This window comes from Streptomyces sp. NPDC002306 (assembly GCF_053593435.1).
This window is the reverse complement of the sequence record NZ_JBSFCK010000005.1, coordinates 341283-397173: the sequence shown is the minus strand read 5'-3', so window position 1 is coordinate 397173 and position 55891 is coordinate 341283. Positions and strand designations below refer to the sequence as shown.

Annotated in this window: 55 protein-coding genes and 1 riboswitch (2 of these 56 only partly in view); of the genes, 31 read left to right on the top strand and 24 right to left on the bottom strand. The window is 73.3% G+C overall.

Annotation, left to right across the window (positions count from 1 at the left end):
- The 4 genes from ACWCQK_RS13810 to ACWCQK_RS13795 all read left to right on the top strand — a co-directional run.
- Window positions 1–178, top strand: partial view of a hypothetical protein gene (locus ACWCQK_RS13810; protein ID WP_385782605.1) — the 3' portion only. The gene continues 56 nt to the left of window position 1, outside the view; only the last 178 of its 234 coding nucleotides appear in the window; its start codon lies beyond the left edge, outside the window; it ends in the stop codon at window positions 176–178.
- Window positions 179–227: 49 nt separating this feature from the next.
- Window positions 228–1019 (top strand): SURF1 family cytochrome oxidase biogenesis protein, encoded by a 792-nt coding sequence (locus ACWCQK_RS13805; RefSeq protein ID WP_451155302.1) that lies wholly within the window; start codon window positions 228–230, stop codon window positions 1017–1019.
- Between the two features lie 283 nt (window positions 1020–1302).
- On the top strand, window positions 1303–3090 hold the full coding sequence (locus tag ACWCQK_RS13800) for a glycoside hydrolase family 15 protein (protein WP_451155300.1): 1788 nt from the start codon (window positions 1303–1305) through the stop codon (window positions 3088–3090).
- 5 nt (window positions 3091–3095) lie between these two features.
- On the top strand, window positions 3096–3851 hold the full coding sequence (locus ACWCQK_RS13795; protein WP_451155298.1) for an SDR family oxidoreductase: 756 nt from the start codon (window positions 3096–3098) through the stop codon (window positions 3849–3851).
- A gap of 119 nt (window positions 3852–3970) precedes the next feature.
- Here ACWCQK_RS13795 and amaP read toward each other — a convergent pair whose 3' ends face one another.
- From amaP to ACWCQK_RS13770, 5 genes are read right to left on the bottom strand one after another with little or no spacing between them, the layout of a single operon-like run.
- Window positions 3971–4558 (bottom strand): alkaline shock response membrane anchor protein AmaP, encoded by a 588-nt coding sequence (gene amaP / locus ACWCQK_RS13790; protein ID WP_451155296.1) that lies wholly within the window; start codon window positions 4556–4558, stop codon window positions 3971–3973.
- Window positions 4555–5253, bottom strand: coding sequence for a DUF6286 domain-containing protein (locus ACWCQK_RS13785; protein ID WP_451155294.1), 699 nt, complete (start codon window positions 5251–5253; stop codon window positions 4555–4557). The genes amaP and ACWCQK_RS13785 overlap by 4 nt, the downstream gene beginning before the upstream one ends.
- Window positions 5250–5624 carry an Asp23/Gls24 family envelope stress response protein gene (locus ACWCQK_RS13780; protein WP_451155292.1) on the bottom strand — a complete coding sequence of 125 codons (375 nt, stop codon included), beginning with the start codon at window positions 5622–5624 and terminating at the stop codon, window positions 5250–5252. The genes ACWCQK_RS13785 and ACWCQK_RS13780 overlap by 4 nt, the downstream gene beginning before the upstream one ends.
- A gap of 5 nt (window positions 5625–5629) precedes the next feature.
- Window positions 5630–5815 (bottom strand): hypothetical protein, encoded by a 186-nt coding sequence (locus ACWCQK_RS13775; RefSeq protein ID WP_451155290.1) that lies wholly within the window; start codon window positions 5813–5815, stop codon window positions 5630–5632.
- 28 nt (window positions 5816–5843) lie between these two features.
- Complete coding sequence (locus ACWCQK_RS13770; RefSeq protein ID WP_451155357.1) at window positions 5844–6332, bottom strand: Asp23/Gls24 family envelope stress response protein; 489 nt, start codon at window positions 6330–6332, stop codon at window positions 5844–5846.
- A 97-nt stretch (window positions 6333–6429) separates the two neighbouring features.
- Here ACWCQK_RS13770 and ACWCQK_RS13765 point away from each other — a divergent pair, with 97 nt between their 5' ends.
- Complete coding sequence (locus tag ACWCQK_RS13765; protein ID WP_451155288.1) at window positions 6430–7257, top strand: nucleopolyhedrovirus P10 family protein; 828 nt, start codon at window positions 6430–6432, stop codon at window positions 7255–7257.
- A 60-nt stretch (window positions 7258–7317) separates the two neighbouring features.
- Here the strand turns inward: ACWCQK_RS13765 and ACWCQK_RS13760 are convergent, their stop codons facing one another.
- The 3 genes from ACWCQK_RS13760 to ACWCQK_RS13750 all read right to left on the bottom strand — a co-directional run bounded on the left by ACWCQK_RS13760 (window position 7318) and on the right by ACWCQK_RS13750 (window position 10406).
- Complete coding sequence (locus ACWCQK_RS13760; protein ID WP_451155286.1) at window positions 7318–8121, bottom strand: enoyl-CoA hydratase/isomerase family protein; 804 nt, start codon at window positions 8119–8121, stop codon at window positions 7318–7320.
- Window positions 8122–8250: 129 nt separating this feature from the next.
- Window positions 8251–8472, bottom strand: a complete 222-nt coding sequence (locus ACWCQK_RS13755) for a helix-turn-helix domain-containing protein (RefSeq protein WP_004002281.1) — start codon at window positions 8470–8472, stop codon at window positions 8251–8253.
- A gap of 335 nt (window positions 8473–8807) precedes the next feature.
- Window positions 8808–10406 (bottom strand): ABC-F family ATP-binding cassette domain-containing protein, encoded by a 1599-nt coding sequence (locus tag ACWCQK_RS13750; RefSeq protein WP_451155284.1) that lies wholly within the window; start codon window positions 10404–10406, stop codon window positions 8808–8810.
- Between the two features lie 250 nt (window positions 10407–10656).
- Here ACWCQK_RS13750 and ypfJ point away from each other — a divergent pair, with 250 nt between their 5' ends.
- Window positions 10657–11544, top strand: a complete 888-nt coding sequence (ypfJ, locus tag ACWCQK_RS13745; protein WP_451155282.1) for a KPN_02809 family neutral zinc metallopeptidase — start codon at window positions 10657–10659, stop codon at window positions 11542–11544.
- A gap of 82 nt (window positions 11545–11626) precedes the next feature.
- Window positions 11627–12040, top strand: coding sequence for a VOC family protein (locus ACWCQK_RS13740; protein ID WP_451155280.1), 414 nt, complete (start codon window positions 11627–11629; stop codon window positions 12038–12040).
- A 22-nt stretch (window positions 12041–12062) separates the two neighbouring features.
- On the opposite strand, the gene ACWCQK_RS13735 is transcribed toward ACWCQK_RS13740, so the two are convergent.
- From ACWCQK_RS13735 to ACWCQK_RS13725, 3 genes are all read right to left on the bottom strand, one after another.
- Window positions 12063–13514: a hypothetical protein gene (locus tag ACWCQK_RS13735; protein WP_451155278.1), complete on the bottom strand. Its 1452-nt coding sequence runs from the start codon at window positions 13512–13514 to the stop codon at window positions 12063–12065.
- Window positions 13515–13683: 169 nt separating this feature from the next.
- Window positions 13684–14811, bottom strand: a complete 1128-nt coding sequence (locus ACWCQK_RS13730; protein ID WP_451155276.1) for an alpha/beta hydrolase — start codon at window positions 14809–14811, stop codon at window positions 13684–13686.
- 221 nt (window positions 14812–15032) lie between these two features.
- On the bottom strand, window positions 15033–15794 hold the full coding sequence (locus ACWCQK_RS13725) for a class II aldolase/adducin family protein (protein WP_451155274.1): 762 nt from the start codon (window positions 15792–15794) through the stop codon (window positions 15033–15035).
- A gap of 197 nt (window positions 15795–15991) precedes the next feature.
- Here ACWCQK_RS13725 and ACWCQK_RS13720 point away from each other — a divergent pair, with 197 nt between their 5' ends.
- From ACWCQK_RS13720 to cobI, 10 genes are all read left to right on the top strand, one after another.
- A complete protein-coding gene (locus tag ACWCQK_RS13720; RefSeq protein ID WP_451155272.1) occupies window positions 15992–16738 on the top strand; it encodes a lysozyme in 747 nt (248 codons plus the stop codon).
- A 143-nt stretch (window positions 16739–16881) separates the two neighbouring features.
- Window positions 16882–18153 carry an anion permease gene (locus ACWCQK_RS13715; RefSeq protein ID WP_451155270.1) on the top strand — a complete coding sequence of 424 codons (1272 nt, stop codon included), beginning with the start codon at window positions 16882–16884 and terminating at the stop codon, window positions 18151–18153.
- 36 nt (window positions 18154–18189) lie between these two features.
- Entirely contained in the window at window positions 18190–18411 is a 222-nt protein-coding gene (locus ACWCQK_RS13710) for a hypothetical protein (RefSeq protein ID WP_451155268.1), read from the top strand.
- A 157-nt stretch (window positions 18412–18568) separates the two neighbouring features.
- A riboswitch (cobalamin riboswitch) is annotated at window positions 18569–18709 on the top strand.
- Between the two features lie 104 nt (window positions 18710–18813).
- Window positions 18814–19758, top strand: coding sequence for a cobalamin biosynthesis protein (locus ACWCQK_RS13705; RefSeq protein ID WP_451155266.1), 945 nt, complete (start codon window positions 18814–18816; stop codon window positions 19756–19758).
- Entirely contained in the window at window positions 19755–21263 is a 1509-nt protein-coding gene (locus ACWCQK_RS13700; RefSeq protein WP_451155264.1) for a cobyric acid synthase, read from the top strand. Before ACWCQK_RS13705 ends, ACWCQK_RS13700 begins: the two co-directional genes overlap by 4 nt.
- Entirely contained in the window at window positions 21260–24913 is a 3654-nt protein-coding gene (gene cobN, locus ACWCQK_RS13695; RefSeq protein WP_451155262.1) for a cobaltochelatase subunit CobN, read from the top strand. Before ACWCQK_RS13700 ends, cobN begins: the two co-directional genes overlap by 4 nt.
- The gene (locus tag ACWCQK_RS13690) at window positions 24910–26907 is read left to right on the top strand and encodes a putative cobaltochelatase (protein WP_451155260.1); all 1998 of its coding nucleotides are present in this window, start codon (window positions 24910–24912) and stop codon (window positions 26905–26907) included. The genes cobN and ACWCQK_RS13690 overlap by 4 nt, the downstream gene beginning before the upstream one ends.
- On the top strand, window positions 26907–27515 hold the full coding sequence (gene cobO, locus ACWCQK_RS13685; protein ID WP_451155258.1) for a cob(I)yrinic acid a,c-diamide adenosyltransferase: 609 nt from the start codon (window positions 26907–26909) through the stop codon (window positions 27513–27515). The genes ACWCQK_RS13690 and cobO overlap by 1 nt, the downstream gene beginning before the upstream one ends.
- Window positions 27509–28951: a cobyrinate a,c-diamide synthase gene (locus tag ACWCQK_RS13680; RefSeq protein ID WP_451155256.1), complete on the top strand. Its 1443-nt coding sequence runs from the start codon at window positions 27509–27511 to the stop codon at window positions 28949–28951. Before cobO ends, ACWCQK_RS13680 begins: the two co-directional genes overlap by 7 nt.
- Window positions 28948–29697: a precorrin-2 C(20)-methyltransferase gene (gene cobI / locus ACWCQK_RS13675; protein WP_451155254.1), complete on the top strand. Its 750-nt coding sequence runs from the start codon at window positions 28948–28950 to the stop codon at window positions 29695–29697. Before ACWCQK_RS13680 ends, cobI begins: the two co-directional genes overlap by 4 nt.
- A 29-nt stretch (window positions 29698–29726) precedes the next feature.
- Here the strand turns inward: cobI and ACWCQK_RS13670 are convergent, their stop codons facing one another.
- Window positions 29727–30500 carry a ZIP family metal transporter gene (locus ACWCQK_RS13670; protein ID WP_451155252.1) on the bottom strand — a complete coding sequence of 258 codons (774 nt, stop codon included), beginning with the start codon at window positions 30498–30500 and terminating at the stop codon, window positions 29727–29729.
- Window positions 30501–30583: 83 nt separating this feature from the next.
- On the opposite strand from ACWCQK_RS13670, the gene cobM reads away from it, so the two are divergent.
- Genes cobM through cobC form a run of 6 tightly spaced genes read left to right on the top strand, consistent with a single transcriptional unit; the run spans window position 30584 to window position 36928 of the window.
- The gene (gene cobM / locus ACWCQK_RS13665) at window positions 30584–31402 is read left to right on the top strand and encodes a precorrin-4 C(11)-methyltransferase (RefSeq protein WP_451155250.1); all 819 of its coding nucleotides are present in this window, start codon (window positions 30584–30586) and stop codon (window positions 31400–31402) included.
- Window positions 31399–32646, top strand: a complete 1248-nt coding sequence (gene cbiE, locus ACWCQK_RS13660) for a precorrin-6y C5,15-methyltransferase (decarboxylating) subunit CbiE (protein ID WP_451155248.1) — start codon at window positions 31399–31401, stop codon at window positions 32644–32646. The genes cobM and cbiE overlap by 4 nt, the downstream gene beginning before the upstream one ends.
- Complete coding sequence (cobJ, locus tag ACWCQK_RS13655) at window positions 32643–34334, top strand: precorrin-3B C(17)-methyltransferase (protein WP_451155246.1); 1692 nt, start codon at window positions 32643–32645, stop codon at window positions 34332–34334. The genes cbiE and cobJ overlap by 4 nt, the downstream gene beginning before the upstream one ends.
- Window positions 34331–34921, top strand: coding sequence for a precorrin-8X methylmutase (locus tag ACWCQK_RS13650; protein WP_451155244.1), 591 nt, complete (start codon window positions 34331–34333; stop codon window positions 34919–34921). The genes cobJ and ACWCQK_RS13650 overlap by 4 nt, the downstream gene beginning before the upstream one ends.
- Window positions 34918–35871, top strand: coding sequence for a sirohydrochlorin chelatase (locus tag ACWCQK_RS13645; protein ID WP_451155242.1), 954 nt, complete (start codon window positions 34918–34920; stop codon window positions 35869–35871). The genes ACWCQK_RS13650 and ACWCQK_RS13645 overlap by 4 nt, the downstream gene beginning before the upstream one ends.
- Entirely contained in the window at window positions 35861–36928 is a 1068-nt protein-coding gene (gene cobC, locus ACWCQK_RS13640) for an Rv2231c family pyridoxal phosphate-dependent protein CobC (protein WP_451155240.1), read from the top strand. Before ACWCQK_RS13645 ends, cobC begins: the two co-directional genes overlap by 11 nt.
- A 169-nt stretch (window positions 36929–37097) precedes the next feature.
- On the opposite strand, the gene ACWCQK_RS13635 is transcribed toward cobC, so the two are convergent.
- The 5 genes from ACWCQK_RS13635 to ACWCQK_RS13615 form a co-directional block, all read right to left on the bottom strand.
- A complete protein-coding gene (locus ACWCQK_RS13635; RefSeq protein WP_451155238.1) occupies window positions 37098–38009 on the bottom strand; it encodes an SCO1860 family LAETG-anchored protein in 912 nt (303 codons plus the stop codon).
- A gap of 292 nt (window positions 38010–38301) precedes the next feature.
- On the bottom strand, window positions 38302–39399 hold the full coding sequence (locus ACWCQK_RS13630; RefSeq protein WP_451155236.1) for an amidohydrolase family protein: 1098 nt from the start codon (window positions 39397–39399) through the stop codon (window positions 38302–38304).
- Between the two features lie 21 nt (window positions 39400–39420).
- Window positions 39421–40221, bottom strand: coding sequence for an amino acid ABC transporter ATP-binding protein (locus ACWCQK_RS13625; protein ID WP_451155234.1), 801 nt, complete (start codon window positions 40219–40221; stop codon window positions 39421–39423).
- Entirely contained in the window at window positions 40218–41054 is an 837-nt protein-coding gene (locus ACWCQK_RS13620; protein ID WP_451155232.1) for an amino acid ABC transporter permease, read from the bottom strand. The genes ACWCQK_RS13625 and ACWCQK_RS13620 overlap by 4 nt, the downstream gene beginning before the upstream one ends.
- Window positions 41051–41893 (bottom strand): transporter substrate-binding domain-containing protein, encoded by an 843-nt coding sequence (locus ACWCQK_RS13615; protein WP_451155230.1) that lies wholly within the window; start codon window positions 41891–41893, stop codon window positions 41051–41053. The genes ACWCQK_RS13620 and ACWCQK_RS13615 overlap by 4 nt, the downstream gene beginning before the upstream one ends.
- A gap of 205 nt (window positions 41894–42098) precedes the next feature.
- Here ACWCQK_RS13615 and ACWCQK_RS13610 point away from each other — a divergent pair, with 205 nt between their 5' ends.
- The 5 genes from ACWCQK_RS13610 to thpD all read left to right on the top strand — a co-directional run bounded on the left by ACWCQK_RS13610 (window position 42099) and on the right by thpD (window position 46749).
- Window positions 42099–43199, top strand: coding sequence for a pyridoxal-phosphate-dependent aminotransferase family protein (locus ACWCQK_RS13610; RefSeq protein WP_451155356.1), 1101 nt, complete (start codon window positions 42099–42101; stop codon window positions 43197–43199).
- Between the two features lie 431 nt (window positions 43200–43630).
- Window positions 43631–44146, top strand: coding sequence for a diaminobutyrate acetyltransferase (gene ectA / locus ACWCQK_RS13605; protein ID WP_451155228.1), 516 nt, complete (start codon window positions 43631–43633; stop codon window positions 44144–44146).
- 13 nt (window positions 44147–44159) lie between these two features.
- Window positions 44160–45431, top strand: a complete 1272-nt coding sequence (gene ectB, locus ACWCQK_RS13600) for a diaminobutyrate--2-oxoglutarate transaminase (protein WP_451155226.1) — start codon at window positions 44160–44162, stop codon at window positions 45429–45431.
- A 20-nt stretch (window positions 45432–45451) separates the two neighbouring features.
- Window positions 45452–45856, top strand: a complete 405-nt coding sequence (locus ACWCQK_RS13595) for an ectoine synthase (RefSeq protein WP_451155224.1) — start codon at window positions 45452–45454, stop codon at window positions 45854–45856.
- A 5-nt stretch (window positions 45857–45861) separates the two neighbouring features.
- Window positions 45862–46749 (top strand): ectoine hydroxylase, encoded by an 888-nt coding sequence (gene thpD / locus ACWCQK_RS13590; RefSeq protein WP_451155222.1) that lies wholly within the window; start codon window positions 45862–45864, stop codon window positions 46747–46749.
- Window positions 46750–46814: 65 nt separating this feature from the next.
- Here the strand turns inward: thpD and ACWCQK_RS13585 are convergent, their stop codons facing one another.
- The 7 genes from ACWCQK_RS13585 to ACWCQK_RS13555 all read right to left on the bottom strand — a co-directional run bounded on the left by ACWCQK_RS13585 (window position 46815) and on the right by ACWCQK_RS13555 (window position 53532).
- The gene (locus ACWCQK_RS13585) at window positions 46815–47897 is read right to left on the bottom strand and encodes a maleylpyruvate isomerase family mycothiol-dependent enzyme (RefSeq protein WP_451155220.1); all 1083 of its coding nucleotides are present in this window, start codon (window positions 47895–47897) and stop codon (window positions 46815–46817) included.
- Window positions 47898–48057: 160 nt separating this feature from the next.
- A complete protein-coding gene (locus tag ACWCQK_RS13580) occupies window positions 48058–48684 on the bottom strand; it encodes an RNA polymerase sigma factor (RefSeq protein WP_451155218.1) in 627 nt (208 codons plus the stop codon).
- A gap of 44 nt (window positions 48685–48728) precedes the next feature.
- Window positions 48729–49781 carry an aminotransferase class V-fold PLP-dependent enzyme gene (locus tag ACWCQK_RS13575; protein ID WP_451155216.1) on the bottom strand — a complete coding sequence of 351 codons (1053 nt, stop codon included), beginning with the start codon at window positions 49779–49781 and terminating at the stop codon, window positions 48729–48731.
- 95 nt (window positions 49782–49876) lie between these two features.
- Window positions 49877–50605: a DsbA family oxidoreductase gene (locus tag ACWCQK_RS13570; protein ID WP_451155214.1), complete on the bottom strand. Its 729-nt coding sequence runs from the start codon at window positions 50603–50605 to the stop codon at window positions 49877–49879.
- A 97-nt stretch (window positions 50606–50702) separates the two neighbouring features.
- The gene (locus ACWCQK_RS13565) at window positions 50703–51206 is read right to left on the bottom strand and encodes an N-acetyltransferase family protein (RefSeq protein WP_451155212.1); all 504 of its coding nucleotides are present in this window, start codon (window positions 51204–51206) and stop codon (window positions 50703–50705) included.
- 146 nt (window positions 51207–51352) lie between these two features.
- Window positions 51353–51961, bottom strand: a complete 609-nt coding sequence (locus tag ACWCQK_RS13560; protein WP_451155210.1) for a DUF1349 domain-containing protein — start codon at window positions 51959–51961, stop codon at window positions 51353–51355.
- 41 nt (window positions 51962–52002) lie between these two features.
- Window positions 52003–53532, bottom strand: coding sequence for an aldehyde dehydrogenase (NADP(+)) (locus tag ACWCQK_RS13555; RefSeq protein WP_451155208.1), 1530 nt, complete (start codon window positions 53530–53532; stop codon window positions 52003–52005).
- Between the two features lie 143 nt (window positions 53533–53675).
- Between ACWCQK_RS13555 and ACWCQK_RS13550 the strand changes: the two genes are divergently transcribed.
- The 3 genes from ACWCQK_RS13550 to ACWCQK_RS13540 form a co-directional block, all read left to right on the top strand.
- Window positions 53676–54449 (top strand): IclR family transcriptional regulator, encoded by a 774-nt coding sequence (locus ACWCQK_RS13550; protein WP_451155206.1) that lies wholly within the window; start codon window positions 53676–53678, stop codon window positions 54447–54449.
- A 3-nt stretch (window positions 54450–54452) separates the two neighbouring features.
- Complete coding sequence (locus tag ACWCQK_RS13545) at window positions 54453–54923, top strand: GNAT family N-acetyltransferase (RefSeq protein ID WP_451155204.1); 471 nt, start codon at window positions 54453–54455, stop codon at window positions 54921–54923.
- An 87-nt stretch (window positions 54924–55010) separates the two neighbouring features.
- Window positions 55011–55891 carry the 5' portion of a peptidoglycan D,D-transpeptidase FtsI family protein gene (locus ACWCQK_RS13540; RefSeq protein WP_451155202.1) on the top strand. It continues 577 nt past the right edge of the window, so only the first 881 of its 1458 coding nucleotides appear in the window; it begins with the start codon at window positions 55011–55013; its stop codon lies off the right edge, out of view.

Here is a 55891-nt window from a genome sequence, read left to right as displayed (position 1 = left end):
GCAGGGCGCGGTCCACGTCTTCGACTGCTTCTCCTGCGCGATCCACCGTATGGCCCCCATCTGCGAGCACTGCCGGGTGCAGATCATCGGCCAGGGCGTCGAGGTCGAGGGCCACTGGTACTGCGGCGCCCACTGCGCCCGCGCGGAGGGGAGGGCGGGGATCGTCGACCGGGTGTGACCCGGCACCCGGCCGAGTGCGCTCCACGACCGAGTTGTACGGTCGTGGGGTGTACCGCTTCCTCTTGTCCCGGCAGTGGGTGATCGTCACCCTCGTCGCGATCGCGCTCATCCCGACGATGATCGAGCTGGGCATCTGGCAGATGCACCGGTACGAGACGCGCAGCGCCCGAAACCAGCTGGTCTCCGACGCGCTGAACGCCGAGCCGGTCCCGGTGGAGCGGCTGGCCTCCCCCGGGCGTGCCGTGACCCGCACCGACCGGTACCGCTCCGTCACCGCGACGGGCACGTTCGACACCTCGCGTGAGGTCGTCGTGCGGCGCCGCGTCAACTCCGACGACGCGGTCGGCTTCCACGTACTGACCCCGTTCGTCCTGACGGACGGCAAGGTGCTGCTGGTCAACCGCGGCTGGATCCCCGCGAACGGAGCGCAGACCGCCTTCCCGAAGATCCCGGCGCCGCCCGCCGGCCGGACCACCGTCACCGGGCGGCTGATGCCCGACGAGACGACCTCGGCGAGCGGCATCAAGGACATCAAGGGGCTGCCCGACCGGCAGATCATGCTGATCAGCAGTGCGGAGCAGGGACAGCGGCTGGGCGCCCAGGTGCTCGGCGGCTACATCCAGCAGACGGCGCCCGAGGCGAAGGACGGCGCTCCGGAGCAGATCTCCGACCCGGGCAAGGAAGACGCCCCGCTGAACTACGCCTACATGATCCAGTGGTGGCTGTTCGCCGCGGGCGTCCCGGTGGGCTGGTGGGTCCTGGTCCGGCGAGAGCTGCGCGACCGGACGGAGGCCGAGGCCGCGGAAGCCGCGGCGGAGACCGAACCGGCGACGGTGTAGCACCGTCCGGGGCCGCCGCACGGCGGCCCTGGGCCCTCGATCCGGGGCGCTGCACGACGGCCTCGGGCCCTCGATCCCAGGCGCTGCACGACGACCCCGGGCTCTCGATCCGGGGCGCTGCACGACGGCCTCGGGCCCTCGATCCCTGGCGTCGCACGACGGCCCCGGGCTCTCGATCGGGGGCGTCGGCGGGTGACTCCACGGCCGGTCCGGCGGGGCGGCCCCTAACCCACCCGGCCGCATGCGCTGATTGCCCCGCCGGTCCACCGGGAACCGGGAAGGCGTGTACCCCCGTATCGAGGACTACGCCCTCATCGGCGACGAACAGACCGCCGCCCTGGTCGGCCGGGACGGCTCCGTCGACTGGCTGTGCTTCCCCCGCTTCGACTCGGGGGCCTGCTTCGCCAAGCTGCTGGGCAGCGAGGACAACGGCCACTGGAGGATCGCTCCCAAGGGCGCGCAGGGCCCCTGCACCCGCCGCGCCTACCGGCCCGACACCCTCGTCCTCGACACCGAGTGGGACACGGACGAGGGCACGATCCGCGTCACCGACCTGATGCCCCAACGGGAGAAGGCACCCGACCTGGTGCGCATCGTGGAGTGCGTCAGCGGCCGGGTCACCGTACGCAGTACCGTCCGGCTCCGCTTCGACTACGGCTCGATCGTCCCGTGGATGCGCAGAGCCGACGGCCACCGGGTCGCCGTCGCCGGACCGGACTCGGTCTGGCTGCGCAGCGAACCCTCGGTGCGCACCTGGGGCGAGGACTTCGGCACGCACTCGGAGTTCACCGTCGCCGAGGGCGAGCGGGTCGCGTTCATCCTCACCTGGCACCCCTCCCACGAGCCGCGCCCGGCCCGGATCGACCCGTACGCGGCGCTGAGCGCCAGTGTCGTCGACTGGCGGAAGTGGGTGAGCCACTGCACCTACGACGGCCCCTACCGGGACGCCGTCGTGCGCTCCCTGATCACCCTCAAGGCCCTCAGCTACGCCCCCACCGGCGGCATCGTCGCCGCGGCCACCACCTCGCTGCCGGAGCAGCTGGGCGGAGTGCGCAACTGGGACTACCGGTACTGCTGGCTGCGCGACTCCACCCTCACGCTGGGCGCCCTGCTGTCGGCGGGCTACCACAAGGAGGCCGAGGCCTGGCGGGACTGGCTGCTGCGCGCGGTCGCGGGCGATCCGGCGGAGCTCCAGATCATGTACGGCCTGGCCGGCGAGCGGCGCCTGCCGGAGTGCGAGCTGCCGTGGCTCACCGGATACACCGACTCGGCACCCGTACGGATCGGCAACGGCGCCGTGAACCAGCTCCAGCTGGACGTCTACGGCGAGGTCATGGACTCGCTGTATCTGGCCCGGCGTTCGGGCCTGTCGGCCAAGCCGCACATGTGGTCGATGCAGGGCGCCCTGATGCAGTACCTGGAGTCGGCGTGGCGTCAACCGGACGAGGGTTTGTGGGAGGTGCGCGGCGGCCGCCGTCACTTCGTGCACTCGAAGGTGCTGGTGTGGGTGGCCGCCGACCGCGCGGTGCGCACCCTGGAGGAGTACCCGCAGCTGCCGGGCGACCTGAAGGCCTGGCGCGCGCTGCGCGACGAGGTCCACCAGGAGGTGTGCGAACAGGGCTACGACCCGCGACGCAACACCTTCACGCAGTACTACGGCTCACGCGAACTCGACGCCGCCCTGCTGCTCATCCCGCGCTTCGGCTTCCTGCCGCCCGACGACCCCCGGGTGATCGGCACGGTGGACGCGGTGCGCGCGGAGCTGGGCCACGGCGGCTTCGTGCGCCGCTACGACACCGACGAGACGCCCGTCGACGGGCTGCCGGGCGGTGAAGGCGCCTTCCTGGCCTGCTCGTTCTGGCTCGCGGACGCGCTGCACCTGACGGGCCGCACCGAGGAGGCCCGGGCGCTCTTCGAACGGCTGGTGAGCCTGACGAACGACGTGGGGCTGCTGGCCGAGGAGTACGACCCGGAGAGCGGACGCCAGCTCGGCAACTTCCCGCAGGCGTTCAGCCACATCGGCCTGGTGAACACGGCACTCGCCCTGTCCGGGGGCGACGTAGCAGGATAGGGGGCATGGATCTTGGACTGAAGGACCGGGTGTACGTCGTCACCGGGGCCACGCGCGGCCTGGGCAGCGCCGCCGCGCGCGAGCTCGTGGCCGACGGCGCGAAGGTGGTCGTGACGGGGCGGGACGAGCGGCGGGTGGCCGACGCGGCGGCCGAACTGGGCCCGAACGCGGTCGGGCTGGCCGTCGACAACGCCGAGGAGGACGCGCCCGCCCGGCTGATCGCCGCCGCCCGCGAGCACTTCGGCGGCTTCGACGGCATCCTGGTCAGCGTCGGCGGCCCGCCGCCGGGCTTCGTCGCCGACGCCACGGACGACCAGTGGCGCACGGCGTTCGAGTCGGTGTTCCTGGGCGCGGTACGGCTCGCCCGCGCGGCGGCCGCGGAGCTCGGCTCCGGTGGCGTCATCGGGTTCGTGCTGTCCGGCTCGGTGTACGAGCCGATCCCGGGGCTGACCATCTCCAACGGGCTGCGGCCCGGCCTGGCGGGTTTCGCCAAGTCCCTCTCCGACGAACTGGGGCCGCGCGGCATCCGTGTGCTCGGGCTGCTGCCGGCCCGCATCGACACGGACCGCGTACGCGAGCTGGACGGGTACTCGGCGGATCCGGCGGCGACCCGGGCGGCGAACGAGTCCCGCATCGCGCTGCGCCGGTACGGGAAGCCGGAGGAGTTCGGGCGGACGGCGGCGTTCCTGCTGTCCCCGGCCGCGTCCTACCTGACGGGGATCATGGTGCCGGTGGACGGCGGAGCCCTGCACGGCTTCTGAGCCGGGGGCGGCGGGCGCGGCCGGGGGGACGGACGGCCGCGGCCGGGCGCGGAGCCGCGCGGTGACGCGGCCCGCGCACTCGACCCCGCGCACTCGACCTGGGGCGCCCTCGGCCTCGCTCAGCTCACCCGTTCCGCACGATGCCTGGCCGCGCGCAGGCGCACCTCGGCCGGGAGCGCCGCGAGCCCCGCGGATCGGCGCGCGTGGGTGAGGGCCTCGGCGGTGAGCCGGTCCAGCACGGTCCCCGGGTCCACGTGCGGCTCCAGCAGCAGGCGCACGCGGGCCGCGGGGGCACCGCGCCGGCCGGTCAGCAGCACCTGGGCGTGCTGGACGCCGTCCAGGTTCCCCGCCTCGGCGGCCAGCACCCCTTCCAGTGCCCGCCCCCGCAGCAGCGCGCCCTCGCCGTCGCCGGTGTCGACGAGGACCTCGGCGAGCCGACGGCGGCGGAACACCGCGACCAGCCACCCCAGGGCGAGCAGGACGAGGACGGCGAGCGCGGCGAGCACGGCCGGCCACCACCAGCCGTGGCCGCGCCAGTGGGTGCGTTCGGCCGCGGTCAGCAGGACGTCGTGGGGGCCGCGGTGGATCCACCAGGAGGGCGGCGGAGCGCCCAGGCCGACGGCGAGCACCGAGCCGCCGAGCAGCACCAGGACGAGGCCGACGATCGCGATCAGCATCCGGTTGACGGTCCTGAGCACCGTGCTCACCCCTTCCGTCCCGGTCGCCGTACGTGCACCGACAGCGCGGGCGGCCGGGCGAGCCCCAGGCCCCTGATGGTGTCGGCGAGCACGGCGTCGAGGTCCGCGCGGACGTCGTCCAGTGCGCGGAAGTGGGAGACCGCGCGGACGTCGGCCCGCCGGCGGCGCGCCCGCACCCGTACCGACTGCACGCCCGCGACCTCCATGGCCCGGTCGCGCAGGACCAGCGCCGCCGCGTCCCGGTGCAGTCCCGCCCGTACGTCGGGACGGGTGCGCCGCATCGGCAGGACCGCCCGCAGGCCAGGAGTGGCGGCCAGCACCAGCAGCCAGAGGCCGAGGGCGGCGGCGACGCCGGCGCCGACCAGTACCCAGGGATCGTCGAGAGGCCGCTCGGCGAGCTGCCGGGCCAGCGCCCGGCGCCAGTGGCCACCCGGCCGGTGGGCGCGCACGGCGGCGACGTCGTAGAGGAAGGCCGCCGTGACGGCCAGGAGCAGGACGGCGACGACGGCCGCGGGGATCCGGCGGGCGGACCAGAAGCGGTGCCCCGAGCCGTCGTCCGCGCCGTCGGACAGCGGGGGCGGGGGGTCGTAGTCGGCCGCCGAGGCGGACTGACCCAGTCCGGTGCCGGTGTCGGTGCCGGTGTCGTCTCTCTCGATGACCGGTAGTCGTCGTGTGGTGCCCTCGGAGCCCTGGGGCTCGCTCATCGCGTCCTCCCCTGTGCCGCGCCCGGTGCCGGGGTCGGGTGCAGCCGTTCCACGTGGACGGCGACTTCCGGCACCTCCATTCCCACCAACGCGCCTACCCGCTCGGTGACATGTCGACGCACCTCGCGACAGCGGGCGCCGATGTCGCAGGGATAGCCGAGTTCGACATGGACACGGACGCGGGCGGTGTCGTGGTGGACGACCACGGTGGCGTGCGGGGGCACGGCGTCCACGGGCAGCGGGCCGACGGCCTCACGGGCCGCCTGCGCGGCCGTCTTGGCCACGACCCGGTCGGCGATCCGGGTCGCGCCGCGCTCGCCCGGCGGGACGACGGCGGGGCGTCCGCCTCCCTCGGCGAGAGCGTCGTTCACGGGTGTCACCGCCGCCGGTCGTCGCGCGGGCGGAAGAAGTCGCCGAGCTCCAGGTCCCCCTCCAGGAACCGGCCGACGACGAACCCGATCGCGCCCAGCGCCGCCACCAGCAGGAACGCGCCGAACCCGCCGAAGTATCCGGCGAACCCCAGCGCCATTCCGGCGATCATGCCGACCACGGCCATGCTCATACGGTGCTCCTCGGCTCGGGCTTCCGGTTCACTGGATCCGGGGCTCCGGCTCCTCGGCGTCCTCTTCCTCGGGCAGTTTGACGTCGCTGACGGCGATGTTGACCTCGACGACCTCCAGGCCCGTCATGCGCTCCACCGCCGCGATGACGTTCTCCCGTACGGCCTTCGCCACGTCGGCGATCGACACGCCGTAGTCGACGACGATCTCCAGGTCCAGCGCCGTCTGGAGTTCGCCGACCTCGGCCTTGACCCCGCGGGTCACCGACTTCGCCCCGCCGGGCACCCGGTCCCGCACGGCGCCGAGGGTGCGGCTCAGGCCGCTGCCCATGGCGTGCACACCGAGCACGTCACGCGCCGCCAGCCCGGCGATCTTCTCCACGACGCCGTCGGCGATCGTGGTGCGCCCCCGGGTGGCCGGGTCTCCGCCGCCGCGCCGGGTGGCCTTGCGGGTCTGGACCGACGGCTCCGCCCCACCCTCGGGATACTGCGTCCGGTTCGGCTCCGTCATGTCGGTCATCGCCGCACGTCCCTTCCGGTCGTCTCCGGTCGTGGTCATTCCCCCACCGTAAGTGCGGTGGCCCGCCGCCGCCCCGGTGATGGGGCAGGCTGGAGCAATGACGGCGGACCGGTGGGCGCGGGCGGTACGGGATCAGCTGGATCTGGGCAGGCTGCTGCCGCTGGGCGGCCGGGCCGACGGCGCGTGGATCACGGAACGGGCGGCCGCGGCGGTGCTACGGCGCGCCGCGCACGGCGTGCCGGGGGTGCGCCTCGGCGCGCTCCGGATCGCCCTGGCGGAGTCGGTACCTCCGGCGGAGGCGGACACCGACGCGGGCGAGACGGACGAGATGGGCGAGGCGGGCGAGACCGACGAGACGGACGAGATGGGCGTGGCGGGCGACGTCGTACCGCCGCCGGGCGCGCTGCCGACCGGACCGCTGCGCGTCACCGCGGACTTCGCGGCGACGGCGTCCAGGCCACTGCCGGGCACGGCCTCCCTGCTGCGGGCGGCGCTGGCCTCGGCGGCGGCGGAGGGGGTGGGTCTGCCGGTCACCGAGGTGGACCTGCGGGTGACGGGCCTGCTGGAGGCGGATCCGCCGGACGAGGAGCCCGAGGCATCGTCGGCTCCCGGCCGGGAGTCACCGTCGGCCGGGCGGGAGCCGTCGCCGGCCGGGCAGGACGCGGGCCGCGAGGAGGCCCGGGCCGCCGCGGCCGCGCTCTCGGTCACGGGGGTGGACCGGCTGACCGCCGCGCTCGGCGGCCGGCCGGTGCACCTCGGGGAACGCCGGGGCGAGGCCGCGCCGCCCCGCCGCCACGCGCGCGTGGAGATCGCGGTGCGCGGGGGGCACCGGGCGCTGGACGTGGCTCGCGCGGTGCGCGGGGCGGTGGGCGGGGTGCTGCCGGATCTCCCGGCGGTGACGGTGGTCGTGACCGCGATCGGCTGAGGCGCCCTGCCGATGCCCGGCGCGCCCCGACCCCGCCCGAGCCTCACTCGACGGCGGGGTCTACTCGCCGACGCCGGCCAGGTCGCGCAGGCGGCGGGCCTGGGCGGCGCGCTCCGCGGCACGCTGTTCGTCGTACGTACGGTCCCCGGCGCCGCGCAGCAGGGCCTTGGTCTCGATCACCGCGTCCCGGGGCGCGGCGAGGATCGCCACGATGAGGTCCCGCACCGTGGCGTCGAGGTCCGCCACCGGGACCGAGATGTTGGCGAGCCCGGAGCTGACGGCCTCCTCGGCCAGGACGAACCTGCCGGTCAGGCAGATCTCGACCGCGCGGCCGTAGCCGACCAGCGACACCAGCGGATGCGTGCCCGTGAGGTCCGGGACGAGCCCCAGGCCGGTCTCGCGCATGGCGAACTGCACGTCGTCGGCGACGACGCGCACGTCACAGGCGAGCGCGAGCTGGAAGCCGGCGCCGATGGCGTGTCCCTGCACGGCGGCGATGGACACGATGTCGTGGCGCCGCCACCAGGTGAAGCCCTCCTGGAACCCGGCGATGGCGGCGTCGATCTCGGCGTCGTCGCCACGCGCGAGGTCCACGAAGGACGGCTCGCCCTCGATGCCCTCCGGCGTGAACATCTGCCGGTCGAGCCCGGCGGAGAAGGACTTGCCCTCACCGCGCAGCACGACCACACGGACGGTGCCCGGCAGCAGCCGCCCGGCCTCGGCGAGCGCGCGCCACATGGCGGGGCTCTGCGCGTTGCGCTTGGCCGGGTTGACCAGCGTCACCGTGGCGATCGCGTCGTCCACGGTGAGCCGTACGCCGTCCTTGTCGAGCAGGGGAGCGAGTTTCTTGTCGGGCGAAGCCATGGGGCGCCTCCGATGAAGTGCGGTCATCCTGGATGCCGTGGAACGGCAGCTAAGTGACTGCACAGTAACCACCCGGTCGATCAGCCGACCGACCGGGTGGCCACCATCGAAGCCGATGGGCCGCCCGGGTCAGGACGAAGCAGCCTTCTTGCCCCTTGTCGCCCCACCACGCCCACGAAGCGTGACGCCCGACTCGCTGAGCATCCGGTGGACGAAGCCATACGAGCGGCCGGTTTCCTCGGCCAGTGCCCGGATGCTCGCACCGGAGTCGTACTTCTTCTTCAGGTCTGCCGCGAGCTTGTCGCGCGCGGCGCCGGTTACCCGGCTGCCCTTCTTCAGAGTCTCGGCCACCCGTGCCTCCTCATGGGAAGTGCGCTCTGGTCCCCTCATGATCACCCCTCCGGGGCTTCATGGCCACCCATTCGGCAAGGTCCGTACGACAGGCTTGTGACGACAGGAGCGCATCCCCACATACGGAATCTGTAATTCCGGCGAGTGGTGTTCGTACGGCCGAACGGGTTGTTTTGCGAAGTGCCTGGTCAGGGACGCACGACGGCCGATCCCTTGTCGACAAAAGGATCGGCCGCTGAATGCGTGTAGGACACACCTCGATACGAGGAGATCTCACTCAGATGATGGATCACGGATCGGCCGAATGATCCATACGCTGTGGATCAGACATTCGATCAAGCCAGGGCGACGAGATCCGCGTAGTCCGCGCCCCACAGGTCCTCGACGCCGTCCGGCAGCAGGATGATCCGCTCCGGCTGGAGCGCCTCGACCGCGCCCTCGTCGTGGGTGACCAGAACGACGGCGCCCTTGTAGGTGCGCAGCGCGCCGAGGATCTCCTCGCGGCTGGCGGGGTCGAGGTTGTTGGTCGGCTCGTCGAGCAGCAGGACGTTCGCCGACGACACCACGAGGGTGGCGAGGGCGAGACGGGTCTTCTCGCCGCCGGAGAGGACACCGGCCGGCTTGTCCACGTCGTCGCCGGAGAACAGGAAGGAACCCAGCGTCTTGCGCACCTCGACGAGGTCGAGGTCGGGGGCGGCGGAGCGCATGTTCTCCAGGACCGTGCGCTCCGGGTCGAGGGTCTCGTGCTCCTGCGCGTAGTACCCGAGCTTGAGGCCGTGGCCCTCGACGACCTCACCGGTGTCGGGCGTCTCGACGCCGCCGAGCAGCCTGAGGAGGGTCGTCTTGCCGGCGCCGTTCAGACCGAGGATGACGACGCGCGAGCCCTTGTCGATGGCCAGGTCGACGTCCGTGAAGATCTCCAGGGAGCCGTACGACTTCGACAGCCCCTCCGCCGTCAGCGGGGTCCTGCCGCACGGAGCGGGCTCGGGGAAGCGCAGCTTGGCGACCTTGTCCTGCTGACGCACCGCCTCCAGACCCGAGAGCAGCTTGTCGGCGCGCTTGGCCATGTTCTGCGCGGCGACGGTCTTGGTGGCCTTGGCGCGCATCTTGTCGGCCTGCGAGTGCAGGGCGGCGGCCTTCTTCTCGGCGTTCTGCCGCTCGCGCTTGCGGCGCTTCTCGTCGGCCTCGCGCTGCTGCTGGTAGAGCTTCCAGCCCATGTTGTAGACGTCGATCTGGGCGCGGTTGGCGTCCAGATAGAAGACCTTGTTGACGACCGTCTCGACGAGGTCGACATCGTGGGAGATCACGATGAAGCCGCCGCGGTAGGTCTTCAGGTAGTCGCGCAGCCAGATGATCGAGTCGGCGTCCAGGTGGTTGGTCGGCTCGTCGAGCAGCAGCGTGTCCGCGTCCGAGAACAGGATCCGGGCCAGCTCGATACGGCGGCGCTGACCACCCGAGAGGGTGTGCAGCGGCTGGCCGAGCACCCGGTCGGGGAGGTTGAGCGCGGCGGCGATGGTGGCGGCCTCGGCCTCGGCGGCGTACCCGCCCTTGGTGAGGAACTCCGTCTCCTGGCGTTCGTACTGCCGCAGGGCCTTGTCGCGGGTGGCGCCCGCGCCGTTGGCGATGCGCTGCTCGTTCTCGCGCATCTTGCGGATCAGGGTGTCCAGTCCGCGCGCGGAGAGGATGCGGTCGCGGGCCAGTATGTCGAGGTCGCCGGTGCGCGGGTCCTGCGGCAGGTAGCCGACCTCGCCGGAGCGGGTGACGGCGCCGGCGGCGGGCATGCCCTCGCCCGCCAGGACCTTGGTGAGCGTCGTCTTGCCCGCGCCGTTGCGGCCGACCAGGCCGACCCGGTCGCCCTTGGCGATGCGGAAGGTGGCGGACTCGATGAGGATGCGGGCACCGGCGCGCAGCTCGATACCGGAGGCGGAGATCACGGACAGACTCCAGGGCGGGAGGGTTCGGGTGGGCGGCTGAGGACGTTCCCGCCGTCTAATGCGCGAGGAGAATGGCCATAGACATCAGTCTAACGGGGTCGTGCAAGCACTTTTTCTGCGTGGCGCGGGGACGCGGCCCGGCGTCGTGGAGGTGGGCCGCCCGTCCGGGACGTCCCGCCCAGGGTGCCCCGAGCGGGTCATGGGGCGAGGATGGCGCCTGGGGGACGACGCGTGCGGAGGTGGTGCGCCCATGCAGTTCGACGACGACGCCCGACTGGACACCTCCGAGGTGCAGGACGTGCGCGGCAGCCGGATCCCCGGCGGCCGGGCGACCGTCGGCGGCGGTATCGCCGGGTTGATCGCGCTGCTCCTGGGCCTGTTCTTCGGGGTCGGCCCCGACCAGCTCGGTCTGTCGTCGGGAGACGAACCGGCCGCCACCTCGTCCTCGCTGGCCCAGGTCCAGCAGAGCTGCCGTACCGGGCAGGACGCGAACGCCAAGGACGACTGCCGGATGGTGGCGGTGGTCAACAGCGTGCAGGACTTCTGGGACCAGGAGTTCCAGCGCCGTGGCGGCACGTACACCCGCGCGTCCACCGTCTTCTTCAGCGGCCAGATCGCCACCGCGTGCGGCACGGCGACCTCGGCGGTCGGCCCGTTCTACTGCCCGCGTGACCGGAAGGTCTATCTGGACCTGGGGTTCTTCAACGATCTGCGGACGAAGTTCGGCTCCAGCGGCGGACCGTTCGCGCAGGCCTACGTGGTCGCGCACGAGTACGGGCATCACGTGCAGGAGCTGATGGGCACGCTCGGCCGGTCCCAGGACGGGCGCACGGGGGCGGGCAGCAACGCGGTGCGGGTGGAGCTCCAGGCGGACTGCTACGCCGGGGTGTGGGCGCGCCACGCGACCACCACGAAGGACGAGTCGACCGGGCGGCCGCTGATCACCAGCCTCACGGACGCCGACATCCGCGACGGCCTCGACGCGGCGGCGGCCGTGGGCGACGACCGGATCCAGGAGAAGTTCCAGGGTCGGGTGACGCCGGAGACCTGGACGCACGGGTCCGCGCAGCAGCGTCAGGAGTGGTTCTACGAGGGGTACCGGACCGGCGACATGGGCCGGTGCAACACCTTCCGGTGAGGTGCGGGCCCGTTGTCAGTGGTCGCTGCCAGACTGGGCGGCAGGTGGAATTCCGGGCGGTGATCACGAAGGGGTGGTCGGTATGGCGGACACGAGTGGGGGGCGCCCCAGCATCTATCCGACGGTGCTGTACGCGGACGCGATGGCGGCCATCCGCCAGCTCACGGAGGCCTTCGGGTTCATGGAGCTGTCCGTGTACGAGGGCGAGGACGGCTCGGTGATGCACGCCGAGCTGGTGCAGGGCAACGGCGCGGTGATGGTCGGCTCCAAGGGCCGCGGAGGCGTCTTCGACACGGCGATGGAGGGCGCGGGGCCGGTGGGGGTGTACGTCGTCGTGGACGACGTCGACGCACACCACCAGCGCGCCGTGGAGCACGGCGCCGAGATCCTGACGCCCCCGACCGACCAGGACTACGGCTCGCGGGACTACCTGGCCCGGGACGTCGAGGGCAACCTCTGGAGCTTCGGCACGTACGCCCCCGAGATACAGGGCTGAGCCCGGGCCGGCGCCCGGCCGGTCAGTTCCCCCCGGTGTGCACCTGGAAGGCCGCCCGGCGGACGGCCTTGGCCAGGGCCGGGTCGGGGTGGGCGGCGGCGAGTGCGACGAGGACCTGCACGGTGCGCGGGTGACCGACGGCGCGGACCTCGTCGAGCAGCTGGGGGACGGTGGGCTGGAGCGCGGACTCCAGGTGCCGGACGAGCATCGGGGCCTCGCCGTGGTCGGCGACGGCGGCTGCGGTGTCGACCCACAGCCAGGTGGCCTCTTCCCGGGTGAGCACCTCGTGCGCGTCCTCGGGGTCGATGCCGTCGTGCTCGGCGAGCCACAGCAGGGCGTAGGGCCGCAGCGCCGGCTCGTCGACGACCGAGTGGACGTCGTGCTCGGCGGGGGCGCCGACGACGCGCAGCGCTTCGAAGGCGAGGCCGCGCAGCAGGGCGTCCTCACCGCGGGCGGCGGCCAGCAGGTCGGTGACGGCGCGGCCGACGGGGCGGGCGGCGAGCCAGGCGCGGTACTCGGCGCGGGCCGCGTTGGGGCGCAGCTGGGCGCAGCCGCGCAGCATGTCCTCGGCGGCCTGCTCGATGTTCCCGGCGGGGCTCTGCGCGGCGACGCAGATCTGCTCCAGCTTGACCCAGACCGCCCAGCTGCCCAGTGGGGTGAGGGTGGCCTGTCCGTCGCCGTAGGTGAGGGCGCCGACGGAGGCGAGGGCGTGCAGGGCCCACTCGAGGAGCGGCGCCAGCTCGGCTTCCCGGGCGGGCTCCGCCGCGGCGTCGGCGGCGGGCGCGGCCGCGGCGGCGGCCAGGGCGGACACGGCGGCGCTGGGCACGGCGTGGGGGCCGTAGGGGATCTCGCAGCGTTCGGTGCGCAGCTCGGTGACCCGCTGGGCGAGCAGGTCGAGGAGCTGGGCCACGGGGACGGGCCCGGCCGACAGCTGGAGGAAGGAGAGCACCTGGGGCATGCCAGAGACGACCTCGGCGACGGTCGAGGGCTCGTGGTCCGCGGATTCCGGGGACGCGAGCGACCAGGCGTCGAAGAGGGCGACCCAGCCGCGCAGTACGGCGCTGTCGTCCCGGTCCCAGGCGCGCAGCCGCCAGCCGGGGCGGGCGCTGTCGCCGTGCACCTCGACGAGTCCGGCCAGGCGGGCGGTGTCCCAGTCGGCGCGGACCTGATCCGCGGTCAGACCGAGATCCAGGGCCGCCCGTTCGGCGGTCGCGTCGGTGAGGGTGGCCTTGCCGTCGGCGGTCGCGCCGTCGCGGCCGGGGCCGAGGGCGGTGTCGGCCCAGCGGGCGACACGGGCCGCCGGAGCCAGACCGGAGCGAGCCATTCTGGCCAGTTCCGCGGGGGCCGGCGTGCCCTCCGGAGGTCGGGGTGCGGGGCGGCGCGAGCGCCGCTGGTTCACAGCTCTGGGGGCGGCGGCCAGGGGTCGGGGGCGGACGAGTCGAAGCCTGGAGTCGCGCGGGATACGGGACGTCACAGGTGCAGTCTTCCGGTTGACCGTCCGAAAACCCAAACGGAACGTCACGGCGGGCGACGGGACTGGCCAACGCATGGGCTCGGGAGAGAGGCTGACAGGTGCGTTCAGGCCAGTGGTACGGCATTAAACGGAAGCAGGTCGACCGGTCGGTGGCCGGTGCGCGAACCGGTCACATCAGGGGGATCAGGAAGCGCCGCAGCGCTTCCTCGTAGGCGGCCGGGTCGGGGTTCCACATGGCGCCGTGCGGGGCGCGCGGGACGGTCTGGAGACCGACCAGATCGGGACGGCGGCGGGCCAGGCGGCGCGAGAGGTTCCAGGGGGCCACGGTGTCGTCCGGGCCGTGGAAGATCATGGTCGGCACCTGGAGCAGGCCGGGGTCGGCGGGCTCGTCGTCGTGATCGCTGTTCATACCGGTGCGGCCCTGGGCCGCGCGGACGGCCAGCGGCAGCAGCGCGCCCGGAGTGCCGCGGGCCGCGGCGAGAGCCCGCAGCGTGGTCTCCCAGCTGAGGACCGGGGAGTCCAGGACGAGCCCCGAGATGCGGTCGCGCAGTCCCGAGTGCGCGGCGGCCCGCAGCGCCATGGTGGCGCCGATGGACCAGCCGAGGAGGACGACGCGTTCGGCGCCGTAGCGCACGGCGTAGCGGATCGCCGCGTCCAGGTCGCGCCACTCGGACTCGCCGAGGTGGTTCAGGCCGTCCGGCGAGCGGGGTGCGCCGAGGTCGCCGCGGTAGGCGAGGGCGAGCACCGGCAGGCGCAGGCCGTGCAGGAAATCCATGACGTTCATGGCGAGTTCCCGGGTGGTGCCGAGGCCGTGCACCGCGATCACCCAGGTGTCGCGGGTGGCGGGGACGAACCATGCCGGGAGGGAACCGAGTTCGCCCGGGATGTCGATGTCGGCGTGGTCCAGGCCGAGGGCGGCGCTCGGGTTGCCGACGTGGACGTTCGGGGTGAGCCACGCCTTGTCGCCCGGCTCCAGGGTGCCGTGGGTGACGCGCTCCAGGCGGCGGACGACGGTGTCGGCGGAGTGCGGGGCGCCGGCCAGGACGGGGCCGACTACGGCGTGGGAGCCGTTACCGGCGAGGCCGTAGGTGCCGGGCCGCAGCGAGGCCAGATCCCTGGTGAGGGTGATCTGCCCGGCGGCCGTGCCGTGGACGGTGAGCCTGGGTTCGGTGGGCAGGGGGCGGCCGGCCGGCGCCTTGAGAGCGGCGTCGCTGGCGAGCCGGCCGGCGGCCACCGCGGCGGCACCGGCCCCTACCACTGCGGTGACGGCAGCAGCCGTCGCTTTGACAGGGCGCACCAGACCAGTGTCGTGGCGGACCGCTCGACCGGCCAGCGGGAGGCGGGGAGGGGGTGACGGGGCACGCGGGCAGGGCGGAACGCGGGCAGAGCGGGACGGAACGCCGGACGAGACGGACGACGGCCACGGGACCCGCGGCGGCGAGGGCGCGGGCAGTGGGGTCGCAGACAGAGGGGATCGCAGGCGGAGGGATCGCAGGTGCGAGGTCCCTCACCCGGGGGTCAGGGGCGTTGGCCGTACTCGCGGAGCCGGTTCGCCGCCTCCGCCAGTTGGCCGGCCGACAGCAGGTTCGGGGTCAGGCCCGGTACCGAGGACGCCGTCAGCCACAGCCGGCACATCCACTCCAGCTGTGCCGTGCGGTCGTAGGCCTGGTCGAGGGTGGCGCCGTAAGTGAGGGTGCCGTGGTTCTGGAGGAGGCAGCCGGTGCGGTCGGCCAGGGCGACGCGCACGTTCTCGGCCAACTGCTCGGAGCCGTACGGCGCGTAAGGGGCGACCCGGACGGGGCCGCCGAGGGCGCCGGTCATGTAGTGGATCGCCGGGAGCTCGGGGACGAGCGTGGAGACGGCCGTGGCGTGCACGGCGTGGGTGTGCACGACGGCGCGGGCGTCGGTGGTGCGGTGGACGGCGAGGTGCATGGGCAGCTCGCTGGTCGGGACGAGGGTGCCGAGCACCTGCCGGCCGTCGAGGGTGACTCCGGTGATGTCGTCCGGCGTCAGCCGGTCGTACGGCACACCCGACGGCGTGACCAGCACGGTGTCCCCGACACGCGTCGAGACATTGCCGGAGGTGCCGACCACCAGTCCGTCGGACACGGTCCGGCGGGCGGTCGCGACGAGCGCGGCCCACGCGCGCGCCTCCTCCTCGGACACCCCGCTCCCCCGCGCCTCCGCCACGCCTCCCACGCCCTCGCGCACACCCTGCGCACCCTCCCGGGCGCCCCGTTCATCCCGTTCGTCCCGTTCGTCGTGCCGTCGCTCAGCCATGCCGCGATCCTGCCAGGCAGCGGTGCGGCACGCTGTCCGGCCCGGGGCACCGTAGAGCGGTAGTTGAGACTCCGTAAGGCCGCATATCCGTATACATCACCTTCTCCAGCACCTTGGCCGGGGATCGACGAGCATGCGTGGATCTTCGAGTAGCCTCTGGGGGATTTGCCGTACGCGTCGCCATTCCGGGGGGAAGCATGGCCCGTGATCGCACACCGTCCCGCCGCCGCGCCCGCGTGATCGCGGCGTCGGTGGCGGCTCTCACCTTCGGGAGCGCGCTCGCCGGGGCGCCGGCCTCGGCGGCGGCCCGGCCCAAGGGGCACGACGTCTCGTCGCACCAGAGGGACGTCGACTGGCGGGACGCGCGGGCCAAGGGCGCGGCGTTCGTCTACGTCAAGGCGACCGAGTCCACCGGTTACCGCAACCCCTACTTCGACCGGCAGTACCGGGGGGCGCGCGGCGCGGGACTGCTCCGCGGGGCGTACCACTTCGCGCTGCCGGACCAGTCGTCGGGCACGGCGCAGGCCGCGTACTTCGTGCGCAACGGCGGCGGCTGGACCCCGGACGGCGGGACGCTGCCGCCCGCGCTCGACATCGAGTACAACCCGTACGACGGCGAGCACCGGTGCTACGGCCTGAGCAGGGCGGGCATGGTCGACTGGATCCGGTCGTTCAGCGACGAGGTGAAGCGCCTCACCGGCCGCCGTCCGGTGATCTACACGACCACCCGCTGGTGGAACACCTGCACGGGCGGCAGCCGCGCCTTCGCCGCCGACCACGCGCTGTGGATCGCCCGGCACGGCTCGGCGGACGCCGGCGCGCTGCCCGCCGGATGGTCGTCGTGGACCTTCTGGCAGTACGACAACGGCGGCAGCCTGCCGGGTGACCAGAATCTCTTCAACGGCTCGCCGGGCCGCCTGAAGGCGTTCGCCCGGGGCCGCTAGCCCTGCCAGGTCCGGGCCGTCACTCCCGAAAGGGGCGACAACCCTCCGCCCGCGACACCTTGACGCCCGCCCTAGTTCATCTTCCGTTCATCCAGGTTACCTACGTTCGTCCAGCCAATGACTTCGAAAGATTGCCTGGGTAAATGGAAAACTTCTCGCTGATCCTCGCGATTGTGGTGGTAACCGCACTCGCGTTTGATTTCACGAACGGTTTTCATGACACCGCCAACGCGATGGCCACGACCATCTCGACCGGTGCGCTCAAGCCCAAGATCGCGGTGGCCATGTCCGCCACGCTCAACCTCGTGGGCGCGTTCCTCTCCGTGGAGGTCGCCAACACGATCTCCAAGGGTCTCGTCGACGAGACCGGCATCCGTCCCGAGGTCATCTTCGCGGCCCTGGTCGGCGCGATCCTCTGGAACCTGCTGACCTGGCTGGTGGGCCTGCCCTCCAGTTCCTCGCACGCCCTGATGGGCGGTCTGATCGGTGCCACCATCGCCTCCGCGGGCACCGGGGCCGTCCACGGCGACGCGCTCGTCACCAAGGTCCTGATCCCGGCCGTCGCGGCCCCGATCGTCGCCGGCGCGGCCGCGCTGCTCGCCACCCGCCTGTCGTACACGCTGGGCAGGAAGGCCGACGGCAAGGCCGCCGCGAAGGGCTACCGCGCGGGCCAGATCGCCTCGGCCGGCCTGGTCTCGCTGGCCCACGGCACCAACGACGCGCAGAAGACGATGGGCATCATCACCCTCGCCCTGGTCGCCGGCGGCGCCGTCGCGCCCGACTCGGACCCGCCCGTCTGGGTCATCCTCTCCGCCGGTCTCGCCATCGCGCTCGGCACCTACCTCGGCGGCTGGCGCATCATCCGCACCATGGGCAAGGGCCTGACCGACCTTCAGCCGCAGCAGGGCTTCGCCGCCCAGACCAGCGCCGCGACGGTCATCCTGGCCTCCTCCCACCTCGGCTTCTCCCTCTCCACCACCCACTCGGTCTCCGGTTCGGTGATGGGCGCGGGCCTCGGCCGCAAGGGCGGCGTCGTGCGCTGGTCCACCGCGACCCGCATGTTCGTCGCCTGGGCCCTGACCCTGCCGGCCGCCGCGCTGGTCGGTGCCCTCGCCGAGTCCGTGACGGACCTCGGCGGCTGGGGCACGGCCGTCGTCGCCGTCTTCCTGATCGCCTCCAGCGCCGCGATCTGGAAGCTCTCCCGGCGCGAGGTCGTCGACCACAGCAACGTCAACGCCCCGGAGCGGCCCGCCGGTGTCGTGACCACCGCCATCGCCGCGGTGACCCCGCCTCCCGCGGGCACGGTGAGCACGGACCTCACGGCCACGATCCCCGCCCCCGCCGCGTCCCTCCCCGCCCAGGCCACCGCCGCGTCCGTCGCCGACCCGGCGACCCCGCCGGCCGCCACCGTCTGAACTCCCCGCGCACCCGGTTAAGAAGGAAGCATCACCATGAACATCGACTGGGCGAGCCTGGGTTCCGTGTTCGGCGTCAGCCTCGTGGTCACCGTGGTCCTCGTGGCCCTGTTCACCCTCGGCGTCATGGGCCTCTCGCGCCAGGAACGGGCGTCCGCGCGGGGCGGTTCCGCCGCGCTGGCCGTGACCGGCGCCTACGCCTGCTTCGCGGCCTGCACCGCCGCGGTGGCCTACGGGATCTATCTGATCGTCGCCTGACCCGCGCTCACACGCGCGCCGTCGCCCAAGGGGCGGCAGGAACCCACCGGTTCCTGCCGCCCCTCCCCACGTTCCACCGCCTTCACACGGGGCGGCACCCGTCGCCCGTGTGGGGCTGCACACACTCCTCCGTTGCAGGTCAACAGCAAGTTGACGGCCCTTCCGGGCCCGTGGTGGACTGCCGGAGCCATGTACGGAGGCAGAAGAGGAAGCCGGTGTGAATCCGGCGCGGTCCCGCCACTGTCACCGGGGTAGTAAGCCCCCGGGAGCCAGGAACTCTCGCCGCCGGTCTCGTCGAACCAGGGCGTGGACACCCTGAGTGAGGACATATCGCCATGCTCGGCTGCCGATCGAGTCTCAGCGCCCCGTCGTCGCCCGGTACCACCACGATCGGCTGAACCGATGCGTGCCGACCGCGTCTTCGCGTACGGCGCCACCGCCGGCCTCCTGGGCGACCTGCTCCTCGGCGATCCCCGCCGGGGGCACCCGGTCGCGGCGTTCGGGCGGGCGGCCGGGGCCGTCGAACGCATGCTGTGGCGGGACCACCGGGGCCGGGGCGCGCTGCACACCGTCGTGTGCGTCGGCGGCGCCGTGGCCCTCGGGGCCGCGGCCACCCGCGCCGCGCGTTCCTCCACCGCCGCCTCCGTGGCCCTGACCGCCACCGCCACCTGGGCCGTCGTCGGGGGCACTTCACTCGCCCGGGAGGCCGGGGCCGTCGCACGCGCGCTGCGCGCCGGGGACATCGACGGTGCCCGCGCCCGGCTGCCCCATCTGTGCGGGCGCGACCCGCAGGCCCTGGACGCCGACGGGATCGCCCGGGCGGTCGTCGAGTCGGTCGCCGAGAACACCTCCGACGCCGTCGTCGGCGCGCTGGTGTGGGGAGCCGTCGGCGGGGTGCCGGCCCTGCTCGGCTTCCGGGCCGTCAACACCCTCGACGCCATGGTCGGCCACCGCTCGCCGCGCTATCTGCGCTACGGGTGGGCCTCCGCCCGCCTCGACGACCTCGCGGGCTGGCCGGGCGCCCGCCTCACCGCCGTACTCGCGGCCCTCGCCGGAGACGATCCGCGGGGGGCCGTACGGGCCTGGAGGGCCGACGCGGCCCGGCATCCCAGTCCCAACGCCGGTCCGGTGGAAGCCTCGTTCGCGGGAGCCCTCGGCGTGCGGCTCGGCGGCACCCTCTCCTACGCCGGGCGGGTCGAGCACCGGCCCGTCCTCAACGGCGCCGGCGGACGGCCCGTCCGGGTCACGGACATCGACCGGGCCGTACGGCTCTCCCGTCGCGTCGGCTGGCTCGCGCTCGGCGTCAGCGCCGCGGCCCGAATCCTCGTGAAGGGACGCACGTCATGAACGGTGGTCTCCTGGTCGCCGGCACCACCTCCGACGCCGGCAAGAGCGTCGTCACCGCGGGGATCTGCCGCTGGCTGGTGCGACAGGGCGTCAAAGTGGCGCCGTTCAAGGCGCAGAACATGTCCCTGAACTCGTTCGTCACCCGCGAGGGCGCCGAGATCGGGCGTGCCCAGGCGATGCAGGCACAGGCCGCGCGCGTCGAGCCGACCGCGCTGATGAACCCCGTGCTGCTCAAGCCCGGGAGCGACCGCAGCAGCCAGGTCGTCCTCATGGGCAGGGCCGTGGGCGAGATGACCGCGCGCGGCTATCACGGGGGGCGGCAGCAGGCGCTCCTCGGGACCGTCCTCGACTGCCTCGCCGAGTTGCGGGGCACCTATGACGCGGTGATCTGTGAAGGGGCCGGCAGTCCGGCCGAGATCAACCTGCGCCGGACCGACATCGTGAACATGGGGATCGCCCGCAACGCCCGGCTGCCCGTGCTCGTGGTCGGCGACATCGACCGCGGGGGCGTGTTCGCCTCCTTCTTCGGCACGGTCGCGCTGCTGTCCCCCGAGGACCAGGAGTTCGTCGCGGGCTTCCTCGTCAACAAGTTCCGCGGCGACGTGTCGCTGCTGGAACCCGGGCTGGACATGCTGCACGGACTCACCGGCCGCCGCACGTACGGCGTCCTGCCGTTCCGGCACGGCCTCGGCATCGACGAGGAGGACGGACTGCGGGTCTCCCTGCGGGGGGCCGTCCGCGAGTCGGCGGTGTCCGCCCCGGTCGGCGAGGACGTCCTGCGGGTCGCGGTCTGCGCGATCCCGCTGATGTCCAACTTCACGGACGTGGACGCGCTGGCCGCCGAACCGGGCGTCGTGGTGCGGTTCGTGGACCGGGCCGAGGAACTCGCCGACGCCGATCTCGTCGTGGTGCCGGGAACCCGGGGGACGGTCGCCGCCCTGGAATGGCTGCGGCGGCGCGGTCTCGCGGACGCGCTGCTGCGCAGGGCCGCCGAGGGACGGCCGGTGCTCGGCGTCTGCGGCGGCTTCCAGATCCTCGGCGAGCACATCGAGGACGAGGTGGAGAGCCGGCGCGGGGCGGTCGACGGGCTCGGGATGCTGCCCGTACGGGTGCGGTTCAGGCCCGAGAAGACCCTCGCCCGACCGGTCGGCGAGGCCCTCGGCGAACAGGTCGAGGGGTACGAGATCCACCACGGGGTCGCCCGGATCACCGGCGGGGAGCCCTTCCTGGACGGCTGCCGGGTCGGCGCCGTCTGGGGCACCCACTGGCACGGCTCACTGGAGTCGGACGGTTTCCGGCGGGCCTTCCTGCGCGAGGTGGCGGCCGCCGCGGGCCGCCGCTTCGTACCGGCCCCCGACACGTCGTTCGCCGCGCTGCGCGAGGAACAGCTCGACCGGCTCGGCGACCTGATCGAACAGCACGCGGACACGGACGCGCTGTGGCGGCTCATCGAGTCCGGCGCGCCGCAAGGACTGCCCTTCATCCCACCGGGAGCGCCCGCATGAGCACAGTGTTGTTGTTGTCGACCGCCGACACCGATCTGCTGGCGGCCCGGGCCTCCGGCGCCCCGTACCGGATCGGCAACCCGACCCGGGTCGACGTCGCCGAGGAGCTCCCGGAGCTGATCCGGGGCGCCGACCTCGCCGTCGTACGGCTGCTCGGCGGCAAGCGGGCCTGGGAGGACGGGCTGGCCGTGCTGAAGGCGTCCGGCGTGCCGACCGTGCTGCTCGGCGGGGAGACCGTTCCCGACGCCGAGCTGATGGCGGAGTCCTCGGTGCCGGCCGGCGTCGTCGCGGAGGCGCTGCGCTATCTCGTCGAGGGCGGCCCCGCCAACCTCGTCGAGCTGGCCCGGTTCCTGTCCGACACCGTGCTGCTGACCGGCGAGGGCTTCGTCGAACCGCTGAAGATGCCGGAGTACGGGGTCCACGGGTCGCGTCCGCGTGAAGCGGGCCGGCCGACCGTCGGCGTGCTCTTCTACCGCGCCCACCAGCTGAGCGGCAACACCGGCTTCGTGGACACACTGTGCGACGCCATCGAGGCGCGGGGCGTCAACGCCCTTCCCGTGTACTGCGGTTCACTGCGCGGCGCCGATGCCGGGCTGTACGAGATCCTCGCGTCGGCCGACACGCTGGTCGCCACCGTGCTCGCCGCGGGCGGCACCCACGCCTCGCGGGCCTCCGCGGGCGGCGACGAGGAGGCCTGGGACATCGGCGCCCTCGCCGACCTCGACATCCCCGTGCTGCAAGGGCTCTGCCTGACCTCGTCGAAGAGCGCCTGGGAGGCGTCGGACGCCGCGCTCTCCCCCATGGACGCGGCGATGCAGGTCGCCATCCCGGAGTTCGACGGACGCCTCATCACCGTGCCGTTCTCCTTCAAGGAACAGGGCCCGGACGACGTGCCGGTGTACGTCGCCGACCCCGAGCGGGCCGCGCGGGTCGCCGGAATCGCCGTACGGCACGCCCGGTTGAGGCACCGGCCCAACGCCGAGAAGAAGCTCGCGCTGGTCTTCACCGCGTACCCCACCAAGCACTCCCGGGTCGGCAACGCGGTCGGACTCGACACACCCGCCTCCGCGGTACGGGTCCTCGACGCCCTGCGGGACGCCGGGTACGGGGTCGACGGGCACCCCGACGACGGCGACGAGCTGATCCACCGGCTGATCGCGGCCGGCGGCCACGACGTCGAGTGGCTCACCGAGGAACAGCTCGCCGCCGCGCCCGCCCGCGTGCCCCTGGCCGACTACCGGGAGTGGTTCGAGCGGCTCGATCCCCGGCTGCGCGACGGGATGCGGGAGGCGTGGGGCGAACCGCCGGGCAACCTGTACGTCGACGGGGACGACATCGTCCTGGCGTCCCTGCGGTTCGGGAACGTCGTCGTCATGATCCAGCCGCCGCGCGGCTTCGGCGAGAACCCGATCGCGATCTACCACGACCCCGACATGCCGCCGTCGCACCACTACCTGGCGGCCTACCGGTGGCTGGAGAACAGCTTCGGGGCCGACGCGGTCGTCCACATGGGCAAGCACGGCACGATGGAGTGGCTGCCGGGCAAGGGCCTGGGCCTCAGCGGCGGCTGCGCGCCGGACGCCGTCCTCGGTGAACTGCCCCTGATCTACCCCTTCATCGTCAACGACCCCGGCGAGGGCACCCAGGCCAAGCGGCGCGGCCACGCCACGGTCGTCGACCATCTGGTGCCGCCGATGGCCCGCGCCGACACCTACGGCGACCTGGCCAAGCTGGAGCAGCTCCTCGACGAGTACGCGCTCGTCTCCGACCTGGACCCGGCCAAGGCCCCGGCCGTCCGTGCCCAGATCTGGACGCTGGTCAAGGCGGCCGAGCTGCACCACGACCTGCATGTCGACGAACAGCCGGACGACGGTGCCTTCGACGAGTTCGTCATGCACATCGACGGCTATCTGTGCGAGATCAAGGACGTGCAGATCAGGGACGGCCTGCACATCCTCGGCGGCGGGCCGGTCGGCGAGCCGCGGGTGAACCTGGTGCTGGCCGTGCTGCGCGCCTCGCAGGTGTGGGGCGGGCAGGCGAACGCGCTGCCGGGGCTGCGGGCCTCGCTGGCCGGGCACTTCGGGCTGGTGGAGAAGGAACTGCTCGCCGAGCCGGGCGCGCCGGTGAAGGTGCCGGTCGAGCTGACGGACCTGGTCGAGGGGCCCGCGCGCAGTGCCGCCGACGCGATCGATCTGCTGGAACAGCTGTGCCGGCGGCTCGCGGAGGGCATGGAGGCGAGCGGCTGGACGGCGACGGCCGTACCCGCGCTGCTGCGTGACGTGCTCGGCACCGAACTTCCCGACGCCGCCGCGGTGCTGGAGTTCGCGTGTCGCGAGGTCGTGCCCCGGCTGGCCCGTACGACCGACGAGATCGACCACATCCTCAAGGCGCTCGACGGCGGTTACGTCCCGGCCGGCCCGTCGGGGTCCCCGACCCGTGGACTCGTCAACGTCCTGCCGACCGGCCGCAACTTCTACTCGGTCGACCCCAAGGCGATCCCCTCCCGGCTGAGTTGGGAGGTCGGGCAGTCGCTCGCCGACTCCCTCGTGCAGCGCTACCTCCAGGACACCGGCGCCTACCCGCGGTCCGTCGGTCTGACGGTCTGGGGCACCTCGGCCATGCGCACCCAGGGCGACGACATCGCCGAGATCCTGGCGCTGCTGGGCTGCCGCCCGGTCTGGGACGACGCCTCGCGCCGCGTCACCGGCTTCGAGATCGTGCCGCCGGCCGAACTCGGCCGGCCGCGCATCGACGTCACCGTCCGTATCTCCGGCTTCTTCCGGGACGCTTTCCCGCACGTCGTCGGGCTCATCGACGACGCGGTGCGGGCGGTGGCGGAGCTCGACGAACCGGACGAGTCCAACTACGTCCGGGCGCACGTGGAGCAGGACGCGGCGCAGCACGGCGACCGGCGGCGCGCGACGGCCCGGGTCTTCGGCTCCAAGCCGGGCGCGTACGGGGCGGGCCTGCTGCCGCTGATCGACGCCCGCAACTGGCGCTCGGACGCCGACCTCGCCGAGGTGTACGCGGTGTGGGGCGGCTACGCCTACGGGCGTGGGCTCGAAGGCCGGGCGGCGCGCGGGGACATGGAGACGGCGTTCCGGCGGATCGCGGTGGCCGCGAAGAACGTGGACACCCGTGAGCACGACCTGGTCGACGCCGACGACTACTTCCAGTACCACGGCGGCATGGTCGCCATGGTGCGGCACCTGACGGGCACCTCGCCGGAGGCGTACGTGGGTGATTCGGCGACGCCGGACCAGGTGCGCACCAGGACCCTGGGCGAGGAGACGCACCGGGTGTTCCGCGCCCGGGTCGTCAACCCGCGCTGGATGGCGGCGATGCGCCGGCACGGCTACAAGGGCGCCTTCGAGATGGCGGCGACCGTCGACTACCTCTTCGGCTACGACGCGACGGCCGGGGTCGTGGACGACTGGATGTACGAGAAGCTCAGCGCCGAGTACGTCTTCGACGCCGAGAACCGGGACTTCATGAAGAAGTCCAATCCGTGGGCGCTGCGCGGCATCACCGAGCGGCTGCTCGAAGCGGCCGACCGCGGCCTGTGGGCCGAGCCGGACGCGGACACGCTGGAACGGCTGCGGGCCACCTATCTGGAGCTCGAAGGCGACTTGGAGGGCGACGACCAGTGAGTACCCCCTTTCCGTTCACGGCCGTCGTCGGTCAGGACGATCTGCGGCTCGCGCTGCTGCTGAACGCCGTGTCGCCCGCGGTGGGCGGTGTGCTGGTGCGCGGCGAGAAGGGCACCGCCAAGTCGACGGCCGTCCGGGCGCTCTCCGCGCTGCTGCCCGAGGTCGCCGTGGTCCCCGGCTGCCGTTTCGCGTGCGACCCGGGCGCGCCCGACCCGGCGTGCCCGGACGGCCCGCACGAGGCGGGGACGGGCGCGCGCCGCCCGGCCCGCATGGTCGAACTGCCGGTCGGCGCGTCCGAGGACCGGCTGGTCGGGGCCCTCGACATCGAGCGTGCGCTCGCCGAGGGCGTGAAGGCCTTCGAGCCGGGACTGCTCGCCGACGCCCACCGCGGGATCCTCTACGTCGACGAGGTGAACCTGCTGCACGACCACTTGGTGGACCTGCTGCTGGACGCGGCCGCCATGGGGGCCTCGTACGTCGAGCGTGAGGGCGTGTCCGTGCGGCACGCCGCCCGGTTCCTGCTGGTCGGGACCATGAACCCCGAGGAGGGGGAGCTCAGGCCCCAGCTCCTGGACCGGTTCGGGCTGACCGTCGAGGTGTCCGCCTCGCGCGAGCCGGACCAGCGCGTGGAGGTCGTACGGCGACGGCTCGCCCACGACGACGACCCCGCCGGCTTCGCGGCTCGCTGGGCCGGGGAGGAGAGCGCCGTGCGGGCGCGGATCGTGGCGGCGCGGGCGCTGCTGCCGTCGGTACGGCTCGGGGACGGCGCGCTGCGGCAGATCGCGGCGACCTGTGCCGCGTTCGAGGTGGACGGGATGCGGGCCGACATCGTGATGGCCCGGACGGCCACCGCGCTGGCGGCGTGGGCCGGGCGCACGGACGTGCTCGCGGAGGACGTACGGCAGGCGGCGCTGCTGGCGCTGCCGCACCGGCGGCGGCGCAATCCCTTCGACGCGCCGGGCCTCGACGAGGACCGGCTCGACGAGACGCTGGAGGAGTTCGGCGGGTCCGAGGACGACGATCCGGATCCCGACGGGCCCGGAGGCGGTGGCGGGCAGCCGCCGCGGGCCGACGGTCCGCGGGGCGGCGACACGGGTGCGACGCCCGAGGCCGGTGAGGGCGGTGAGCCGCAGCCGTCCGGCGCGGGCGCCGGCGAGCGGGCCGCCGTACGGGCGGCGGAGCCCTTTCGCGCGAAGGTGCTGAGCGTTCCCGGTCTCGGCGAGGGTGCGGCCGGACGGCGTTCGCGGGCCCGGACCGAGCACGGGCGGACCACGGGTGCGCGACGGCCCCGGGGGGCCCTGACGAAGCTGCATCTCGCGGCGACCGTGCGGGCGGCCGCGCCGCATCAGCGGGCGCGCGGCCGGTCCGGGCGCGGTCTCGTGGTGCGCCGGGACGATCTGCGGCAGGCGACCCGGGAGGGGCGCGAGGGCAACCTCGTGCTGTTCGTGGTCGACGCCTCCGGCTCGATGGCGGCCCGGCAGCGGATGAGTGCCGTGAAGGGTGCCGTGCTGTCCCTGCTGCTCGACGCGTACCAGCGGCGCGACAAGGTGGGGCTGGTGACGTTCCGGGGGACGGCGGCGGAGCTCGCGTTGCCGCCGACGTCGTCCGTGGACGCCGCCGCCGTGCGGCTGGAGTCGCTGCCGACCGGCGGGCGTACCCCGCTCGCGGCGGGGCTGTTGCGGGCCCACGAGACGCTGCGGGTGGAGCGGCTGCGGGATCCCGCGCGGCGAGCGCTGGTGGTGGTCGTGACGGACGGCCGGGCCACCGGCGGGCCCGAACCGGTGGCGCTGGCCGGGCGTGCGGCCGGGCTGTTCGCGGCCGAGGGGATCGCCTCGGTGGTCGTCGACTGCGAGTCCGGGCCGGTGCGGCTGGGACTCGCCGGGCGGCTCGCGGACGAGCTGGGCGGGACGGCGGTGACGCTGGACGAGCTGCGGGCCGACTCGATCGCCGGGCTGGTCAGGGATGTGCAGGGAACTTCGGGGAGGGCCGCGTAGTGCCGCAGGGGCAGCCGAGTGTGGTGCCGGACGACGGTCTGACGACGCGCCAGCGGCGCAACCGTCCGCTGGTCGTGGTGCACACCGGGATCGGGAAGGGCAAGTCCACCGCCGCGTTCGGGCTCGCGCTGCGCGCCTGGAACCAGGGGTGGCCGATCGGGGTGTTCCAGTTCGTCAAGTCGGCGAAGTGGAAGGTCGGCGAGGAGAACGCGCTGCGGGTGCTGGGGGCGTCCGGCGAGGGCGGCAGCGTCGCCTGGCACAAGATGGGCGAGGGCTGGTCCTGGGTCCAGCGGGATCTCCAGGGGGACAACCACAGCAACGAGGAGAAGGCCCGCGAGGGCTGGGAGCAGGTCAAGCGGGACCTGGCGGCCGAGACGTACCGGCTGTACGTGCTGGACGAGTTCGCGTACCCGATGCACTGGGGCTGGATCGACACCGACGAGGTCGTCGACGTGCTGCGCGCGCGGCCCGGCACCCAGCATGTGGTGATCACCGGGCGGAACGCGCCGGAGAAGCTGGTCGGCTTCGCCGATCTCGTCACCGACATGTCCAAGGTCAAGCATCCGATGGACGCCGGCCAGAAGGGCCAGAGGGGCATCGAGTGGTGAGGTCCGTGCCCCGGCTGGTGATCGCCGCGCCGTCCTCCGGCAGCGGCAAGACCACCGTCGCCACGGGGCTGATGGCCGCCTTCGCGGGGCGCGGACTCGCCGTGTCGCCGCACAAGGTCGGTCCCGACTACATCGACCCCGGGTACCACGCGCTCGCCACCGGGCGGGTGGGGCGCAACCTCGACGCGTACCTGTGCGGTCCCGAGCTGGTCGGGCCGTTGTTCGCGCACGGCGCGCGCGGATGTGACGTCGCCGTCGTCGAGGGGGTCATGGGGCTGTACGACGGTGCCGCCGGGGAGGGCGAACTGGCGTCCACCGCGCAGGTCGCGAAGCTGCTGCGGGCGCCGGTGGTGCTCGTCGTCGACGCTTCGTCGCAGTCCCGGTCGGTGGCGGCGCTGGTGCACGGCTTCGCGTCCTGGGACCCGGAGGTGCGGATCGGGGGCGTGATCCTGAACAAGGTCGCGTCGGACCGGCACGAGGAGTTGCTGCGGGAGGCGCTGGACTCGGCGGGGGTGCCGGTGCTGGGGGTGCTGCGGCGCGTCGCGGGGGTGGACACGCCGTCGCGGCATCTGGGGCTGGTGCCGGTCGCCGAGCGGCGGACGGAGGCGGTCTCCGCTGTCGCGGCGATGGCGGCGCAGGTCTCCGCCGGATGTGATCTGGACGCGTTGCTGGGGCTCGCGCGCGGTGCGGGGTCGGTTCCGGGGGAGGTGTGGGACGCGGCCGAGGCGCTGGCCTCCTCGCCCCCGCCGCCCCTTCCCGTCCCGTCCCCGGAGGAGCTGTCCCCGGACCCCGTTCGGCCTGGACGGCCTCGGCCTCGAACGCCGGACGGGCCGGTCACCGTAGCCGTCGCCGGTGGGTCCGCCTTCAGCTTCTCCTACGCCGAGCACGGCGAACTGCTCGCCGCCGCCGGTGCCGACGTCGTGCCGTTCGACCCGCTGCGGGACGAGCGACTCCCCGAGGGGACGCGGGGGTTGGTCATCGGCGGCGGTTTCCCGGAGGTGTACGCCGCCGAGTTGTCCGCCAACGAGCCGCTGCGCGAGGCCGTCGCCGAGCTGGCGCTGAGCGGGGCTCCCGTCGCGGCCGAGTGCGCGGGGCTCTTGTACCTGTGCCGGGAGCTGGACGGGCGGCCGATGTGCGGGGTGCTCGACGTCAGTGCGCGGATGAGCGAGCGGCTCACCCTCGGGTACCGGGACGCCGTGGCCGTGAGCGACAGTGTGCTCGCGAGCGCCGGGCAGCGGATGCGCGGGCACGAGTTCCACCGGACCGTCGTCGAGCCGGGCGCGGGCGAGGTCGCGGCCTGGGGGATGCGTGCCCCCCGCCCGGCGCGGCTCGAGGGTTTTGTCCAAGCGGGGGTGCACGCGAGCTATCTGCACACGCACTGGGCGTCGGCGCCCGGTGTGGCCCGTCGGTTCGTCGAGAGGTGCCGGACGTCATGAGCAGCAGGCTGATCGGAGTGGGAGTCGGTCCCGGCGATCCCGAGCTGGTGACCGTCAAGGGGGTCAACGCGCTGCGGGCGGCCGAGGTGGTCGTCGTACCGGTGATGGCCGCGGCGGACGGGACGGACGGCGGTGAGCGCGGCCGGGCCGAGGCGACCGTGCTGCACTACGTGCCCGAGGAGAAGGTCGTCCGGGTGGTGTTCGCGCTGAACGAGCGCAGCGACCGAGCCCGGCGCGAGGCCGCCTGGGACGCGGCCGGGGCGCGGGTCGCCGGGCTGCTGGAGACGCACGGCAGTGTCGCCTTCGCGACCATCGGCGATCCGAACGTGTACTCGACCTTCACCTATCTGGCGCTGACCATCGCCGAGTCGGTGCCGGGGGTCGTCGTGGAGACCGTGCCCGGGATCACCGCCATGCAGGATCTCGCGGCGCGTTCGGGCGCGGTGCTCACCGAGGGGACCGAGCCGCTGACCCTGGTGCCGGTCACCGCGGGGGCCACCGTGCTCAAGGACGCGTTGAACGGGCCCGGCACGGTCGTCGCGTACAAGTTCGGCCGGCAGGCCGGGGAGGTCGCGAAGGCGCTGCGCGAGACCGGACGGATCGAGGGTGCCGTGTGGGGCTCGGCGCTGGGGCTGGCGGAGGAGTCGATCCAGCCGGCCGCGGACCTCGGGGACGGTCCGCTGCCCTACCTCTCGACGCTCATCGCACCCGCGCCGCGGGACGGCGGCCGGGGCGGCAAACTGTGACGGCCCACGGCGCGCCGGGCTCATCCGGCTCACCCGGCCAAGCCCACCACCAGCCAGATGAACGCCACGCCCGCGACCGTGCACAGCAGGGTCGAGCGGGCGGGGTGCTCGTGGTGGGCCTCGGGGAGGATCTCGGCCGCCGCGAGGTAGAGCAGCGCACCGCCGAAGAAGCCGAGATAGCCGCCGAGCAGTGCTTCGGGGATGGTGAAGAACGCGGTCGAGGCGGCGCCGACGGCCGGTGCCGCCGCGTCCGCGAACAGCATCGCGAGCGCCTTGCGCCGGGCGTTCCCGTACAGGCTGGTGATCGTGTACGTGTTGAAGCCGTCCGCGAAGTCGTGGGCGATCACCGCGAGCGCGACCGCCGTGCCCATACCGCCGCCGACCTGGAACGCCGCGCCGATCGCCACACCGTCCATGGTGCTGTGCCCGACCAGCGCGGCGGCCGCCGTCAGGCCCACCTCGGGTGTCCGGCCGTCGTGCGCCGCCCGGCCGGCGTGTCCCTCGGGCCCGTCCGGGTCCCCGCTCTCGTCGGCGCCGTGCCCGGCCTGACGAGCGGCCAGCAGCCGTTCCACCATATGGGCCAGCAGGAAGCCCGCCACGAAGAGCAGGAGCGCGGCCGGTACGCCGTGGATCTCGGTGCCCGCCGCCCGCAGTGCCTCGGGCAGCAGGTCCAGGCCCACCACGCCGAGCATCAGGCCACCGGCCAGGCCGAGGACGAGATGGCGGCGGTCGGTCACCCGCTGTGCCGTCCAGCCGCCGGCCAGCGTCATCAGGAACGCGCCGAGCGCGACGAGGACCGCCATGTGACCTTGCTATCCGATCGACCCCGGGTCGCGCACGTCCGACCCCCGTCACGTCGACGTTCCGTACGAGAGGACTCGAACTCATGGCCGATGTCACCCACGGCAAGGTGACCTTCGTCGGCGCCGGCCCCGGCGCCGCCGATCTGCTGACGTTCCGCGCCGCGCGCGCCATCGCCGAGGCCGACGTCGTGATCTGGGCCGCGAGCCTGGTCCAGGCGGAGGTCCTCGCCCACGCGCGGGCGGACGCGGAGATCCTCGACTCGGCGGTCATGTCCCTGGAGGACGTGGTCGCGGTGTACGAGCGGGCCCGCGAGGACGGGCTGCGGGTGGCCCGGATCCACTCCGGCGACCCCGCGCTGTGGGGCGGCACGCAGGAGCAGCTCGACCGGTGTGCCGGGCTCGGGATCGAGACGGAGGTCGTGCCCGGCGTGTCCTCCTTCTCGGCCGTGGCCGCGCTCGCGCAGCGTGAGCTGACCATCCCCGAGGTCGCGCAGTCCGTCGTGCTGACCCGGCTCGGCGGCGGCAAGACGCCGATGCCGCCCGGGGAGGAGGTGCGCGAGTTCGCCCGGCACGGGACGACCATGGCGGTCTTCCTGTCGGCCGCGCGCAGCGGCCAGCTGGTGCGGGAGCTGCTGGAGGGCGGGTATCCGACCGGCACCCCGGTCGTCGTGGCCCATCAGGCGACGTGGCCGGAGGAGCTGATCGTGAAGTGCACGATCGGCACGCTGGAGGAGACCGTCAAGGAACACAAGCTCTGGAAGCACACCCTGTTCCTGGTCGGTCCGGCGCTCGACGCCCGCGGTACGCGCTCGCATCTCTACCACCCCGGCCACTTCCACGGTCACCGCAAGGCGGACCCTGAGGCCCGCAAGGCCCTGCGCGCCCAGGGCGCCGGCACGTGATCACGGTCGTCGGCACGGGAACCGGTGCGCCGCCGCCCGCGGACGTGCTCGCGGGGGCGGAACTCGTCGTGGGCGGCCGGCGGCACCTGGACGCCGTACGGACCGCGCTGCCGGAGACGGCCGAGCTGATCGTCCTCGGGGCGCTGGCTCCCGCCCTCGACGCCGTCGAGGAGTACGTCGGCAAGGGGCGGCCGGTCGTCGTGCTCGCCTCCGGGGACCCGGGATTCTTCGGGATCGTGCGGGTGCTCGCGCGGCGGTTCGGTTCCGGGGCGCTCGACGTACGGGCCGGGGTGTCGTCCGTCGCGGCCGCGTTCGCCCGGGCCGGTCTCGCCTGGGACGACGCCGTGGTCGTCAGCGCGCACGGGCGGGAGCTGCGCGGCGCCGTCAACGTGTGCCGCGCGCATCCGAAGGCCGCCGTGCTGACCGGGCCCGGCGCGGGCCCCGCCGAGCTGGGCGCGGCCCTCGCCCGCGCGTCCGCCGACCGGGTCCTGGTGGTGGCCTCGGCGCTCGGCGACCCCGCGCGCGAACGCGTCGAGCGGGTGACGCCGGCGCAGGCCGCCGCCCGTGACTGGGGTTCGGCGGTGAGCGTGGTGCTGTGCCTGGACGAGACGCGGGCGCCCGGCGGGGTGCGGACGGTCGCCGGGGCGGCGCCTGGCCCGGCGGGCTGGGCGCTGGAGGAGACCGGGTTCGCGCACCGGGACTCGATGATCACGAAGTTCGAGGTGCGGGCGCTGGCGCTGGCCCGGCTCGGGCCACGCCCGGGTGACCTGGTCTGGGACGTCGGCGCCGGCTCCGGGTCGGTGGCCGTGGAGTGTGCGCGGCTGGGCGCCGCCGTCAGCGCGGTGGAGAAGACCTCGGACGGTGTCGGGCGGATCCGTGCCAACGCCGCCGCGCACGGCGTGGACGTGCACGTGGTGCGGGGCACGGCGCCCGAGGCGCTGACGGAACTCGACGATCCCGACGCGGTGTTCGTCGGCGGCGGAGGCCGTGAACTGCCCGGCATCGTCACCGCGTGCGCGCGGCGGGCGAGGCGGAGCGTGGTCGTCGCGATGGCGGCGCTGGACCGGGTGCCGGCCGCGCGGGCGGCACTCGCCGGAGCCGGGTTCGACTGCGACGGCGTGTTGTTGCAGTCGTCGCGGCTCGCGCCGCTGCCGGGGGACGTGACCCGGCTGGCGGCGACCAATCCCGTGTTCCTGCTGTGGGGCACCCGCCCCGACGTGTGTAGCGAAGGAGTTGCTCAGTGATCGGCCTCATTTCCGCCACCGCGGCGGGGGCGGCGGCGCGCGACCGGCTGGCCGCGGCCTGGCCGGACCGTACGCGGGTGTACGACGGGCCCGTGGGAGACGCGGTACGGCGGGCGTTCGCGGAGTGCGGGCAGCTGGTGTGCTTCCTGGCGACGGGGGCGGTGGTACGGCTGGTCGCACCGCTGCTGGGCGACAAGCGCACCGATCCGGGTGTGGTCTGTGTCGACGAGGGCGGCCGGTTCGCCGTGTCGCTGCTGGGCGGCCACGGCGGCGGCGCCAACGAACTGGCCCGCGCGGTGGGCGGGTTGCTGGGCGCCGAGCCGGTGGTGACGACCGCGACGGACGCGGTGGGTGTGCCCGGTCTCGACACCCTCGGCCTCCCCGTGGAGGGAGACGTCGCCGGGGTGACCCGGGCCCTGCTGGACGGGGAGCCGGTCGCGCTCGACGCGGAGGTGTCCTGGCCGCTGCCCGCGCTGCCGGTGGCGGCGCGCGGCGCGTACACGATCCGGCTGACCGACCGCGCGGTGGAGGCCGCCGCGCACGAGGTGCTGCTGCGTCCGCCGTCCCTGGTCGTCGGGGTCGGCGCGTCCCGGGGCGCCCCGGCCGACGAGGTGCTCGGGCTGGTCGAGGAGGCGCTGCGGGAGGCGGGACTGTCCGCGCGCAGTGTCGCCGAACTGGCCACCGTCGACGCCAAGGAGCGCGAGCCCGGCATCGTCGAGGCCGCCGCACGGCTCGGCGTACCCCTGGTGACGTACCGAGCCGGGGAGTTGGCGGCCGTCGAGGTGCCGAACCCCTCCGACGCGCCCCTCGCCGCCGTCGGCACCCCCTCCGTCGCGGAGGCCGCCGCCCTCGCGCGCGGCGGTGAACTCCTCCTCCCCAAGCGGAAGTCGCGGCGCGCCGACGGGCGGCCCGCGATGGCGACCTGCGCGGTCGTACGGCGTCCGGGGCGCGGGCGGCTCGCGGTGGTGGGGCTCGGTCCCGGCGCCCGGGACCTGCTGACGCCGCGCGCCGAGGCGGAGTTGCGGCGGGCGTCCGTGCTCGTCGGACTCGACCAGTACGTCGACCAGATCCGTGATCTGCTGCGGCCCGGTACCCGGATCCTGGAGTCGGGGCTCGGCGCGGAGGAGGAGCGGGCGCGGACCGCGGTCGCCGAGGCCCGGCGCGGGCGGGCCGTCGCGCTGATCGGGAGCGGGGACGCGGGCGTGTACGCCATGGCGTCGCCCGCGCTCGCCGAGGCGTCCGACGACATCGACGTGGTCGGGGTGCCCGGGGTGACGGCGGCGCTGGCGGCCGGGGCGATCCTGGGCGCGCCGCTGGGCCACGACCACGTCTCGATCAGCCTGTCCGACCTGCACACGCCGTGGGAGGTCATCGAGCGGCGGGTGCGGGCCGCGGCCGAGGCGGACCTCGTCGTGACGTTCTACAACCCGCGCAGCCGGGGCCGGGACTGGCAGTTGCCGAAGGCCCTGGCGATCCTCGCGGAGCACCGGGAGCCGACCACGCCGGTCGGAGTCGTACGCAACGCCTCGCGCCCGGACGAGTCCAGCCGGGTCGGCACGCTGGCCGCGCTGGACCCGGCGACGGTCGACATGATGACGGTCGTGACCGTGGGCAACACGGCGACCCGGCGGATCGCGGGCCGCATGGTGACCCCGCGCGGCTACCGCTGGCAGGAGGAGCCTCAGTGAACCGTGTGGTCCATCCGATCGAGCGGGAGTCCTTCCGGCGGCTGCGGGCCCGGCTGGACACCTCGCACCTCGCGCCGCTGACCCGGGCGGTGGTGGAGCGGGTGATCCACTCCGCGGCCGACCTCGACTACGCCGGCGATCTCGTGCTGGACGAGGGGACGTTGGAGAAGGCGCACGCCGCGCTGCACGCGGGGGCGCCGGTGGTCGTCGACGTGGAGATGGTCGCCGCGGGCATCACGCGCCGCGAGACCGTCTGCCGTCTGAGGGACGCGAGGTCCGGCCCCGGGCTGACCCGTTCGGCGCACGCGATCCGGCTCGCGTACGAGGAGGTCGGCCCCGGTGCCCTGTGGGTGATCGGCTGTGCGCCGACCGCGCTGGAGGAGCTGCTGACGCTGGACGCCTCCCCCGCGCTCGTCATCGGTCTGCCCGTCGGATTCGTCGGGGCGGCCGAGTCCAAGGCCGCGTTGCGCGCGAGCGGGCTGCCGGCCGTGAGCAACGTGTCCGAGAAGGGCGGTTCGGCGGTCGCCGCGGCCGCGCTCAACGCCCTGCTGTACCAGCCCGTTTCACCTGCCGAGGAGAAGTCGTGACCACCGCGCCGCCCGCCCTGCTCATCGCCGGCCATGGCACCCGGGACGAGGCCGGAGCCGAGGCGTTCCGTTCCTTCGTCCGGGAGTTGGGCCGCCGCCACCCCGAACTGCCCGTCGCGGGCGGCTTCATCGAGCTGTCGCCGCCGCCGCTGGGCGACGCGGTGGCCGAGCTGGTGGAGCGGGGGGTGCGCCGGTTCGCCGCCGTACCGCTGATGCTGGTGTCCGCCGGGCACGCCAAGGGGGACATCCCGGCGGCCCTGTCCCGTGAGAGGGAACGGCACCCCGGGATCTCGTACACCTACGGCCGGCCGCTGGGCCCGCACCCGTCGCTGCTGAACGTGCTGGAGCGGCGCCTGGACGAGGCGCTCGGCGGTGCGGGCCGTACGCCCGAGGACCGGGCCGACGTGACCGTGCTGCTGGTCGGGCGCGGCTCGACCGACCCGGACGCCAACGCCGAGGTGCACAAGGCGGCGCGGCTGCTGTGGGAGGGGCGCGGCTACGCGGGCGTGGAGACGGCGTTCGTGTCCCTTGCGGCACCGGACGTGCCCAGCGGTCTCGACCGGTGTGTGCGGCTGGGCGCCCGCCGGATCGTCGTCCTGCCCTACTTCCTGTTCACCGGCATCCTCCCGGAGCGGGTACGTCAGCAGACGGAGGGCTGGGCGGCCGCGCATCCCGGGGTCGAGGTGCGGTCGGCGGATGTGATCGGTCCCGAGCCGGAGCTGCTGGACCTGGTGTGGGAGCGGTACGAGGAGGCGGTGAAGGGCGATCTGCGGATGAACTGCGACTCGTGCGTGTACCGCATCGCGCTGCCGGGCTTCGAGGACAAGGTGGGGCTGCCGCAGCAGCCGCACTTCCACCCGGACGACGACGGGCATCACGACGGTCAGCACGACGGCCACCATCACGGGCACCACCAGCACGGGGGGCACACGCATTCGCATGCCCACTGACGACTCCCTCGCAGAAGGCCCCGACCTGCGGCATCACGGGGACGCCGAGATCCGCGACGACGGGGCGGAGCTGGTCGACCTGGCCGTCAACGTCCGCGCGGACACGCCTCCGGCCTGGCTGCGGGAGCGGATCACCGGATCGCTCGGCGTGCTCGCCGCCTATCCGGACGGGCGGGCGGCACGGGCGGCGGTGGCGGCACGGCACGGGCTGCCGGTGGACCGGGTGCTGCTGACGGCGGGCGCGGCGGAGGCGTTCGTGCTGCTGGCGCGCGCGCTGAAGGTACGCCGGCCCGTGGTCGTGCACCCGCAGTTCACCGAGCCGGAGGCGGCGCTGCGCGACGCCGGGCACACCGTCGACCGGGTGCTGCTGCGGGCGGCGGACGGCTTCCGGCTGGATCCGGCCGCGGTGCCCGAGGACGCGGACCTGGTGGTGATCGGCAATCCGACGAATCCCACGTCGGTGTTGCATCCGGCCTCGGCGATCGCCGGACTCGCCCGCCCGGGCCGGACGTTGGTGGTCGACGAGGCGTTCATGGACGCGGTGCCGGGCGAGCGCGAGGCCCTGGCGGGACGGACGGACGTGCCGGGGCTCGTGGTGCTGCGCAGTCTCACCAAGACCTGGGGCCTGGCCGGGCTGCGTATCGGGTACGTGCTGTCGTCCCCGGAGACGGTCACCGCGCTGGAGCGGGCCCAGCCGCTGTGGCCGGTCTCCACGCCCGCGCTCGCGGCGGCCGAGGCGTGCGTGGCCCCCCGGGCGCTGGCGGAGGCGGCCCACGCGGCTCGTCGCGTCGCCGGTGACCGGGCCCATCTGGTCGCGGGTCTGACGCGGTCGACGGCCGCGGGGGTGCGGGTCGTCGGTCCGGCCGAGGGACCGTTCGTGCTGGTGCGGATGCCGGACGCGGGCGCCGTACGGCGGCGGCTGCGGGAACTGGGCTTCGCGGTACGGCGCGGCGACACGTTTCCCGGGCTGGGCGAGGAGTGGGTACGGCTCGCGGTGCGGGACCGGACGACGTCGAACGCCTTCCTGGAGGCGCTGGGGCGGGCGTTGACCGGGTGAGGCGGGGGTGAGTGGGGGGACGGCGAGGACGCCGGGAAGGACGCCCCCCGCCGTCCCCAGCCGCCCCCGCCGCCCCCAGGCCGGGGTCGCCCCCCCCGGACCCCCGCCCCCCGGGCCCCCGTCCCTCGGACCCCGCCCCTCGGACGACTCCGTCGCCGTCGCCGTCGGTTCAGCCCCGGCGCCGCGCCACCGCCACCGCTCCCCCGCCGGCCACGAGCAGCGCGACCGCGCCGCCCACGAGGTACGGCGTCACCGAACTCCCGCCGGTCTGCGCCAGGTCGGTCTTCGCGGGGGCGTCCTGGGGCTGCGCGTCGGACGCCGGTTCGGCGCCCGCCGGTGCCGGGGCCGCCGACGCGGCGGGAGCCTCGCAGGTCGCCTTCGCGAGGCTCAGGCTGCCCTTCACCTCGGCCACGTTGAGGTTCAACGGGTTGATGGACACCGTGAGTTCGAGCGCGGTCGCGGCCGCCGTACGCGAGGTGGTCGCCCGCTTGGACAGGTCCAGGCGCACCTCGCCCACGCCGGGCACCTTGACGATCGTGGGGCCGCCCGCGGTCAGCGTGGTCCGCTTGCCGAGGACGGTCACCGAGCCGAGGACGTTGGCCGAGGCGACCGGCGTCTTCCCGGTCTCGCAGGTCGCCTTCGAGGTGATGCCGTCGACCTCGATGACGGACAGCAGGGGCAGGCCGGGCACGTGGAGCTTGACGTGGGCGAGGTCGGTGAGCCCCTCGGCCTTGGTGGCGGTGACCGTGGCCTTCGCCGTCGCCACGTCGGCGCGCAGCACGCTGAACGGCTTTCCGCTGTCGACACCGTCGAGGCGGGCGGTGAGCGCGGTCTCCCGCGCGTTCTGCCGGTGCGGGGCCTCGACCTCGTTGAGGGAGACCGCGAGCGGGACGTCCACGGTCTTGTCGGCGAGGGCCACGTCGAGGCCGGTGCGCAGGACGGCGGCGCTCGCGCGGCCCTGGCCGGTGGTCGCGTGGGCCGGGTCCGCCGCGGCGAGGGCCGCGGGACCGGCGGCCAGGGAGGTGGCCGCGGCGACGGCGGCGAGACGGCGTGCGGGCATGCGGAAGTGGTTGCCGTTCAAGGCGTGGGACCCCCAGAAGAGACGTGCTCGGGACCCGGCAAGAATTACGCACTGGGAGTGAACGGGCAGCGATCCTGGGGCACTTCACTCCATCGTGGGGTTTCCGCGAACCTTTTCGAATCACGCGGCACAGGTGTTCCCCTGCGGTACTCCCGCGGCTCCCTCCGTGCGAGCGTGCGGCCCTCGCACCCGCGCGTGCGAGGGAGCGCAACGACGCGACCGCCCGGCCGGTCACGCCTCGTCAACCGAGCGGGTCCGGCGGGCGGTGCGTCAAGGCGCTCCCGCGGCGCCCTCAGCCGACGACACGCCCGTTCAGCACCACCCGCGACGGAGCCGCCAGCACCCGGACGTCGGCCCGTGGGTCGCCCTCGTACACGACCAGGTCCGCCGGTGCCCCATCCTCCAGGCCGGGACGGCCCAGCCAGTCGCGCGCGCCCCAGGTGGTGGCCGCGAGCGCCTCGACCGGGGGGATGCCGGCCGTCACCAGTTCCGCGACCTCGCCGGCCACCAGGCCGTGCGCGAGGGTACCGCCGGCGTCGGTGCCGACGTACACCGGGACACCGGCGTCGTAGGCGGCGCGCACCGTGTCGTAGCGGCGCTCGTGCAGCCGTCGCATATGGGCCGACCAGCGCGGGTATCTGTGCTCGCCGCCGGCGGCGAGCTGCGGGAAGGTGGCGATGTTGACGAGGGTCGGGACGATGGCCACGCCCCGCTCGGCGAACAGCGGGATGGTGTCCTCGGTCAGGCCCGTCGCGTGCTCGACGCAGTCGATGCCGGCCTCGACCAGGTCCCGCAGGGAGTCCTCGGCGAAGCAGTGGGCGGTGACGCGGGCGCCCAGGCGGTGGGCCTCGGCGATCGCCGCCTCGACCGCCTCGCGCGGCCAGCAGGCCGACAGGTCGCCGAGGTCGCGGTCGATCCAGTCGCCGACCAGCTTGACCCAGCCGTCGCCGCGCCGCGCCTCCTGGGCGACGTACGCGACGAGTTCGTCCGGCTCGATCTCGTGGGCGAAGCCCCGCATGTAGCGGCGGGTGCGGGCGATGTGCCGGCCGGCCCGGACGATCTTCGGGAGATCCTCGCGCTCGTCGGTCCAGCGGGTGTCTGAGGGCGAGCCCGCGTCGCGGATGAGCAGGGTGCCGGCCTCCCGGTCGGTCAGCGCCTGTTTCTCGGCCACGTCCTGGCCGACCGGGCCGTGCGGGCCCAGGCCGACATGACAGTGCGCGTCGACGAGGCCGGGCAGCGCCCAGCCCTCGACGACGCGGACGTCGCGGGCACCGGCCGGACGTTCGTACGAGATCCGGCCGCCGACCACCCACAGCTCGTCCCGGACGTCGGTGTCCCGCGGGCCGGCCAGCACCCGCCCCTTCACGTGCAGCACCGCGTGATCGCTCATGCACCGCACCTTAGTGAGCCGCTAGGCGGATCCGCCCACCTGGTCCGAGGTCTCCTCCTCCGTCTCCGTCATCTCGGCCATCGCGGGGTCGAGGAGGCGGGAGAGGAAGTGCCGGGTGCGTTCGTGGCGCGGGGCGCCGATGACCTCGCCGGGGGCGCCGTCCTCGACGATCACTCCGCCGTCCATGAAGACGACCCGGTCGGCGACCTCGCGGGCGAAGGTCATCTCGTGGGTGACGACCATCATCGTCATGCCCTCGTTCGCGAGCATGCGCATGACCGCGAGGACGTCGCCGACCAGCTCCGGGTCGAGCGCCGAGGTCGGCTCGTCGAAGAGCATCACCTCGGGGCCCATGGCGAGGGAGCGGGCGATGGCGACACGCTGCTGCTGGCCGCCGGAGAGGGAGGCCGGATAGGCGTCCGCCTTCTCGGACAGGCCGACGCGCGCCAGGTTCTCGGCGGCGACCTTCGCGGCCTCCGCCTTGCCGCGGCGCAGCACCCGGCGCTGCGGCAGCGTGAGGTTCTCGGTCACCGACAGGTGCGGGAAGAGGTTGAACTGCTGGAAGACCATGCCGATCCGGCGGCGGACGGCGTCGATGTCGACGTCCGGGTCGGTCAGTTCGGTGCCACCGACGAAGACCTGGCCCCGGGTGGGTTCCTCCAGGAGGTTCACGCAGCGCAGCAGGGTCGACTTGCCCGAGCCCGAGGGGCCGATGACGCAGACGACCTCGCCCCGGGCGATCTCCAGGTCGATGCCGCGCAGCACCTCGTTCGCGCCGAAGGACTTGTGCAGGTCCTTGACCTGGATCTCCGGTCGGCTCATGTGACGGCCTCCTGCGCCTTGGCCTCCATACGGCGTACGACGAAGCCGAGCGGGATCGTGACCAGCAGGTAGCACAGGCCGGCGACGAGGATCGGGGTGGAGTTGGCCGTCGTGCTGGCCAGGTCCCGGCCGTACTTGGACAGTTCGCGCTCCTCCAGGGTCACTCCGAGGAGCAGCACCAGGGAGGAGTCCTTGAAGAGCATCACGAGTTCGTTGGTGAGCGGCGGCAGGATGATCCGGAAGGCCTGCGGGATGACGATCGAGACCATCGCGCGGGCGGGCGAGAAGCCCAGGGAACGGGCCGCCTCCAGCTGCCCCTTGGGGACCGCCTGGATGCCCGCGCGGAACGTCTCCGCCATGTAGGCGGCGCCGATCAGGCCGAGTCCGATGGCGGCCTTGCCGTACGTCCCGCCCGGGATCTCCGTGCCGGGGAACGCCAGCGGCACGGCCACGCCGATGAAGACGAAGATCAGCAGCGCGGGCAGGCCGCGGAAGATCTCGATGTAGACGCTCGCGATCCAGCGGTAGGGGCCCACGGACGACAGCCGCATCAGGGCGACGACCAGGCCGAGGGCCAGGCCGAGCACGAAGCCGGAGGCCGTGAACAGCACGGTGTTCTTCAGCGCCAGCGTGATGACGTCCGGGAACATCTGGCGGGCGATGTCCCACTGCGCGAACTGGTTCTTCAGGCGCGCCCAGTCGGCCGTGACCGCGAAGAGGATCACGACGGCGGCGAAGACCACGTACTGCGCTCCGCGCGACAGGCCGCGCTTGTGCCGTCGGCTCAGCCCCTTCCTGCGGGGCTGGACCTCGGCCTCGGTGGTGTCGCTCATGAGGCGGACGGCGAGGCGGCGGACGCGTCGTACGGGCCGATCCACTTCTCGTAGAGCTTCTTGTACGTGCCGTCGGCCTTGGCCTCGGTGATCGCCTTGTCGATGGCGGCGAGGAGCTTGGTGTTGCCCTTCTTCACCGTGAAGCCGTACTGCTCGCCGGTGTTCAGGTTGTCCACGACCTTGAAGGCGTCGGCGTTGGCCTTGTCCTTCAGCCAGCCCTGGACGACCGGGTAGTCGATGACGACGGCCTTGACCTGGCCGGTGCGCAGGCCGTTGAGGACGGCGTCGGAGGACTCGAAGGAGACCGGGTCGAGCCCCTTGCTCTTCGCGTAGTCCTCGCCGGTGGTCTGCGCCTGGGCGCCGACCTTGTTGTCCTTGAGGTCCGCGAAGGAGCCGATGCCGCTCTTCCGGCCGACCAGGACGGCCTGGGTGGCGTCGAAGTACGGCTCGGAGAAGTCGACGTTCTTCTTGCGCTCCGCCGTGATGGTCATACCGGCGGCGGCCACGTCGCACTGCCCGGCGTTGAGGAACGCGCCGGTCTTGAAGTTCTCGAACGGCGTGTCGAGGATCTCCTGCTTCACGCCGAGGTTCTTGGCGACCAGGTCGATCAGCGAGACGTCGAAACCCTGCGCCTTGCCGTCGATCTCCGACTGGAAGGGCGGGTAGGGCAGGTGGGTGCAGGTGGTGAGCTGCCCGGCCTTGACGAGTTCGACCCCGCCGGCCGCTGTCTTCGTACCGCCGCCGCTGTCGCTCGAGGAGCAGCCGGCCACGAGGACCAGTCCGGCCGTCGCCGCGGTGGCGGCCAGGACGCGGGCCCGGCGTGCGAGGAGCGTGTTCACGGGGTGACCTCCTGAAGGGGTCCGTGGGGGGACGAGTGAACTATGGGTTCCGATTATAAGGAGATGTTTGAGTCTCTCAAACCAAACCGATGGCCAGACGGCCGTCCAGCCTGAGAAGTCGCCGGTCGGAAGGGGTGTGAGCGGCGCCGGATACCCTCGTCTGCGTCGACCGCCCGTGAGTGAAGAGAGCGAAGAGAGCACCGCCGTGACCCACCCCTTCCTCGACCTGCCCCCGCTGAGCGCCGCGCGCTTCGCCTCGATCGAGGACCGGGTCGCCCGGCTGCTCGGCACCCGGCAGGACGTCGTGATCATGCAGGGCGAGGCCCTGCTGCCGCTGGAGGGCGCGATCCGCGGGACGGCGGGCCCCGGCACCACGGCCCTGAACGTGATCACCGGCCCGTACGGGCAGACCTTCGGCGGCTGGCTGCGCGACTGCGGCGCCACGGTGATCGATCTGGCCGTGCCCTTCCACACGGCCGTCACCGCCGCGCTGATCCGGCAGGCGTTCGCCGAGCACCCCGAGATCGACTTCGTGTCGCTGGTGCACGCCGAGGCGGCGACCGGCAACACCAACCCGGTCGCGGAGATCGGTGACGTGGTGCGAGAGCACGGCGCGCTGTTCTACCTGGACGCGGTCGCCTCCGTCGGGGCCGAGCCGGTGCTGCCGGACGCCTGGGGCGTCGACCTGTGCGTGATCGGCGCGCAGAAGGCGATGGGCGGTCCGGCCGGGGTGTCGGCGGTGTCGGTGAGCGAGCGGGCGTGGGCGCGGATGGCCGCGAACCCCGGGGCGCCGCGCCGGTCGTACCTGTCGCTCCTCGACTGGAAGGAGCGCTGGCTCGACGGCGGCCGCACCGCGCTGCCGCACGCTCCGGCCCAGCTGGAGATGCTCGCGCTGGAGGCCTGCGTCGAGCGGATCGAGGCGGTGGGACCGGAGGCGGTGATGGCCCGGCACCGGGGCGCCGCGCTGGCCACCCGGGCCGGAGCGGTGGCCCTGGGCGGGGGCCTGGAGCCGTATGTGCACGAGGCGAGGGACGCGGCGCCGGTCGCCACCACCCTGCGGACGCCTCCCGGGGTGGTGGCCTCGGAGCTGGTGGCCCGGGCGCTGGCGGCCGACCCCGCGCTGCCGCTGGCCGCGGGCGGGGGCGCGCTGGCGAAGGAGATGATCCGGGTCAACCACTACGGGCCGGACGCGACTTTGGGAGCGGTACGGGCGAGCCTGGCGGCGCTGGGCGCCGCGCTGGGCGAACAGGGGCAGGCCGTGGACCTGGAGGCGGCCCACCGGGCCGCGGAGGACGCGTGGCGTTAGCGGCGTCGGCGTCGGCGTCGGCGTCGGCGTCGGCGTCGGGGAGAGGTACGGCATACCTGTCTCCCGGACGCCGTCCGCCGCCCGCACACTTCGGACGGGCCGCGTCACAACATTTCGCGGCCCGAATTCCGGATTAATTCTCGAATTTCTATTCAAGGTAGCTCCCCGCATTCTCCTGCCCGCTCGATCCGTACGTAAACGCAAAGATTTCGCTAACGCCCAGTGGCGTGATTCGCGGGGATCTCGTGAAGGTTACGCCCGTGTGACCCGTCCCACAAGCCGACCTTTTTGCGGCTTTTGTAGCGGACAAATCATCAGATTCGACTCCGCGCCGTCGACCATCCGCGCCCGCGTGATAACACGGGACAGCCGCCGCGGGTAAGGCTTTATCGCCATGCATTTTTTAATTTCCCTCGGTAAATTCAATTTGCATGACCGCCGCACAAGCAGACCTCCAGATCGACCGCCCGTCGGTGACGGACGGGGCCGCTCTCTGGCGAATCGCCAAGGACTCCGGAACGCTCGACCTGAACTCCTCCTACAGCTATCTGCTGTGGTGCCGTGACTTCGCCGGCACCTCGGCGGTGGCGCGCGGGGAGGACGGACGGCCCGTCGGGTTCGTCACCGGATACGTCCGGCCGGAGCGTCCGCGCACCCTGCTCGTCTGGCAGGTGGCGGTCGACCCGGCGTACCGCGGCCGCGGGCTCGCCGCCTCGATGCTCGACGGGCTGACCGCCCGGATCGCCGCCGAGCACGGGATCACCACCGTCGAGACCACGATCACGCCGGGCAACACCGCCTCCGAGCGGCTGTTCACCTCGTACGCCGCCCGGCACGGGGCGACCGTCAGCCGTGCGGTCCTGTTCGACGCCGGGCTCTTCCCCGACGGTCCGCACGACCCCGAAGTCCTGTACCGCATCGCCCCGTTGACCCACCCGTCGCACTGAGGAGCGTTTCGTCGTGACCATCACCCAGCCCGACCTGAGCGTCTTCGAGACCCTGGAGTCCGAGGTCCGCAGCTACTGCCGTAGCTGGCCCACCGTGTTCGACCAGGCGCGGGGCAGCCGGATGTACGACGAGGACGGTCACCCCTACCTCGACTTCTTCGCCGGAGCCGGCTCACTCAACTACGGCCACAACAACCCGGTCCTGAAACGGGCGTTGATCGACTACATCTCCCGGGACGGGGTGACCCACGGCCTGGACATGTCGACCACGGCCAAACGGTCCTTCCTGCGCGCCTTCCAGGATCTGGTGCTGCGCCCGCGCGACCTGCCGTACAAGGTCATGTTCCCCGGCCCGACCGGCACCAACGCCGTCGAGTCGGCGCTCAAGCTGGCCCGCAAGGTGAAGGGGCGGGAGGCGATCGTGTCGTTCACGAACGCCTTCCACGGCATGTCCCTGGGCTCCCTCGCCGTCACCGGCAACGCCTTCAAGCGGGCGGGCGCCGGCATACCGCTGGTGCACGGCACCCCCATGCCGTTCGACAGGTACTTCGACGGCCAGGTCCCGGACTTCCTGTGGTTCGAACGGCTGCTGGAGGACCAGGGGTCCGGACTCAACAAGCCCGCCGCGGTGATCGTGGAGACCGTGCAGGGCGAGGGCGGCATCAACGTCGCCCGCCCGCAGTGGCTGCGGGCCCTGAAGGAGCTGTGCGAGCGGCAGGACATGCTGCTGATCGTCGACGACATCCAGATGGGCTGCGGTCGTACGGGCGCCTTCTTCTCCTTCGAGGAGGCCGGCATCACGCCCGACATCGTCACCGTGTCGAAGTCGATCAGCGGGTACGGCCTGCCGATGTCGCTGTGCCTGTTCACGCCGGAACTCGACATCTGGGAGCCGGGCGAGCACAACGGCACCTTCCGCGGCAACAACCCCGCGTTCGTCACCGCCACCGCGGCGCTGGAGACGTACTGGGCCGACGGCGCCGCCATGGAGAAGCAGACCCGCGCCCGGGGCGAGCAGGTCGAGCGGGAGCTGATCTCCATCACCGAGGAGAACCTCGCCGACGTGAAGGAGTACCGCGGCCGAGGGCTGGTGTGGGGCCTGGAGTTCCACGAGAAGGCACGGGCCTCGCGGATCGCCCGGCGGGCTTTCGAACTCGGACTGCTCATCGAGACGTCCGGGCCGGAGGGCGAGGTGGTCAAACTGCTGCCCGCCCTCACCATCACCCCCGACGAACTGGACGAGGGTCTGAGCGTCCTCGCCCGCGCCGTCCGGGAAACCGTCTAGCGAGGAGGAGACAACCCCCCATGATCGTCCGATCGTTCAAGGACATCGAAGGCACCGACCGGCACGTCAGGGCGAAGTCCGGCACCTGGGAGAGCAAGCGGATCGTCCTCGCCAAGGAGCGGGTCGGCTTCTCCGTGCACGAGACCATCCTGTACGCCGGGACCGAGACGTCGATGTGGTACGCCAACCACATCGAGGCCGTCGTCTGCACCAAGGGCGAGGCCGAACTGACCGACCAGGAGACCGGGACGACGTACACGATCACTCCCGGCACCATGTACCTCCTCGACGGCCACGAGCGGCACACCCTGCGCGTCAAGGAGGACTTCCACTGCGTCTGCGTGTTCAACCCGCCCGTCACGGGACGGGAGGACCACGACGAGAACGGCGTGTACCCCCTGCTCACCGAGCCCGAGGGGGTGTGACGACCATGACCACGATCACCGACCTGTACCCGACCCGCGGCGCGAACGAGGTGGCCGTCCCGCGCCAGGACCCGGTCGTCTGGGGCGCCCCGGACACCCCGGGGCCGGCCGCGACGGCCGATCTCCAGGCCTACGAGCGCGACGGCTTCCTCGCCGTCGACCAGCTGATCACCCCGGACGAGGTCGCGGTGTACCGGCGTGAGCTGGACCGACTGGTGGCCGATCCGGCGGTCCGCGGCGACGAGCGCTCGATCGTCGAGCCGAAGTCGAAGGAGATCCGCTCGGTCTTCGAGGTGCACCGCACGAGCGAGGTGTTCGCGCGGCTGGTCCGTGACGAGCGCGTCGTCGGCCGGGCCCGGCAGATCCTCGGCTCCGACGTGTACGTCCACCAGTCACGGATCAACGTCAAGCCGGGCTTCGGGGCGGGCGGTTTCTACTGGCACTCCGACTTCGAGACCTGGCACGCCGAGGACGGTCTGCCCCGCATGCGGACGGTGTCCGTCTCGATCGCGCTGACCGAGAACCTCGACACCAACGGCGGGCTCATGATCATGCCGGGCTCGCACCGCACGTTCCTCGGGTGTGCGGGAGCCACACCCGAGGACAACTACAAGAAGTCCCTCCAGATGCAGGACGCGGGCACGCCGTCGGACGAGGCGCTGACCTCGCTGGCGGGCGAGCACGGCATCAAACTGTTCACGGGCAGGGCCGGTTCGGCGACCTGGTTCGACTGCAACTGCATGCACGGCTCCGGCGACAACATCACGCCGTTCCCGCGCAGCAACGTCTTCATCGTGTTCAACAGCGTGGAGAACGCGGCGGTGGAACCGTTCGCGGCACCGGTACGGCGGCCCGACTTCATCGGCGCGAGGGACTTCACGCCCGTCCGGTGAACCGGCCACCGGCAGAACCGATCACCGGCCGGGCAGGCCCCGGCCGGGCCGGTGGTCGTCCGGATTCACAGCCACGCCAGCGACGCGGCCCGCTCCAGTACGTTCCGTACGGCGGCCGCGTCGCCGGTGGTGCTCCGCGGCACCGCGTCGGGTGTGTGGCGCCCGCCGACCAGCAGGCAGAAGTCGACCGGGTCCAGGGTGAGTTCGGCCCGTACGGGTTCGCCCTCGGCGCCCAGTACCCACCGGTCGCCGCCGGTGACGGAGAAGAGGACCGGCGGCGCGGTGGGCCCGAGGGCCCTGCCGAGGATGCGTACGGCCAGCCGGACCAGCTGCCACAGGTGCCGTTCGGGCGGCGGCGGGACGGCCAGGCCGAGCGCGCGGCCGATGTCGTCGGTGTGGATCCAGGTCTCGAAGGCCCGCACGAGGAAGTGGTCGGCGACGGTCAGCCGGAGGCCGGAGGACGTCACGGCCCCGGCGGCTGGTCCGGGATCGCGGGCCTCGGGCGTGGCGAGCAGCGCGGCCGCCTGCGCGGACCAGGCGGCGACCGTTCGCCCGGCGTCACGGCGATGCTCACGAGCGATCACCTCGGCACTCCGCCACGCCCAGACATCCGCCCAGTCCACCTCCGAGTTCACCTCCGACGCGTGGGCGCCGGCATCGGCCCGGTTCACCTCCACCGGGCCCGCTTCCGCCCGGCCCGCGTCCGGTCCTGGCCGCGGAGGTGGGGCGGGTCGCCCGGTGGTGAGCAGGTCCGTCAGGGGTTCGTCGGCGGCCAGGAGATGGGCGACGGTCGCGTGGACGTCCCAGTCGTGGACGACCGGTGTGCCCCAGCGGCCGTCCGCCTCGGCGAGCAGGGCCCCGAGCGCGGCGACGGCGGCCGCGTAGGGGGCCGCGTGCGGGGCCGTCCTGGGCGGGGCCGGCCGGGCCCGCAGGGCGACGGGCAGGGCGCGGTCGGCCGGATGCGCGGAGGTGCCGTGCCGCGGCGGCCCGTCCAGCAGCCGTACCGTCTCGCGCAGCCGCTCCGCCTGAGCCGCGCAGCTCGCGCACCCCGCCAGATGCCGGGGAACCGTCCCCGCCTCGGCCGGCGGCAGCGCTCCGAAGGCCCAGGCGGCCAACAGGTCCCGTACGCGGTCGTGCTCGGTGCTCACCGTATGCCGCCTTCCCCGCGCCGCGCGGCCCTGAGGCCTCCGGCCGCGCGGCGCGCGGCGGGGAAGCGCGCGGCCTCACAGCGCGCGGCCTCACAGCACGCGGCGTCACAGCACGCGGCCCCGACGCACACGCTCCCGAAGCCCGTAGCCCTGCCGGTCATCATGCGCCCCTTTCCAGTGCCGGATCCGGCGGGTCGGGCAGTTCCGCCAGGGACGCGGCCAGGCTGCGCAGGGCGGTGCGCAGCCGGGTCTTGGCGGTGCCCTCGGGGATGCCGAGTTCGGCGGCTGCCTGCCGGTAGGTGCGGCCCCCGAAGTAGGCGAGGTGGACGACCTCCCGCTGGGGCCGCGGCAGTCCGGCGAGCGCGGTGTGCAGGAGCAGACGGCGCTCACGGTCGACGACCGTCTCGTCCGGGCCGGGCCCGGTGTCCGGTATCGCGTGCAGGACGCAGTCGTCGGCGCTGACGTTCCTGCGGTGCCGGGCCTCGCCGCGCACCCAGTCCACGGCCCGCCGGTGGGCGAGCAGGGACAGCCAGGTGCGCAGTGAGCCCCGGCTCGGGTCGAAGGCGTACGGCCTGCTCCACAGGTGGGCGTAGACCTCCTGCACCACGTCCTCCGCGGCGGCCGTGCTGCGCGTGACCCGCACGGCGACCCGGCGGACCAGGCCGCCGTACGCCGTGTACGCCTCGGCCAGCGCGGACTCGTCCGCGTACACCAGCCGACGGTGCAGTTCCGCGTCGGCGGCCGACTGCGCGGACGTCTTGTCCGTGGACTCCACGGGCACCACCACCCTGGTGCCTTCCTAGCGCCCTCGCCGGGCTCGCGCCAGAGGGTCTAGCCCGCCAGGACGTCCAGCAGACGGTCGACGTCCGCGGCGGTGTTGTACAGGTGGAAGGAGGCACGCAGGTTTCCGGCCCGGTCCGAGACCTCGATGCCCGCGCGGCTCAACTCGGGCTGCCGGTGGCCGAGTCCGGGCACGGACACGATCGCCGAGCCCGGTGCGGGCAGCGGCTCGCGGTCCAGGGTCGCGAGTCCCGCGCGGAAGCGGTCGGCGAGCGCGAGGTCGTGGGCGCGCACGGCGTCCACGCCGAGTTCCTCGACGAGCGCGAGGGAGTGGCGCAGTCCGGCGTAGCTGAACAGGGCGGGGCTGACGTCGAACCGGCGGGCGGAGTGGGCGAGTTCGGTCACGGGGCCGTAGCAGCTGTCCCAGGGCTTCTCCCCCGCGACCCAGCCCGCCAGCACGGGGGTCAGTCCGCCGAGGTCCTCCGGGACGACGAGGAAGGCCGCCCCGTGCGGGCCGAGCAGCCACTTGAAGCAGATGGCCACGGAGTAGTCGGCCATGTCGGCGTCCACCGGGAGCCAGCCGGCCGCCTGGGACCAGTCGACATAGGTCCGGGCCCCGTGGGTGCGGGCCGCCGCACGCAGCGCGGGCAGATCGGCGATGCGTCCGTCGGCGGACTGCGCGGCGCTGACCGCCACGAGCGTGGTGTCCGGCCGGACGGACTCGGCGAGCCGTTCCAGCGGCACGGCCCGTACCTTGAGGTCGCCGCGGGTGTGGAAGGGGTTCACCACGGAGGTGAAGTCGTCCTCGGCGGTGAGGACTTCGGATCCGGCGGGCAGCGAGGCGGCGATCAGTCCGGTGTGCGCGGCGACCGAGGCCCCGGCGGCCACCCGGCCGACCGGGACGCCGGCCAGCCGGGCGAACGCGGTCCGGGACGCCTCCACGTCCGCGAACAGCGAGTCCAGCGGCCGGCCCTCGGCGCGGATCCGCACGGCCTCGTGCAGGGCGGCCACGGTGCGGGCCGGGAGCAGGCCGCTGCTCGCGGTGTTGAGGAAGGTGTTCTTCGGGGCGAACTCGGCACGGACCAGGGTCTCGAAGGTGTCCATGGGACCACTCTGCGGCCCCGTGGAGTCACCGTCCATTGCCGACTTCTACGTGGTGACGCCAAGCAACCCTTATGGATCGGCCCCGGCCTGGGATTTCAGTCGTGCTGCGGGACCGCGCAGCCGTCGGGGCCGCACGCCTGCGCACCGCCCGCGACCCCGTCGTCGAGCAGCTTCAGCGGCGAGCGGTCGCCCCAGGCCTGCGTCAGCGCCTGGGCGAAGACCTCGGCGGGCTGGGCGCCGGAGATACCGTAGGCGCGGTCGAGCACGAAGAACGGGACGCCGTTGGCGCCGAGCTGGGCCGCCTCGCGCTCGTCGGCGCGGACCTCGTCGGCGTAGGCGGCCGGGTCGGCCAGCACCTCACGGGCGGCGTCGCCGTCCAGCCCGGCCTCGACGGCCAGCTCGACGAGGCGCTCCTCGCCCTCGGCGAAGACGGACCGCTCCTCGGCGAAGTTGGCCCGGTAGAGGATCTGGATCAGTTCGTCCTGCCTGCCGTGCTCCTTGGCGAAGTGGAGCAGGCGGTGCATGTCGAAGGTGTTGCCGTGGTCGCGGCCCCGGGTTTGGTACGCCAGTCCCTCGGCGGCGGCCTGGGTGCCCAGGTTCTCCTCGCCGGCCCGGGCCTGCGCCTCGCTCATGCCGTACTTCTTGGTGAGCATCGTGATCACGGGCTGGACGTCGCCCTTGGCGCGCCCGGGGTCCAGTTCGAAGGAGCGGTGCACGACCTCGACCTGGTCGCGGTGCGGGAAGGCGTCGAGCGCCTTCTCGAAGCGGGCCTTGCCCACGTAGCACCAGGGGCAGGCGATGTCGCTCCAGATCTCGACGCGCATGTCTTCGGCTCTCTCCAGATCGCACGGGGACGGAGACTCCCTCCGCCGGGTGCGTGAACGTTCAAACAGCTCGTTTCATTCCCGGCGCCCACCGCGGTCACTCCGCGGCCACGGCGTACCGCAGGAGGAGGTGGTGATCGCCCTCGGCGGGCGGGTGCGACGGGTCCGGGACCCAGCCCTGGCGGAGGTAGAACTCCTGGGCCCGCCGGTTGCCGACGTGCACGTCGAGCACGGCGGTGCTCCTGCCGTCGGCCCGCCAGTGCTCCACGCAGGCCGTGTGCAGGGCCGTACCGAGACCGGTGCGCCAGAGGTCGGGGTCGACATGGAACTGGAACAGCTTGACGGTGTCCGCGGGAGCGCCCTCCGGGGTGCGGAAGGAGGCGAGGCCGACCAGGCGCCCGCGCTCGACGGCGCACAGCACCTGTCCGTCCGGGCGCGCGATGGCGCTCCGCCAGACGGCGGGCCAGTCGGTTCCGTCGTCGGGGACGCCGTCCGGGTAGTACGTGGCCCGGGCGCGCGCGTGCAGCGCGGCCACGGTCTCGGCCTCCGCGGGCAGGACGCTGCGGATCACCCGGCCGCCGGTCACTCTGTCACTGATCACGTAACGGAGGACGCGGTTCCGCTCTGCACGGTTCCGCTCTCCCCGGTTCCGCGCGCCCCGGTACCGGTCACCACCTGGGTCCGCGCGCCCCGGCGGCGCTCACCAGCTGGTTCCGCGCGCCCCGGTCCCGCTGTCGCTGGTTCCGCTCAGCTGCCGTCCCGCAGGTCGTCCGGCCAGGCGGGCCTGAACTCGATGTGGTCGTAGGTGACGACACACCCGTCCCCCATCGGCGACTGCGACATGAAGCCGATCAGGGCCGCGCCGGTCTCCTTCTCCTCGCCGAGGGTGAACAGCCGGACGAAGGTCCAGCGGACGCCGTCGCGGGAGGCGTGGAAGGCGAAGGCGCGGCCGGTCCTGCTCACCCGCAGCCACACCGAACTCCCCTCCACGGTGAAGGAGTTGGCGTCGTCGGAGTGCCCCCGGGTGACCACCGTGCACACGGTGGCCACGTCCGGGGAGTACTCCAGGCAGAGCTTGGCCCAGGCCCGCTCGCCGACATGGACGTAGAGCACCCCGGCGTCGAAGGCCCCGGCGAAGCCCACCGTGACCCGGGCGATCAGCTGGAAGTCCCCCTCCGGCGAGCCGAGCAGCCGGGGCGCGTCGGAGGCGGGGTCCAGCCCCTCACCGGTGGGCGGGACGAACCGGTCCTGCCGGGGTCCGGCCCAGCCGCTGAGGATTCCGTCCTCGTGGACCCAGTGCCCGTCGGGGCCGTAGGTGCGCAGCGGGAAGGGGAGTTCGGGAAGTTCGACGTCCATGGACCAAGTCTCTCAGGCCCTGCCGGGCCGCCTCGGGGGTGTCAGCGCTCCAGCCGGCCGTCGAACCGACGGGGCAGCCCGAGCGGGTTGTCGTCGCGCAGTTCCGCGGGCAGCAGCGTCTCGGGGACGTTCTGGTACGCGACCGGCCGCAGCCAGCGTTCGATCGCCGTACCGCCGACGGAGGTCGACGTCGAGGTGGTCGCCGGGTACGGCCCTCCGTGATGCTGGGCCGGTGCCACGGCGACACCGGTCGGCCACCCGTTGACGAGCACGCGCCCGGCGAGCGGCGTCAGTTCGGCGAGGATCTCGGCTCCGCGTCCCTCGCCGGCCGCCTCCGCCGCGGACAGCTGGACGGTGGCGGTGAGGTTGCCCGGCAGCCGCGACAGCACGCTCCGCGCCTCGGCGTCGTCCTCGTAGCGGGCGACCACGGTGACCGGGCCGAAGCACTCCTCCAGCAGCAGGTCGTAGGCGCCCGCCGCGGTCAGCCTGCTCGCCGGGACGGTCAGGAAGCCCGCGCTCACGGTGTGCTCGCCGCCCGCGCCCGGGGTCACCGGGGAGTCCACGTCCGGCAGTTCCGCCCGCTCGGCGACCCCGGCGACGAAGTTGTCGCGCATCCGGTGGTCGAGGAGGACGCCCGCCTCGGTGTCGCTGACGGCGTCCGTGAGGGACTTGACCAGTCCGTCGCCCGCGGCGCCGGACGGCACCAGCACCAGTCCCGGCTTCACGCAGAACTGGCCGACGCCCAGCGTCATGGAACCGGCGAGCCCGGCCCCGATGGCCTCCGCGCGCTCCGCGGCCGCGGCCTCGGTCACCACGACCGGGTTCAGCGACCCCAGTTCGCCGTGGAAGGGGATCGGCACCGCTCGCGCGGCCGCCGCGTCGAACAGCGCGCGCCCGCCCCGGACGGAACCGGTGAAGCCCGCGGCGCGGACCAGTGGGTGCCGGACCAGCTCGACACCGGCCTCGAAGCCGTGCACCAGACCCAGCACGCCGTCCGGGACGCCGTGCTCCGCGGCGGCCCGGCGCAGCACCTTGGCGACCAGCTCGGACAGCGCCGGGTGGTCGGGATGGGCCTTGACCACGACCGGGCAGCCCGCGGCCAGCGCGCTGGCGGTGTCGCCGCCGGCGACGGAGAAGGCGAAGGGGAAGTTGGAGGCCGCGTAGACGGCGACGACGCCCAGCGGCACCTTGTAGCGGCGCAGGTCCGGGACGGGCGGGGTGGCGGTGTCGTCGGGGTGGTCGACGACCACGTCGAGGAAGGCGCCCTCGTCGACGATGTCCGCGAAGGCCCGTAGCTGGAAGCAGGTGCGGGCGAGTTCACCGGTCAGCCGGACCGGGCCGAGCGCGGTCTCCGCGTCGGCGGCCTCGACGAGCTGGTCCCTGGCCGACTCCAGGTGCGCGGCGGCGGCGCGCAGGAAGGCCGCGCGGACGGTGCGGTCGGCGAGGGCGCCGCGTGCGTCGTGCGCGGCACGGACGGTGGTCTCCACCTCCTGGGCCGTGGCCTCCACCGCGACCTGTTCACGCTGCTTCCCGGTACGGGGGTCGACACTCCAGACTGGTGCTGCTGCCACCGCGGGTCCCTCCACATCGAATGCCGCATGCAATGCCGCAGTACGTACGTCACCCAGCAGGGCGTTCGATATACTGAACGCTGTCTCTGCTGATGAATATGCTGTCGGAGACTATTTCCCGTCGAACGAAGGGGTCAAGGGCGATGTCGGCAGGCGAGACGGGGGGCGGGGCGCAGGTCAAGTCCGCCGTACGGACGGTTGAACTGCTGGAGTACTTCGCCGGGCGCCCCGGTATGCACTCCCTCGCGTCGGTCCAGGAAGCCGTCGGATATCCCAAGTCCAGCCTCTACATGCTGCTGCGCACGCTGGTGGAGCTGGGCTGGGTGGAGACGGACGCGACGGGCACGCGGTACGGCATCGGGGTGCGCGCGCTGCTCGTGGGCACCTCCTACATCGACGGCGACGAGGTGGTCGCGGCGGCCCGCCCGACGCTGGACCGGCTCTCGGACGACACGACCGAGACCATTCACCTGGCCCGGCTGGACGGCACGAACGTCGTCTACCTCGCCACCCGCCAGTCCCAGCACTATCTGCGCCCCTTCACCCGGGTCGGCCGCCGGCTCCCCGCGCACTCCACCTCGCTGGGCAAGGCGCTGCTGAGCACCTGCACGGACGAGCAGGTCCGCAAGATGCTGCCCGAGACGCTCCCGGCGCTGACCGAGAACACCATCACGGACCGCGAGAAGCTCATCGAGGAGCTGCACCAGGTCCGCGAGCAGGGCTTCGCCGTGGACCGCGAGGAGAACACGCTGGGGCTGCGCTGTTTCGGTGTCGCCATCCCCTACCGCACCCCGGCCCGGGACGCGATCAGCTGCTCGGTACCGGTGGCCCGGCTCACCCCCGCCCACGAACAGCTCGTGAAGGACGCCTTGTTCGACGCCCGCGACCGGCTGACGCTCGCCACCCGTAGGCTCTGACCGGTGGACGTCTCCCTGCGCAAGGTGCACGACAGCGACCTGCCGGTCTTCTACCGGCAGATGAACGACCCGGAGTCGCTCCGGATGGCCGCCTTCACCCCCGAGGACCCGGCCGACCGCGACGGCTTCGACGACCGGTGGAAGTGGATAAGGGACACGGCCCTGGTCCGTACGGTCCTGGTCGACGGTGATGTCGTCGGGACCGCCTCGGTGTACGGGGAACCGGGCGAGCGCGAGGTCACGTACTGGGTGGACCGGGCGTACTGGGGGCGCGGCATCGCCACGGCCGCGCTGCGCGCCCTGCTCGACGAGGTGCCCGAACGCCCGCTGTACGCGCGGGCGGCGGCGGACAACGAGGGGTCCCTGCGGGTGCTGCGCAAGTGCGGCTTCGAGGAGAGCGCACGCGCCAGGGGGTTCGCCCACGCGCGCGGCGAGGAGATCCCCGAGATCGTGCTGACGCTCCGGGTCCCGTGACCGTCCGGTCGGACTCCATGAACGTACGATGAGAAATCGGGGCGGAAGGGAACGATTCCCTCCGTCCCGTTCGTCTGTCCGAGCGGAATGAACAAGACGATCAGGCACGCATCGGTCCTCGCGCTGCTCCTCGTGTTCGCGCTGCTGGTCAGGGCGACATGGGTGCAGTTCTACGAGGGCACGGCACTCGCGGACGACCAGGACAACCGGCGCAACGCGATCACGACGTACGCGAAACCGCTCGGGAACATCATCGTCGCCGGTGAGTCGGTCACCGGCTCGGCGAGGACGAAGTACGGCGACCTCGCGTACCGACGCACCTACACGGACGGCGAGCTGTACGCGGCGGTGACGGGCTACGCCTCGCAGAGCTACGCCCCGACCCAGCTGGAAGGCGTCTACCAGGACCTCCTCGACGGCACGGACAACCAGCTCGGAAGCGCCCTGGACACCGTCACCGACCAGCGGGCGGATCCGGGGAACGTGATCACGACGATCGACCCGGCCGTGCAGAAGGCGGCCTACCGCGCGCTCGGCCACAACAAGGGCGCGGCCGTCGCGATCGACCCGAAGACCGGCCGGATCCTGGCGGTCGTGTCGACGCCGTCGTACGACCCGTCCTCACTCACCGACGCCGACACCGCGGGGGCGGCCTGGAAGAAGCTCACCGCCGACCCCGACGAGCCGCTGACCAACCGCGCGCTGCGCCGGCCGCTGCCGCCGGGCTCCACGTTCAAACTGGTCGTGGCGGCCGCCGCGCTGGAGGACGGTCTGTACACCTCGGTGGACGACCGCACCGACAGCCCCGACCCGTACACCCTGCCGGGCACCAGCACGGTCCTGCGGAACGAGAACACCTCCGCGCCCTGCGCGGACGCCACGATCCGGGTCGCGTTGCAGCACTCGTGCAACACCGTGTTCGCGCACATGGCCGTACAGCTCGGGCAGGACAAGGTCCGGGCGATGGC

Bases quoted from the DNA above. Each gene is read 5' to 3' on its own strand.
- ACWCQK_RS13795 (WP_451155298.1), top strand. From the start codon at position 3,096: ATGGATCTTGGACTGAAGGACCGGGTGTACGTCGTCACCGGGGCCACG.
- ACWCQK_RS13785 (WP_451155294.1), bottom strand. From the start codon at position 5,253: ATGAGCGAGCCCCAGGGCTCCGAGGGCACCACACGACGACTACCGGTC.
- ACWCQK_RS13775 (WP_451155290.1), bottom strand. From the start codon at position 5,815: ATGAGCATGGCCGTGGTCGGCATGATCGCCGGAATGGCGCTGGGGTTC.
- ACWCQK_RS13770 (WP_451155357.1), bottom strand. From the start codon at position 6,332: ATGACCGACATGACGGAGCCGAACCGGACGCAGTATCCCGAGGGTGGG.
- ACWCQK_RS13765 (WP_451155288.1), top strand. From the start codon at position 6,430: ATGACGGCGGACCGGTGGGCGCGGGCGGTACGGGATCAGCTGGATCTG.
- ACWCQK_RS13760 (WP_451155286.1), bottom strand. From the start codon at position 8,121: ATGGCTTCGCCCGACAAGAAACTCGCTCCCCTGCTCGACAAGGACGGC.
- ypfJ (WP_451155282.1), top strand. From the start codon at position 10,657: ATGCAGTTCGACGACGACGCCCGACTGGACACCTCCGAGGTGCAGGAC.
- ACWCQK_RS13740 (WP_451155280.1), top strand. From the start codon at position 11,627: ATGGCGGACACGAGTGGGGGGCGCCCCAGCATCTATCCGACGGTGCTG.
- ACWCQK_RS13725 (WP_451155274.1), bottom strand. From the start codon at position 15,794: ATGGCTGAGCGACGGCACGACGAACGGGACGAACGGGATGAACGGGGC.
- ACWCQK_RS13720 (WP_451155272.1), top strand. From the start codon at position 15,992: ATGGCCCGTGATCGCACACCGTCCCGCCGCCGCGCCCGCGTGATCGCG.
- ACWCQK_RS13715 (WP_451155270.1), top strand. From the start codon at position 16,882: ATGGAAAACTTCTCGCTGATCCTCGCGATTGTGGTGGTAACCGCACTC.
- ACWCQK_RS13710 (WP_451155268.1), top strand. From the start codon at position 18,190: ATGAACATCGACTGGGCGAGCCTGGGTTCCGTGTTCGGCGTCAGCCTC.
- ACWCQK_RS13705 (WP_451155266.1), top strand. From the start codon at position 18,814: ATGCGTGCCGACCGCGTCTTCGCGTACGGCGCCACCGCCGGCCTCCTG.
- ACWCQK_RS13700 (WP_451155264.1), top strand. From the start codon at position 19,755: ATGAACGGTGGTCTCCTGGTCGCCGGCACCACCTCCGACGCCGGCAAG.
- cobN (WP_451155262.1), top strand. From the start codon at position 21,260: ATGAGCACAGTGTTGTTGTTGTCGACCGCCGACACCGATCTGCTGGCG.
- cobI (WP_451155254.1), top strand. From the start codon at position 28,948: ATGAGCAGCAGGCTGATCGGAGTGGGAGTCGGTCCCGGCGATCCCGAG.
- ACWCQK_RS13670 (WP_451155252.1), bottom strand. From the start codon at position 30,500: ATGGCGGTCCTCGTCGCGCTCGGCGCGTTCCTGATGACGCTGGCCGGC.
- cobM (WP_451155250.1), top strand. From the start codon at position 30,584: ATGGCCGATGTCACCCACGGCAAGGTGACCTTCGTCGGCGCCGGCCCC.
- cobC (WP_451155240.1), top strand. From the start codon at position 35,861: ATGCCCACTGACGACTCCCTCGCAGAAGGCCCCGACCTGCGGCATCAC.
- ACWCQK_RS13630 (WP_451155236.1), bottom strand. From the start codon at position 39,399: ATGAGCGATCACGCGGTGCTGCACGTGAAGGGGCGGGTGCTGGCCGGC.
- ACWCQK_RS13625 (WP_451155234.1), bottom strand. From the start codon at position 40,221: ATGAGCCGACCGGAGATCCAGGTCAAGGACCTGCACAAGTCCTTCGGC.
- ACWCQK_RS13620 (WP_451155232.1), bottom strand. From the start codon at position 41,054: ATGAGCGACACCACCGAGGCCGAGGTCCAGCCCCGCAGGAAGGGGCTG.
- ectA (WP_451155228.1), top strand. From the start codon at position 43,631: ATGACCGCCGCACAAGCAGACCTCCAGATCGACCGCCCGTCGGTGACG.
- ACWCQK_RS13595 (WP_451155224.1), top strand. From the start codon at position 45,452: ATGATCGTCCGATCGTTCAAGGACATCGAAGGCACCGACCGGCACGTC.
- thpD (WP_451155222.1), top strand. From the start codon at position 45,862: ATGACCACGATCACCGACCTGTACCCGACCCGCGGCGCGAACGAGGTG.
- ACWCQK_RS13575 (WP_451155216.1), bottom strand. From the start codon at position 49,781: ATGGACACCTTCGAGACCCTGGTCCGTGCCGAGTTCGCCCCGAAGAAC.
- ACWCQK_RS13570 (WP_451155214.1), bottom strand. From the start codon at position 50,605: ATGCGCGTCGAGATCTGGAGCGACATCGCCTGCCCCTGGTGCTACGTG.
- ACWCQK_RS13560 (WP_451155210.1), bottom strand. From the start codon at position 51,961: ATGGACGTCGAACTTCCCGAACTCCCCTTCCCGCTGCGCACCTACGGC.
- ACWCQK_RS13550 (WP_451155206.1), top strand. From the start codon at position 53,676: ATGTCGGCAGGCGAGACGGGGGGCGGGGCGCAGGTCAAGTCCGCCGTA.